The following is a 56,913-nucleotide window of genomic DNA, read 5'->3' on the forward strand; positions in this document are numbered from 1 at the left end:
GACACGCGCGTGGCTGGCGCGTTTGTCGGACAAGCATCGTCACGTGATCGAGCGCCGCTTCGGCCTGAATCACATCGAGCCCGCCACGCTCGAAGAGCTGGCCGACGAAATGGGCCTCACGCGCGAGCGTGTACGCCAGATCCAACAGGAAGCGCTCGTGCGACTAAAGCGCTTCTTCGCCTCCAACGGTGTTCGGAAAGACGCCGTTCTATAACCCGATGACACCGATTCTTGTTTTCGACATCGAGACGATTCCCGATGTCGCCGGCATTCGCCGCCTCGAAGATCTGCCCGCCACGCTGAGCGACGCCGAAGTCGCCGAGCATGCGTTCGCCGCGCGCCGCGAAAAGACCGGCGGCGATTTTCTGCCGCATCATCTGCAACGGATCGCGGCGATTTCCTGCGTGTTCCGCGACAACAACGGTTTCCGGGTGCGCTCGCTCGGTACGCTGGAAGACGGTGAGGCCGCGCTGGTGCAGTCGTTTTATCGCGTGATCGAGAAGTACACGCCGCAGCTCGTGTCGTGGAACGGTGGCGGATTCGACCTGCCGGTGCTGAACTACCGCGCGCTCGTCAACGGCATTCCCGCCTACAAGTTCTGGGATCTCGGCGAGGACGACCGCGAGTTCAAGTGGAACAACTACATCAGCCGCTATCACGCGCGTCACACGGATCTGATGGACGTGCTCGCCATGTACCAGGCGCGGGCCAACGCGCCGCTCGACGCGCTCGCCAAGATGTGCGGCTTCCCCGGCAAGATGGGCATGGACGGCAGCCAGGTGTGGCACGCATACCAGGAAGGGCGTATCGAAGAGATCCGCAATTACTGCGAGACCGACGTCGTCAATACTTACCTGCTCTATTGCCGCTTCCAGTTGATTCGAGGCGCGTTTTCGCCCGCGGAGTATGCTGACGAGATCAATCTGGTCAAGAATGCGCTGGCGCTGGAAACGGCGCCGCAATGGGCCGAGTATCTGGCGGCATTCGATCAGTAAGCCGCTCGCGGTCGAGCCGCGAAGGGGGCTCGCAGATGGCGAGGCTGCTGTGGCCTTTCGCTCCAAAAGCTCAAAAGCTACAAGGCGGTGCGAGGCGCTCGTCTCCGGCTCCCGCCGCCACCGGCGTGATCGTATCGTGGCTAGTGTGGCTGACGGCCATTCCCGCCGCGCCGAGTGATGGCGACGCACGGCGCTTCGTCTACAATCTCGCCTTTCCCCCAAGTTTGTCAGGAAGTAGCAGGTGTCCCGAACTGCCCCCCATCGCCGCGCGCCGAAGCGCTACAAGACGCCCCCGCCCGCGCCGGTACACGTCGTCACCGGCAATGAGCCGGTCATCGAAATCGTTTCGCTCGATATGGAAGCGCGCGGCGTCGGCCGCACCGAGACCGAAGACGGCACCCCCGGCAAGGTGATCTTCGTCGAAGGTGCGCTGCCCGGCGAACGCGTGAGTTATTCGACGCATCGCAGCAAGCCGAAATTCGAGCAGGCCGAAGTGGTGCAGGTATTCCGCGAAAGCGTGATGCGCACCAAGCCGAAGTGCACCTACTTCGATATTTGCGGCGGCTGTTCGATGCAGCATCTGGACATTCGCGCGCAGGTGGCCGTCAAGCAGCGCGTGCTGGAAGACAACCTCCAGCATCTGGCGAAGCTGCGCCCGGAAACGGTATTCCGGCCGATTCACGGACCGTCCTGGGGTTATCGCTACCGCGCGCGTCTGGCAGTGCGTTTCCTGCCGGAAAAGGGCGGTATGCGGATCGGCTTCCACGAGAAGAAAAGCAGCTATATCGCCGACATGAAGACCTGCGAAGTGCTGCCGCCGCACGTGTCGGCCATGCTGATGCCGCTGCGCTTCATGGTTCGCAAGCTGTCTATTTACGACCGCATGCCGCAGCTCGAGCTGGCGGTCGGTTCATCTGTGACGGCGCTGGTGGTGCGTAATCTCGAACCCATCACGGCGGCCGACGAACAGGTGCTGCGCGATTTCGCCGACGAGCACAAGGTGCAGTTCTGGCTGCAGCCGGGCGGCCCGGACACGGTCACGCCGTTCTATCCACTCGACGTGCAGCTCGACTACACGCTGCCGGAGTACGGCATCCGCATGCCGTTCAAGCCGACCGACTTTACCCAGGTGAACCACGCCATCAACCGCGTGCTGGTGAGCCGCGCGCTGCGGCTGCTGGCGCCGGCGCGCACCGATCGCGTGCTCGATCTGTTCTGCGGGATCGGTAACTTCACTTTGCCGCTCGCGCGGATTTCGAAGGAAGTGATGGGTATCGAAGGCAGCGAGGTGCTGACTTCGCGCGCGCTCGCCAATGCCGAATTGAATGGCATGGCGGGGCATACGTCGTTTGCGTGCCGCAACCTGTTCGAAGTCACCGCCGACGACATGCGCGCGCTCGGCCACTTCGACAAGTTCCTTATCGATCCGCCGCGCGAAGGCGCGCTGGCCGTCGCCAAGGCGCTGGCGGAGATCGCCCGGAGCGGCAATGGACCGCTGCCGAAGCGCATCGTCTACGTGTCATGCGCGCCGGCGACGCTCGCACGCGATGCCGGTCTGCTCGTGCATGAGGCCGGCTACCGGCTGGTGGGTGCGGGCGTGGTGAACATGTTCCCGCACACGTCGCATGTGGAGTCGATCGCGTTGTTCGAGCGGGACTGAACAGCGCCCCGTCCTGCCGGTGCGGCATGGCAGGGCGGCACGCAGGCAGGCACAAACAGAAACGCCACGACCGAAGTCGTGGCGTTTTCTATTGCCGGCCGGTTTTCAGCGCGCCGCGTGGATCAGAACTGCCACCACGACTTTTCCGTACCCGGCCTTGCATGACCCGTAATGTACGGGCTGTCAGGGAAGGTGCCGGCCAGCACGCGCTTCGTGTCGTCGGCCAGTTGCGGCTGGTTCAGCCGCTGATACGACAGCATCATGATGTGCAGTGCGTCTTCAATCGCCGGTGCGTTCTTGTATTGCGTGAGCGCCAGTTGTGCGCGGTTGATCGCGGCGACGTAAGCGCCGCGGCGGTAGTAGTAATCCGCCGCATGGACTTCGTGCGACGCCAGCGCGTTCACGATATAGCGCATGCGTTGCGCGGCGTCCGGCGCATATTTGCTGTTCGGATACTTGTCCACCACGATCTTGAAGGCGTCATACGATTCGCGCAGCGACTTCGGATCACGCTCGCTCATGTCCTGGCCGGAGAAGCGGCCGAACAGTCCGAGGTCGTCGTTGAAGTGGATCATGCCCTTCAGATAGTACGCGTAGGCGATGTCCGGATGATCCGGGTGCAGTTGGATGAAGCGGTCGATCGCCTGGTCGGCGGCGGCGTTTTCGTTGTCTTTCCAGTTGCAGTACGCGACGTTGATCTGTGCCTGCTGCGCAAAGTGACCGAACGGATCGCGCCCCTCGAGCATTTCGAAGTACTTGGCGCACTTGCCGAAATCACCACCGGTCAAGGCGTCGTTCGCCTCCGTATATAATTTGTTGTTGTTCCACGTTGCCGTCTCGTCGGTCTTTTCCGGCAGGCCGTGGCAAGCCGCCACAATGGCGACGGCTGCGGCGCACGCAATGTATCCGGCCACTTTCCGGGCCGCCTTCTTGATGGCCGCCAAATTGAGCGCCGTTTTAGTGATGGTGTTCAAGGCTCGCATTTTCCAGTCTAGCTTTACGTCCAGGTGACCCAGACTCAATGACCCGCTCAAATACTCCAGGCGCCGCAACCGGTGCCGGGAATAGCAACGAAGATTATAGCGTAAGCGCCGACCCCTCCGACGCGTTGGGCGTCGATTCCCTCGACGACGATCTCGGCAGCGACGCGCTCGGCGCCGCGGCCTTGTCCGGCCTCGTGCCGACCATCGCGAACCGCGTGACGGACGAGACGCCGCGCAGCGTCGTCGTGCCCGACGAACTGGCCGGCGAGCGCCTCGACAAGGTGCTCGCGCGGGTGTTCCCCGAATTCTCGCGCAACCGTCTGCAGAGCTGGATCGAGGCGGAGCGCGTGCGGATCGACGGCAAGCCCGCGAAAATCCGCCAGCCGGTGCCGCTGGGCGCGACCATCGAGCTCGTGCCCGATCTGCTGCCCGAGCAGCTCGCGTTCACGCCGGAACCGGTGCCGCTCGCGATCGTCTACGAAGACGACACGCTGGTGGTGATCAACAAGCCGGCTGGCATGGTGGTGCATCCGGCGGCCGGCAACTGGAGCGGCACGCTGCTCAACGGTTTGCTGTACCGCTACGGCGACGCGGCGGCGGGCTTGCCGCGCGCGGGTATCGTGCACCGGCTCGACAAGGAAACCTCCGGGCTGATGGTGGTGGCGCGCACGCTAGAGGCGCAGACCGACCTCGTGCGCCAGTTACAGGCGCGCACGGTCAAGCGCCGTTATCTCGCGCTGGTATGGGGCAACATGCCCGAAGAGGGCACCATCGACGCGCCGATCGGCCGCGATCCGCGCGAGCGCACCCGCATGGCGGTGGTGACGAGCGCGTCGGGCAAGCCCGCGCGCACGCATTTCCGGCGTGTCGATTCGGCGATCTGGGAGCGTCAGCCGGTGACCGCGATTCATTGCGATCTCGAAACCGGCCGCACGCATCAGATCCGCGTGCATTGCGCGCATATCGGCCATCCGCTGCTCGGCGATCCGGTGTACGGGCGTGCGCGCGGCAAGCGTTCGGTCACGCCGCTGCCCGGCGGCTTCGCGCGCCAGGCGCTCCATGCATGGCGCCTCGGCCTGATCCATCCGAAGACCGGCCGCACGATGCAGTGGCGTGCCGACGTGCCGGAAGACATGGAGGCGCTATCCGCGGCGCTCGGCCTCGGCCGCGACGACGCAGGCGAGTTCGACGAGACGTACTATGAGGAAGACGACTACGAGGCGTCGCTCGACGAGGATGCCGGCGAAGACGACGCGCGCGATCACGACGAAGCCGGCGCCGCCGATGAGCACGCCGACAAGCACGATGAGGACGACGAGGACGATCGCACATGAACGTGCCCGAACTGAGCTTTGACGATGTCGTGCAGCCCACATGGAATGTGTCGCCGCGCGTGCGCGCGCTCGTCACCACGCGTAACGGTGGCGTGAGTGACGCGCCGTTCGGCCGCTGGCACAACGGCGCGGACTTGCCCGGCGGCCTGAATCTGGGCATGAAATCCGGCGACGATCCGGCTGCGGTCGCCACCAACCGCGAACGTCTGCTGAAGCTGGCCGGCGTGAGCGAGGCTGCGTGGCTCGAACAGATTCACGGCGCCGGCATCGTGCGTGCGGAAGAGGTGCTGGCACGGGCGCGCGCGACCGGCACGCCCACGCGCGCCGATGCCAGTGTCACCGATCGCCCCGGCACTGTGTGCGTGGTGATGGTGGCCGATTGCATGCCGGTGCTGTTGTGTGACGAAGCGGGCCGTGCGGTCGGCGCGGCGCACGCGGGGTGGCGCGGACTCGCGGCGGGCATTGTCGAACAGACTGCGCAGCGCGTCGCCGAACTCGCGGAAGTGCCGGCGAGCGCATTGCACGCTTATCTCGGTCCGTCGATCGGACCCGAGGCCTTCGAAGTCGGCCCAGACGTGCGTGACGCGTTCATGAACGGCGTCGGCGGCGCGCAACGCGATGCTACCGCAAGCGCATTCGTCGAGCATCCGCGCAATCCCGGTAAATATCTCGCCGATCTGCCGGCGCTGGCGCGTTTGCGTCTGCAGGCTCTCGGCTTGACACGGATTGCAGGCGGTGATCTTTGCACGGTCACGTTGCGCGACCGTTTCTACTCCTATCGCCGCGATCGCGAGACGGGCCGCATGGCGGCGCTGATCTGGCTGGACGATCAGGCACAGTCGATCGCGGACTGACCGACGCGAACGGCGCGCATCAGTCCGCCTTCTAATCCCGAGGCACACACCCGCATGACGACGTCTCGCGATGTCGACGTCATGCGGGCATGCCACGTCAGAGCATTGCCGCCGCTTTCTACGAGCACGCGTATGAGGGTTTATTCGGAGGGGCCGCGCGTGTTTTGCTGCGCTGCCGGAATTCCCCGGCGACCGCGTAAATCTGCCGCATAAACGGTCCGCATACGAACGGATAAGTGCGCATAAGCCTATGCAATATGGGCGCTTTTTTCGTTCGCGGCGACCGTCAATGACACATGTCCAAAAAGGGCGATCTGCTACACAGGGAAAACGATAATTAAAAAACTATCGCACTGCGGCAAAATCGGGAACAAGCATTGACATGCCTTGCGATGGGGAGCAAGAATGTTCCTCACGGATCCTCGTACAAGGGACAGGGCGTGACGAGGTCGCGAGCAGTTGCTCACGTGCGCACGAACCTGCCTCTCAACCCGTCCGCAAGGACTTACCGGTCAAAAGCAGGCATGGCAGCATCACATTCCTCAGCTTCCCCCAAGACGGACTCCGCGACGGAGCACACGCAGCAGGCCGGTACGAGCGGTGCAGCGCCGGCCCCAGGGATGCAACAGTTATTCGACGCCTGGATGGGCGCCTGGAGTTCGCTTGGCACGCAGCCCGGCAGTAACGGCATGCCTTTCCCTGTGCCTCAAATGCCGCCGCTTCAAATGCCGTTCCAGATGTCGCAAACAGGTCTGCCGCAGATTCCGTCGTTTCCCGGCATGCCGGACTTCGCCAAACTCGCGGCGGGATCGATGCCGGCCATGCCGTCCTTCGCCGGACTGAACATTCCGAGCGCTGCGATTCCCTCCGAGCGACTGCAGAAACTTCAGGCCGACTATTCGCGCGAGGCGATGGAGTTGATCCAGCAGGCCACTACGTCCGCGACCAAAGCACCTGAACTCAAGGACCGCCGCTTCAGTTCCGACGCGTGGAGTTCGGCACCGGCGTATGCATTCACCGCCGCCTGGTATCTGTTGAACGCGCGCTATCTGCAGGAAATGGTCGACGCGCTCGACATTGAACCCAAGGTGCGCGAGCGCATCCGTTTCGCTGTCCAGCAGTGGACGGCGGCGGCATCGCCAAGCAACTTCTTCGCATTGAATCCGGAAGCGCAAAAGACTTTGCTGGACAGCAAGGGTGAGAGCTTGCGCCAGGGCGTGATGAACCTGCTCGGCGATTTGCAGCGCGGCAAGATCTCGCAGACCGACGAATCGCGTTTCGTGGTCGGCGACAATCTCGCGAACACCGAAGGCTCGGTCGTGTTCGAAAACGAGCTGATGCAGTTGATCCAGTACAAGCCGCGCACGGCGAGCGTGCGCGAGCGGCCGCTGCTCATCGTGCCGCCTTGCATCAACAAGTTCTACATTCTCGATCTGCAACCGGAAAATTCGCTGGTGGCCCACGGACTCGATTCCGGGCACCAGGTATTTCTGGTTTCGTGGCGCAATGCCGATCAGTCGATCGCGCATAAGACGTGGGACGACTACATCGGCGAAGGCGTGCTCACTGCCATTGAAACCGTGAGCAAAATCAGCGGCCGCGAACAGATCAATACGCTCGGCTTCTGCGTGGGCGGCACGATGCTGGCCACGGCGCTGGCGGTGGCCGCGGCGCGCGGCCAACATCCGGCCGCGTCCATGACGCTGCTCACCGCCATGCTCGATTTTTCGGACACAGGCGTGCTCGACGTATTCGTCGACGAGGCGCATGTGAAGATGCGCGAGCAGACCATCGGCGGCCAGAACGGTACGCCGCCGGGGCTGATGCGCGGCATCGAGTTCGCCAACACGTTTTCGTTCCTGCGGCCGAACGATCTGGTGTGGAACTACGTCGTCGACAATTACCTCAAAGGGCGTACGCCGGTGCCGTTCGACCTGCTGTACTGGAACAGCGACTCGACGAGCCTGCCCGGCCCGATGTATGTCTGGTATCTGCGCAATACGTACCTCGAAAATCGTCTGCGCGAGCCGGGTGCGGTGACCACCTGCGGCGAGCCGGTCGATCTGTCGAAGATCGACGTGCCCACCTTCATTTACGGTTCACGCGAAGACCATATCGTGCCGTGGCAAACGGCGTACGCGTCGGTGCCGCTGCTGAGCGGGCCGTTGAAGTTCGTGCTTGGCGCGTCGGGCCACATCGCGGGCGTGATCAATCCGCCCGCAAAGAAAAAACGCAGTTTCTGGATGCTGGAAGGCGACGTCAAAACGCTGCCGGAGAACCCGGAGGAATGGCTCGATCAGGCCGCCGAAGTGCCTGGCAGCTGGTGGCCCGAATGGACCACATGGCTCGACCAGTACGGCGGCAAGAAGGTGAAGCCGCGCGCCGCTGCCGGTTCGGCCGAATTCCCGGTGATCGAGCCGGCGCCGGGGCGTTATGTGCGGCAACGGGAGTAGGTTCGAGCCCGCTTATAGCCCGCTTATGGCATGGTTCTTTTCGGTGTGAACGCGCATCTTACCGAGTCAGGGCGCAAGCAGAAGGAACGAGATTTTTTAACTTGACGGGCTGCGGCGCATTTCGCCGACTCGCCCGGAGGATATGGAAATGACTGATGTTGTGATCGTATCGGCCGCCCGTACGGCAGTAGGCAAATTCGGTGGGTCGCTGGCGAAAATCGCCGCGCCCGATCTCGGCGCCGCGGTGATTCGCGCCGTGCTCGAGCGTGCCGGCCTGAAGCCCGAGCAGGTGAGCGAAGTGATCCTGGGCCAGGTGCTGGCGGCAGGGTCGGGCCAGAATCCGGCGCGTCAATCGCTGATCAAGGCCGGTCTGCCTTCGGCAGTGCCGGGCATGACGATCAACAAGGTCTGCGGCTCCGGCCTGAAGGCCGTGATGCTCGCAGCCAATGCCATCATCGCGGGCGATGCGGACATCGTGATCGCCGGCGGGCAGGAAAACATGAGCGCCGCGCCGCACGTGCTGCCGGGTTCGCGCGACGGTTTCCGCATGGGCGATGCAAAGCTGGTCGACTCGATGATCGTCGACGGCCTGTGGGACGTCTACAACCAGTATCACATGGGCGTGACGGCGGAAAACGTCGCGAAGGAATACGGCATCACGCGCGAACAGCAGGACGCGTTCGCGGCGTTGTCGCAGAACAAGGCAGAAGCCGCGCAGAAGTCGGGCCGATTCGACGACGAAATCGTGCCGATCGAGATTCCGCAGCGCAAGGGCGAGCCGCTGCGTTTCGCGACCGACGAATTCGTGCGTCACGGCGTGACGGCCGAGTCGTTGGCAGGTCTGAAGCCGGCCTTTTCGAAGGAAGGCACGGTGACGGCAGCCAATGCATCCGGTCTGAACGACGGTGCCGCGGCCGTGCTGGTGATGTCGGCGAAGAAGGCCGAAGCGCTCGGCCTCACGCCGCTCGCGCGTATCAAGGCCTATGCGAACGCCGGCGTGGATCCGAAGGTGATGGGCATGGGCCCGGTGCCGGCTTCGCGCCGTTGCCTCGAGCGCGCGGGCTGGACGCCGGCCGACCTCGACCTGATGGAAATCAACGAAGCGTTTGCCGCACAGGCGCTCGCCGTGCATCAGCAGATGGGCTGGGATACGTCGAAGGTCAACGTGAACGGCGGCGCGATTGCGATCGGTCATCCGATCGGCGCGTCCGGCTGCCGGATTCTCGTCACGCTGTTGCACGAAATGCAGAAGCGCGATGCAAAGAAGGGTTTGGCGTCGCTGTGTATCGGCGGCGGCATGGGTGTGGCGCTGGCGGTCGAGCGCGCTTGAGTATCGTTGCGTGACTGAAGCCTGCTGCGTCGGTCACGCGACAAACGGAGCGTTGCCGCGCGCTGAGGCGCGCGGTTAGCGGTGGCCTCGTCGGCCGGTCGCCCGGCGGCTGCGGAGATGAAGCACAGACGAGGGGAGAGGCGGCGGTCGGCGCCTCGAAAAACGATAATGGAGTCTAGTTTATGACACAGCGAATTGCGTACGTAACGGGCGGGATGGGCGGCATCGGCACGAGCATTTGCCAGCGGCTGCACAAAGAGGGTTTCAAGGTCGTCGCAGGCTGCGGCCCGAACTCGCCGCGCCGCGTCAAGTGGCTCGACGAGCAGAAGGCGCTGGGCTTCGATTTCATCGCGTCCGAAGGCAACGTGGGTGACTGGGAGTCGACCAGGAGCGCGTTCGACAAGGTCAAGGCGGAAGTCGGCGAGATCGACGTGCTGGTGAACAACGCCGGCATTACGCGCGACGTCGTGTTCCGCAAGATGACGCACGAAGACTGGACAGCGGTGATCGACACCAACCTGACCAGCCTCTTCAACGTCACCAAGCAGGTGATCGACGGTATGGTCGAGCGCGGCTTTGGCCGTATCATCAACATTTCGTCGGTGAATGGGCAGAAGGGCCAGTTCGGCCAGACCAACTACTCGACCGCGAAGGCCGGCATTCACGGCTTCACGATGTCGCTGGCGCAGGAAGTAGCCACCAAGGGCGTGACGGTCAACACCGTTTCCCCCGGCTACATCGGCACCGACATGGTCAAGTCGATCCGTCCCGACGTGCTGGAAAAGATCATTGCTACGATTCCGGTGCGCCGTCTTGGCCAGCCGCAGGAAATCGGCTCGATCGTGGCATGGCTGGCATCGGAAGAATCGGGTTTCGCCACAGGCGCTGATTTTTCGCTGAACGGCGGTTTGCATATGGGCTGAGTCACAGGCGCGCCGCTCACGAGGCAGCGCGCTTCGGCTCAGATGGTTCGGCGGCGTCTCGACTGCGCAAAGGCCCGATTGCGCAGCGCGTAGGACGCCGTTTTCGCGCTCACTTGCGCTCAAAGGCGTTACATGACCACTACTACAAAGAAAACAGCCGAACGACTGATCAAGAAATATCCGAATCGTCGGCTTTACGATACCGAGACAAGCACGTACATCACGCTGACGGACGTCAAGCAGCTCGTGCTGGATCAGGAGGATTTCAAGGTCATCGATGCGAAGAGCAACGAGGATCTGACGCGCGCCATCCTGTTGCAGATCATTCTCGAAGAGGAGAGCGGCGGCTTGCCCATGTTCTCGTCGTCGATGCTGTCGCAGATCATCCGTTTCTATGGTCATGCGATGCAGGGCATGATGGGCACGTATCTGGAAAAAAACATCCAGGCCTTCATTGATATTCAGGCGAAGCTCGCCGACCAGTCGAAGAATCTGTACGAAGGCAAGGCCATGAATCCCGAGGTCTGGTCGCAGTTCATGAACATGCAGGCGCCCATGATGCAGGGCATGATGACCAGCTACATCGAGCAGTCGAAAAACATGTTCGTGCAGATGCAGGAGCAGATGCAGAACCAGGCGAAGTCGATGTTCGCTACCTTCCCGTTTACGCCAGGGGGCGCGGTCAATGTGGCCGGCGCCGGTAACGCGCCGGCTAATAACCCGCAAGGCAATCCGCAGGGCAATCCGGAGCCGGAGAAGAAGTAACGGCGCTAGGGTGATCAGGCGGGCTGGGGTTCCGGCGTTGAGGCGCCGCCCCGGAGCCTTGACCTTTGACGAGCCGGTAGCGCAGCCCTCGTGCCGAGCATGAGCGGCGCGATTGCCGACGATCGATGCCGGCGCGGTACAATCGCGGGCCGCGTGTGTGGGGCATTTTCCTCGGAGAGGGCGCTCTGGCCGCCAACTTCTCCCCATTCCGACCGCCGCTCTCATGTTTCACCGATACCCCGCCTGTCCTCAGCAAAATCGCCGCCTTTCGGCGCACGTTTCCGCATGAACCGCCTTTTCCTCGCCCCGATGGAAGGCCTCGCCGACTACGTATTGCGCGACGTGCTGACCGGCATGGGCGGATTCGACGGATGCGTGTCCGAGTTCGTCCGCGTGACGGGCTCTCTGCTTCCCGGCCGTGTCTACGAGCGGGAAGCGCCTGAAGTGCTCGACGGCGGCCACACCCCCTGCGGCACGCCGATGGTGATCCAGCTGCTCGGAAGCGATCCCGAATGGATGGCGCTGAATGCCGCCCACGCGGCCAGCCTGTCGCCGCATGGGATCGACCTGAACTTCGGGTGTCCCGCCAAGGTCGTCAATCAGCACGGCGGCGGGGCGATGCTGCTGGCCGACCCTGAACAACTGAACCGGATCGTGTCGTCGGTACGGGCCGCCGTGCCTGCCGGCATCGCCGTGACGGCGAAAATGCGCCTTGGCGTGTCCGACACGTCGCTGGCGATCGATTGCGCGGTCGCGCTCGCGGAAGGCGGCGCCGCCGCGCTCGTCGTGCATGCCAGAACGCGGGACCACGGCTACCGGCCGCCGGCTCACTGGGAATGGATCGCGCGGATCGATTCCGCCGTGGACGTACCGGTCGTCGCAAACGGCGAGGTGTGGACGGTGGCCGACTGGGAGCGCTGCCGCGCTGTCAGCGGCTGCGCTGACGTGATGCTCGGGCGGGGCGCCGTATCGGACCCGTTTCTGGCCCTGAGGATACGCGGCCTGATGGACCGGTCCCCGTCCGACGGGGAGTGGCGGCACGTGCTGGGCCACATTGCCGGTTATCTGAGGAAGTTGCAGGCTCGCGTTGCGTCCCGTCACGAACACGGACGGGTCAAAAAGTGGCTCAGCTACCTGCAGCGCACCTGGCCGCAGGCGGCCGAGTTGCATGCGGCGATCCGTCGGCTGCAGGATTCGCATGAAATTCTCGCAGTGATCGAACGTGCTTTGGAGGGCGATAAATTAATGGCGACGCATCGATCCCCACCTTCCGGCCGACTCGCCCCGACGCATGCCGCAGCCGCTTGAAGGCGAAAATTCAAAGACTTACGAGCGGCGGCCCTGGCGAACCGCTACAATTCAGGGTTTAACGTCTTCAAGCGGTTCCCCATGTCTGCCACTCCCCCGATTGCCCCGATTGCCGCGCCGAAAGTCGGCTTTGTCTCGCTCGGGTGCCCGAAAGCCCTGGTCGATTCCGAGCAGATCATCACTCAGTTGCGCGCCGAAGGTTATGAGATTTCCGGCACGTACGACGGCGCGGACCTCGTGGTCGTCAACACCTGCGGTTTCATCGACGAAGCAGTGCAGGAGAGCCTCGATGCGATCGGCGAAGCGCTCAACGAAAATGGCAAAGTGATCGTGACCGGCTGCCTCGGCGCCAAGAAGAGCGCGAGCGGTTCGGGGCTGATCGAAGAAGTGCATCCCAAGGTACTGGCCGTGACCGGCCCGCACGCGCTCGGCGAAGTCATGCAGCACGTGCACACCCATCTGCCGAAGCCGCACGATCCGTTCGTCGACCTCGTGCCGGCAGCGGGCGTGAAGCTCACACCGCGCCATTACGCATATCTGAAGATTTCCGAAGGGTGTAATCACCGCTGCACGTTCTGCATCATCCCGTCCATGCGCGGCGACCTGGTGTCGCGTCCCGTCGCCGACGTCATGCTCGAAGCGGAAAATCTGTTCAAGTCGGGCGTGAAGGAACTACTGGTGATTTCGCAGGACACCAGCGCGTACGGCGTGGACGTCAAGTACCGCACCGGTTTCTGGAACGGCAAGCCGATCAAGACGCGCATGACCGATCTGGTCGGCGCGCTCGGCGAACTCGCCGCGCAATATGGCGCATGGGTGCGTCTGCATTACGTGTATCCGTATCCGAGCGTGGACGAAGTGATTCCGATGATGGCCGAAGGTCCGTTCAAGGGCCACGTGCTGCCGTATCTCGACGTGCCTTTCCAGCACGCGCATCCGGAAGTGTTGAAGCGCATGAAGCGCCCGGCCAACGCCGAGAAAGTGATGGAGCGCGTGAAGAAGTGGCGCGAGATGTGCCCGGATCTGACTATCCGCAGCACGTTTATCGCCGGCTTCCCCGGTGAGACCGAGGAGCAGTTCCAGACGCTGCTCGATTTCATCCGCGAGGCGGAACTGGACCGGGTCGGCTGCTTCGCCTATTCGCCGGTCGAAGGCGCGACGGCGAACGAACTCGACGGCGCACTGCCCGACGAAGTGCGCGAAGAGCGTCGCGCGCGTTTCATGGAAGTTGCCGAAGAAGTGTCGGCGAAGCGTATCGCGAAGAAGGTCGGCAAGACGCTGAAGGTGCTGGTCGACGAGATCAACGCCGACGGCGGCATCGGCCGCACGGCGGCTGACGCGCCGGAGATCGACGGCGTCGTGTATATCGCGCCGGCTGTGAAGGCGTCCAAACGCTACAAGGTCGGCGATTTCGTGTCGGTGAAGATCACCGGCGCCGACGGTCACGACCTGTGGGGCGAGGTTTAAGCAATGGCGGCGAGCATGACCGCAACGCCGGAAGTCCAGCACCCCGACATTCTCGCGCTCGGCGAGGCGATGATCGAATTCAACCAGTCGGTCAAAGACGAACCGAACTATCTGCAAGGCTTCGGCGGCGATACGTCGAATTTTTGCATCGCGGCCGCCCGCCAGGGCGCGCGCACCGGTTTCGTATCCGCTGTCGGCGCGGATCATTTCGGGCGTTTGCTGGTCGATCTGTGGGAGCGTGAACAGGTGGATACGTCGCTTGTGCGTGTCGATCCGCATGCGTCCACCGGCGTTTATTTCGTGTCCCACGGTCCCGATGGTCACGCGTTCGACTATCTGCGCGCCGGCTCGGCCGCAAGCCGCTATGCGCCACAAGATCTGCCGTTCGAGGCGATCGCCGCTGCCAGGGTGATTCACCTGTCCGGCATCAGCCTCGCGATCAGCCTGAGCGCCTGCGACGCGGCGCTGGAGGCGATCGCACATGCTCGCGCCAACGGCGTGCGCGTGAGCTTCGACACCAATCTTCGGCTGAAACTGTGGCCGCTCGCCCGGGCGCGCGCGGTCATGCTCGAAGCGATTCGCCAGACCGATATCTGCCTGCCGAGCTGGGACGACGTCACCGAACTCACGGGTCTGACCGGCCGTGACGAGATCGTCGATTTCCTGCTGTCGCGCGGTCCGGGCGTGGTCGCGCTCAAGCTCGGCAAACAAGGCTCGTATATCGCCACGCCCAGCGAGCGGCGCGTCGTGCCGGGCCACCTCGTCGACGCGGTCGATGCAACCGGCGCGGGCGACTGCTTCGGCGGCGCGTTTATCGCGCGTATCGTCGCGGGTGACGATCCATTTGCGGCGGCACGTTATGCGAACGTCGCGGCGGCGCTGTCCACGCAAGGTTACGGCGCGGTGGCGCCGATTCCTTCGCGCGAGACGGTCGAACAACTTCTGGCGGGCTGAACACGCGCGGTAACGCGCGGCCCCGCCGGCGGCAAAATCATCTTGAGAGACGGAACAAGGAGCGAGCGATGCAACGGGACGTAGTGGTGGTAAGCGGCGTGCGCACGGCAATCGGCACTTTCGGCGGTAGTCTGAAAGATATTCCGCCGACCGATCTCGGCGCACGCGTGGTCCGTGAAGCGCTGGCGCGCGCCAGTGTGTCGGGCGACGAAGTCGGTCACGTGGTGTTCGGCAACGTCGTGCATACGGAACCGAAAGACATGTATCTGGCGCGAGTCGCCGCGATCAACGGCGGCGTCGCGCAACACGTGCCGGCCTTGACCGTCAACCGCCTGTGCGGCTCCGGCCTGCAGGCGATCGTCTCGGCCGCGCAAAGCGTGCTGCTTGGCGACGCCGACATCGCCATCGGCGGCGGTGCGGAAAACATGAGCCGCGCGCCTTACTCCATGCCCGCCGCGCGCTTCGGTCAGCGCATGGGCGACGCGCGCCTCGTCGATATGATGGTCGGCGCGCTGAACGATCCGTTCCAGTCGATCCACATGGGCGTGACTGCGGAGAACGTCGCGCGCAAGTACGACATCTCGCGTGAAGTGCAGGACGCACTCGCGCTCGAATCGCATCGCCGCGCGGCCAACGCGATCACGTGCGGGTACTTCAAGGAACAGATCCTGCCGATCACGATCCCGTCGAAGAAAGGCGACATCGTGTTCGACACGGACGAGCATGCGCGCATGAGCGCGTCGGCTGAAGATTTCTCCAAGCTGAAGCCCGTGTTCGCGAAAGAAAACGGCACGGTAACGGCCGGCAACGCCTCGGGCATCAACGACGCCGCCGCGGCCGTCGTGCTGATGGAGCGCGGCATTGCCGAGCAGCGCGGCATCAAGCCGCTGGCGCGGCTGGTGTCGTACGCGCATGCGGGCGTCGATCCCGCGTACATGGGCATCGGTCCGGTGCCGGCCACCCGCAAGGCGCTCGAACGGGCCGGACTGACGATCGCCGACCTCGACGTGATCGAGGCGAACGAAGCGTTCGCCGCGCAGGCCTGCGCGGTCAGCAAGGAACTGGGCTTCGATCCCGCCAGGGTCAATCCGAACGGCTCGGGCATTTCGCTCGGCCACCCGATCGGCGCGACCGGTGCGCTCATCACCGTCAAGGCGCTGTATGAGCTGCAGCGGGTCGGCGGCCGCTACGCGCTGGTCACGATGTGTATCGGCGGAGGCCAGGGTATCGCGGCGATCTTCGAGCGGATCTGAAGCGCTCACGTAGCAGTCAGTATCGAGTCAGTATCGGGCAATGAGGAAGGAACGGATGCGGGAACTGAAAGCGATGATGGGTGCGCGGCTTCGGCGCGGTTGGGCAGTAGCGACCGTTGCCGCAGTGCTGTGCGCGGGCGCGGCGGTGGTGATGCCCGCGCAGGCTTGGGCGGAAAGCGACGCGGTAAAGGAGTTGGCGGCACCCCCGCCGATCCAGTTGCCGCTCAAGCCCAGTCCCGAATTCGCGAAGTTTCCGCGCTACGCCGGCATGCTGGGCTCGCGCCAGATCGTGCTGAAACTCGGTCCGAAATCCGACGACCCGGCCGGCGTGCACGGCGAGTATCAGTACACGGACACCGGCGAAGTGATTCTGATCGCGGGCGACCGCGACGGCGATACGCTCGAAGTCGAGGAATCGAACGACGGCACCCATATCACCGGCAACTGGGTCGGCAAGTTCGCAGCGGACGGCTCGGTGGCGGGCGACCGCATGAACGTCGACGATTCCGACCCGCAGCCGTTCGACCTGAAGCCGCTGGCGGCAGGGCAGGCGGTGCCGCCGCCCGGCGCGCCGGCGAGCACGGCTGCGGCCCAGCCCTCCGCAGGGGCCGCCACCGTTCTGGCTTCCGGCGGCCACGCCGTGGGCGGCGTCAGCAATCTGCAAACCGGCGAATGAGCCCGTAGCCGCGCGGGTCCGCGCGGCTCGCGCCGTCTCATGAGCGAAATCCGACCGGCTCGGCTACTCTTGCGTGTGCGGCGCGCGCCTTGAAGTCGCGTGCCCTCCGTTTTCGTCCGCTTTTCACCGACACTCACCATGACCCAATCCAAACTCAAACGCGATCTGCAAACCCGTATCGTGCGTGCCGAGGACCAGCTCACGCCGGGCTTCGAGTCGTTCTCGATGCCGGTCACGCGCGCTTCGACGGTCGTGTTCCCCGATCTCGCGACCATGCGCGCGCTCGACTGGAAAAACGACGCGCAATGGCGCTACGGCCTGCATGCCACACCGACTTCCCTCGCGCTGGCGCAGCGTCTCGCCACCATCGAAGGCGGCAATCACGCGTTGTTGCAGCCGTCGGGGTTGTCGTCGATTTCGAACGTGTATTTCGGCCTCGTCAAGGCGGGCGACGACGTGCTGATTCCCGATAACGTCTATTCGCCTAACCGTGATCACGGCGATTGGCTCGCGCGCGACTTCGGCCTCACCGTGCGCTATTACGATCCGATGATCGGCGCGGGCATCGCCGATCTGATCCGGCCGAATACGCGTCTCATCTGGCTCGAAGCACCCGGCTCGGTGACGATGGAAGTGGCCGACGTGCCCGCCATCACCGCGGTCGCGCGCGCGCACAACGTCGTCACGGCAATCGACAATACGTGGTCCGCGGGGCTCGGTTTCCGCCCGTTCGATCATGGCGTCGATATCTCGGTGCAGGCGTTGACCAAGTATCAGTCGGGCGGCGGCGACGTGCTGATGGGCGCGACCGTCACCGTCGATCGCGAACTGCATCTGAAGCTGAAGGCGGCGCGCATGCGCATGGGCATCGGAGTCTCGTCGGACGACTGCTCGCTGATTCTGCGCAGCCTGCCGACCATGCAACTGCGCTTCGAGCAGCATGACCGCGCGGCGCTCGGATTGGCCAGGTGGTTGAAGACGCGGCCGGAAATTGCCGCGGTGTTGCACCCGGCGCTGCCGGATTGTCCGGGCCATGAATTTTTCGAGCGCGACTTCACGGGTGCTGGCGGGCTCTTTTCCGTGGTGTTCGACGGCCGTTACAGCCCGGCGCAAATCGACACGTTCTGCGAGTCGCTCGAACTGTTCTCGCTCGGCTGGAGCTGGGGCGGCGCGCACAGCCTCGCAATGCCGTACGACGTCGCGTCGATGCGCACGGCGGGGCAGTGGCCGCATCGCGGCACTTTGGTGCGGTTCTATATCGGTCTCGAAACCGAGGCGGATTTGCGTGCGGACATGGAGCAGTCGCTGGCGGCGCTGGGCTGAAAAGTCCGGGCGACGTTTTTCCGTAGGGTGAGCAAGCCCATTGGGACACGTTCCCAATGGGCTTTTTTTGTTATCGACGGTGTCTGTCAGGATATCGTGATGTCGGGGCTGGTCAATTCCCATTCCGGGAGGGCAAGGGCGGGAGTACTGCGGTGGACCAGATCACTCAAGGAGGCAATCATGAAAAAATTCTCGTTGTGGCTAGTGTCAGAAAAAATCTATCCGCGCTTTTTGATGTGGACTGCGATCATCACAAGCCTTGATGCGATTAGCATGATGGTGGTGTTCACCACGGACATTCTGAAAAAATAGAGCCGTTGCCAGCGCTGGCCATCAGCGCATCGGCCCGCGCATCAAACCGGCATTAGAGTCGGCATCAAACCGGCATCAGAACAGCCGCAGCAACCCGTCCAGCCCGACATGGTTGAACGCCACGCTGGCCGCTTCGCGCACCACCGGCTTCGCGCGGAACGCAACGGAGAGACCGGCTTCGGCCATCATCTTCAGATCGTTCGAGCCATCGCCCATTGCGATTGCGCGGCGCGGTTCAATGCCCAATTGCGCACATGTTTCGAGCAGCGTGCGTGCTTTGACATCGGCGTTGACGATCTCGCCGATCACTTTGCCGGTCAGTTTGCCATCCACGATTTCAAGCGTGTTCGCGCGCGTGAAATCCAGACCGAGACGCGCCCTCAGCTTTTCGGTGAAGAACGTGAATCCGCCAGACACCAGCAGCGTTTTCAATCCGGCCGCTTTCGCGCCGGCCAGCATCTGCTCGGCGCCCGGCGAGAGTTGCAGCCGCTCTTCGTATACACGTTCGAGCGCGCTTGCGTCGAGGCCTTCGAGCAGTGCCACGCGTCGCGTGAGGCTTTCGTTGAAGTCCTTGATTTCGCCGCGCATCGCGGCCTCGGTGATCGCCGACACTTCCGCTTTCAGTCCGCAAAAGTCGGCAATTTCGTCGATGCATTCAATCGTGATCAGCGTCGAATCCATGTCCATTGCGACCAGTCCGAAGTCGCGCAGCTGGCGGCCGGCTTCGACAAACGCGTAGTCCAGTTGATGGGTGCCGCAATAGACGTCGAGGTCGGCACGCTGGGCGACGCTTGCATCGGCAATCCGAATCGCGTTGGCGTCGATGACGCTGGCGTGCGAACCGCGCGCCAGCGCGACGAGCGTTTTGTGATGGTCGGCGGAAAGGGGCGCGGGGCTTTGAATGACGAGGTTCATGGACGACGACGCAGTGACACGGTAAAGGGCGGACGCGCGGTGCGCGCGGAAAATCCCGCTATTGTAACGGTTCGCCGCTTTGCATCGCCTCCCGCGATCCGCGGCAAACGCTGCTGCGCACGGCATTCGGCATCCGGCATTGCGCCGTGCAATCCTTCGGCGCGCGGTTCATACTGGCGCATCGAACGACGCCTCGCAGCCGCCGCGCACACCAACGGTCGCATGCACGCCTTCGCGGCGCACAAAGTCCGGCACCTGAACGCGGCGGCATCCTTGACGAGGCGCACCACTACGGAGACACCGCATGACCCCGGCGACCGCCAGCGAAGCATCCACTCTTGCGCGCAACTTCGATCTGCGCGACCTGAATCCCGCTTTCCATGCCGATCCCTATCCGGTCTATCACGCGTTGCGCGCGCACGAGCCGGTCAAGCGCATGCCTGACGGCTCGCTGTTTCTGACGCGGTTTCGCGACGTGCAGGCGGTCTATCGCGATCCGAAAACCTTCAGCTCCGACAAGACGGTCGAATTCAAGCCGAAATATGGCGACTCGCCGCTCTACGCGCATCACACAACGAGTCTCGTCTTCAACGACCCGCCACGTCATACGCGCGTGCGCAAGCTGATCGCCGGCGCGCTGACGGCGCGCGCCATCGCGGCGATGGAGCCGGGACTGGTACGCCTCGTCGACGGCTTGCTCGATACCGCCGCCGCACGCGGCCGCATCGACCTGATCGACGAGTTCGCGTCGGCGATTCCGGTCGAGGTCATCGGCAATCTGCTGGATGTGCCACACACGGAGCGCGCGCCGTTGCGTGACTGGTCGCTTGCGATACTCGGCGCGCTCGAGCCTTCGCTTACCGAGGCGCAGCTCGAACGGGGCAATCGCGCGGTGAGCGAATTCGTCGACTATCTGCGCGATCTGGTTGCGCGGCGCCGCAGCGAGCCGGGCGATCCGCAGCACGATGTCCTGACGCGTTTGATTCAGGGCGAAGAGGGCGGCGAGCAATTGTCGGAAGCGGAGTTGCTGCAGAACTGCATCTTCATTCTGAATGCCGGACATGAGACGACCACGAATCTGATCGGCAACGGACTCGTCACGCTGACGCAATGGCCGGAACAGCGCGCGGCGTTGCTGCACGAGCCGTCGCTGATCGAATCGGCGGTGGAAGAATGCCTGCGTTTCGAGAGTTCGAACCAGCTCGGCAACCGCATGGCAACTGTCGATACCGAGATCGGCGGCGTGGCGGTCGCGCGCGGCACGCCGGTCACGCTATGCATCGGCGCGGCCAATCGCGACCCGGAACAGTTCGCGGATCCCGATCGCTTCGATATCCGCCGTGATCCGAACCGGCATCTTGCATTCGGCTTCGGCATTCACCAGTGCGCCGGCTTGTCGCTCGCGCGGCTCGAGGCGCGCATTGCGATTGGCCGCTTCGTTCAGCGGTTTCCGGCGTATCGCGTGAACGCCGAGCCGACGCGCGGCGGGCGGGTGCGGTTTCGAGGCTTTGCTGCGGTGCCGGTCGAACTCGAGCCGGCAGGACGCCGAACGGCGTAGCTTTTGCCGGCCTGACGCAAGACTTACAGCCCGTGGACGAGGCCGTCCTGACGCAGCACGCGCCCGCTGTGGCCGAAAGACCGTGGCACGCTTGCTGCTTCGCTTCGGGTTCTAGGCCCAGGGGAGCGCACGATGGCACACATGATCTGGAAGGGCGCAATCAGCTTCGGCCTCGTTCACGTGCCGGTGCAGTTATATCCGGCGACGCAATCGGAGAAGGTCGGCTTCAATCTGCTGGACAAGCGCACAATCGATCCGGTCGGCTACAAGCAGATCAACAAGCGTACCGGCAAGGACGTGACGCGCGATAACATCGTGCGCGGCTTCGAGTACGAAAAGGACAAGTACGTCGTGCTCTCGGACGACGAGATCCGCGCGGCGAATCCCGAGTCGACGCAAACGGTCGATATCCTCGCGTTCGTCGACGCGCTGGACATTTCGTTCCTCTATCTCGACACGCCGTATTTCCTCACGCCCGACCGCAAGGGCGAAAAGGTCTACGCGCTGCTGCGCGAAGCCATGAAGGCGTCGGGCAAGATCGGCGTGGCGAGTGTCGTGCTGCACAACAAGCAGCATCTCGCGGCGTTGATTCCGGTCGGTCCGGTGCTGGCGTTGAACACGCTGCGCTGGGCCGCGGAAGTGCGCGACTTCGACGAATTCAAGCTGCCGCCCGAGGGCATGAAAGCCGCGGGCGTGTCCGCGCGCGAACTCGACATGGCGAAGAAGCTGATCGACGACATGAGCGACAAGTGGGATCCGTCGCAGTATCACGACACTTTCCGCGACGACATCATGGCGCTGGTCGACCGCAAGATTCGCGCGGGCAAGACCGAGGAGATCACTGAAGTCGAAGCGCCGCATGAGTCGCGTCAATCCGCCGACATTCTTGATCTGTCCGATCTGCTCAAACGCAGCCTCGGACGCGGCAAGGGCAAGCCGGCGGCGGGCAGCCGCAAGCGCACCGCTGACGACGAAGACGACGCCGACACCGACACCGCGGTGCCGGCCCGCAAGAAGCCACGCGCGACGCGCGCCGCGAGCACCGCCGCGAGTGCGACGACGCATGGCCGCAGCAGCGCGGGCGGCCGCGCAAGTGCGAAGGCTGCCTCAACGCCGGCGGCCCGCAAGCGCCGCGCGGCTGCCTGACCGTCGGCCCCGCGCCTGAGCCGCTTGCGACGACGCCATCGCCATGAACGACAGACTCGATACCTACAACCGCAAACGTCGCTTCGACGACACGCCGGAGCCGGCGGGCACGCGCACGAGCCGCAAGCAGGGCGGCCGGAAGACGGCCGCGCAGGCGTCCGCCGAGGCGCTGTCGTACGTGATTCAGGAGCACGACGCGCGTCGTTTGCACTACGACTTCCGGCTCGAACTGAACGGCACGCTCCTGTCGTGGGCGGTGCCGAAAGGGCCGAGCCTCGATCCGTCGGTGAAACGGCTGGCGGTGCATGTCGAAGACCATCCGGTCGAATACGGTTCGTTCGAAGGCGAAATTCCGCCGGGCAATTACGGCGCGGGCAGTGTGATCGTGTGGGATCGCGGCACATGGGAGCCGCTCGGCGGCGCGGCCGAGGCAGCGCGCGCTTACGCGGCCGGCAAGCTCAAGTTCCAGTTGCACGGCGAGAAACTGCACGGCGGCTGGACGCTGGTGCGCAGCCATATGCGCGGCAGCGGCGACAAGGAACAGTGGCTGCTCATCAAGGAACGCGACGATGAAGCGCGCAATGAAAGCGAGTATGACATTCTGAAGAAGCGTCCGGGTAGCGTGCTCGCCGATAGCGCCGCGGCGGGCAAAGGCGCAAAAACAGCGAAGACGGCGGCCGCGAAGAGCACAGCAAAAACTGCGAGCAAAGCGGCCGCGGCCGCGAAAGCCACTGCGGACCCGGACTCGGCGTCGATCGCGAAACGAACCGGCAAGAACGGCACGAAGCCGGCTTCATCTAGCCGCGCGGACCCGAAGCGACCCGACATCGTGGCCACGCGCAGCGCGCAATCGTTGCGCGAACTCGCCGCTTCGCCTTCGATCGAGGGCGCGGTGCCGGCACGCTTGCCCGCGACCTTCAAGCCCCAACTGGCGACGCTCGTCGACAGCGCACCTCCCGGCGATGAATGGTCGTACGAAATCAAGTTCGACGGCTATCGTGTGCTGGTCCGAATCGATAGGGCGACTAAGGGAAGCGCCGTCAAGGTGCTCACCCGCGCCGGCAACGACTGGACCGCGAAGTTCAGCAAACAGGTCAAGGCGTTCGAACGACTCGACATCGAAAGCGCATGGCTCGACGGCGAAGCCGTCGTGCTGGACCAGAACGGCGTGCCGAATTTTCAGGCGCTGCAAAACGCGTTTGATTCGAATCGTCTGCAAGACATTGTGATTTACCTCTTCGACATACCGTTTCTGAACGGCTACGACCTGCGCGGCGTGCCGCTCGAACAACGTCGCGCGATTCTGCGCGCGTTGCTCGAAGACGCCGACGACAGCGTGTTGCGCTTCTCCGACAATTTCGATTTCAGCGCGGATGAACTGCTCCGGAGCGCGTGCGACATGGCGCTGGAAGGCATCATCGGCAAGCGGCGCGACAGTGGCTATATGTCGGGACGTTCGTCGGCGTGGATCAAACTGAAGTGCCGACGACGCCAGGAGTTCGTGATAGGCGGCTACTCCGAACCGTCCGGCAGCCGCGCGGCGTTCGGTGCGCTGCTGCTCGGTGTCTACGACGGCAATGGCAAATTGCAGTATGCAGGGCGCGTGGGCACCGGTTTCGACGCGGCGCTGCTGCGCTCGGTGAAGAAAGAACTCGATGCGCACGAGACCCGGCACATGCCGTTCGCCGCCGCGCCGCGCGAACGCAGCCGCACGCCGGTGCATTGGGTCGAACCGGTGCTGGTCGCCGAATGCAATTTCGCGGAATGGACGAGCGACGGCATCGTGCGTCAGGCGTCGTTCGTGAGTCTGCGCAACGACAAGCCGGCGCGCCAGATCGTCAAGGAAACACCTCGACAGGGAGCCGACGTGCAACAGCAAACCGATTCTGTGTCTGACGACGCGCCCACGAAACGTGCTGCGCGCAAAACTTCCGCGAAGGCGGCGACGGCCCCCGGCGAAGTCGCCGGCGTCCGCATCTCCCATCCCGACCGCGTCATCGACAGGAGCAGCGGCACGCGCAAGCTCGACCTCGTGCGGTACTACGAATCGGTGGCCGACTGGATGCTGCCGCACTTGCAGGACCGGCCGGTGTCGCTGGTGCGCGCGCCGGAGGACATCGGCGGCGAGCTGTTTTTCCAGAAGCACAGCCAGAAGCTGTCGATTCCGAATGTCACGCAGCATCCGGGCCTCGATCCGGGGCACCCGCCGCTGATTACCGTCGATACGCTCAAGGCACTCGTCGGCGCCGCGCAAATGGGCACGGTCGAATTTCACACGTGGAATGCCGTGGTGTCGAACATCGAAAAGCCGGACCGCATGGTGTTCGACCTCGACCCCGACGCGTCGCTGGGTTGGGAGCGCATGATCGAGGCCGCGCAATTGACACGTTCGCTGCTCGAAGCACTCGGCCTCGCGTCGTTCTGCAAGACGAGCGGCGGAAAGGGATTTCACGTGGTCGTGCCGCTTGCGAAACAGGCTGGCTGGGACGAAGTGAAGGACTTTTCTCAGGCCGTCGCGCAGCACATGGCGGCGACGCTGCCCAAGTATTTCAGCGCGAAGATGGGCGCGCAGAATCGCAAGCAGAAAATCTTCGTCGACTACCTGCGCAACAACCGCGGGTCGAGCACGGTCGCCGCATTCTCCGCTCGTGCGCGGCCGGGCTTGGGCGTATCGGTGCCGCTGGCTTGGGACGAAGTCGCCGCAACGACGGGCGGTGATCAGTGGACCATCGAGAATCTGCACGAACGCCTCGCCGAGCTGAAAAGCGATCCGTGGGCGGACTACGCGAAAACGCGCCAGCGCATTACCGCTGCCATGAAAAAACGCCTGGATGACGCGCAGTAAGCGCGCTTCAGCGACCCTGATTCAAAGCGAAAAGGAGCACATCATGAAGACCTCACCGCAATCATCGGACGGCGACAAGCAGGCCGATCCGCACGCCAGGAAGCAACCTCGATCGATGCAGGAGGCCGCCGCGCCGCCGCCGCATGAAACCGACCAGAACCCGGAATCGCAACACGAGGACGGCCCGCGCCATGTCGGCAAGCAGGCGCATCGCGATCTCGAACGCGGGCTGAAAGATACGGACCGGCGCGGCGGAGATGAGTATCAGCAAAAGACGCAGAACGATGCCCATACCGACGTCAATTCCGACGGCAAAGCGTCCGGCGGCAAAACACCCGGCAGCGGGCGCGGCAAGCACTAACGGCGCGGCGGCGCGGGCGCGCCATGTGAGCCCGGGTCACCCGGTTCGCCGGCTGAGCCCGGCCCGCTGCCGGCGCATCTGCTTCAACCCGGCTCGCTGTCCCAGTACGGTGGGTCGCCGAAATGGGCGGTGAGGAATTCGATCAAGGCGAGCGTTTTCGGCGGCACGAACGAACGGCTCGGATACACCGCCCAGATCGCCACGCGTTCGGCGAGCGGATAGCTGTCCAGCACGCTGACCAGTTCGCCGCTGCGCAGAAACGGCGCGACGTCCCACGTCGATTTGAGCGCGATACCGAAACCGGCCAGCAGGGCGTCGCGGATCACTTCGCCGTTGTCCGTGACGAGGCGTCCGCTCACGCGCACCTCGATCGGCCCGGCGGGTGTCACGAAAGCCCAATCGCGCTGGTCCGACAGAATCATGCACTCGTGCTGCGCGAGATCCGAAGGATGATGCGGCGTGCCGCGCCCGGCAAGATAAGCGGGCGCCGCGCACAGCACCCGCCGGTTCACCGCGAGGCGCCGCGCCACCAGCGACGAATCCTTCAGCATGCCGATACGGATCGCCACGTCGATACCCGCATCGACGAGATCGATCACCTGATCGGTCAGGCGCAGATCGACGCTCACGCCGGGATAGCGGCGCAGAAATTCGCTGATCACAGGCGAGACGTGTTGCCGCCCGAACGACGAGGGCAGCGAGACACGCAAGCGGCCCTGCGGCTCGGCCTGCGCCCGGCCGACCGAGGCGCGCGCGGCGGCGGCCGCGTCGAGCAGGGCTTCGGCTCGCGTCATGAAGACTTCACCGTCCTGCGTGAGGCTGATGCGGCGGGTGGTTCGGTGCAACAGGCGCGCGCCGAGCAGCTTTTCCAGCTGCGCGATGCGCGAACTGGCCACCGCCGCCGACAGGCCGAATTCGCGCCCGGCGGCCGATACATTGGCAAGCAGGGCGGCTCGCACGAACAGGGCGACGTCGAGCAGATCGAGCCGCTCCCGCTCGCCGGACGAAACACGTGTGGATGGCGCAGGAAGATTCATTCTTCTGAAATTCAAAAAGATGTTTCAGTCATTATCGCGGTTTTATAAGAATAAGAACCGTCTTACGATGACGCCACTGGGATCGCAAAGCATCTCGATCCTCCCACCGCATGTGAACGAACAGGAGCATGTATGAAAGCCGTCGGTCTCTATCGTTATTTGCCGATCGATCAAGCCGAAGCCTTGGTCGATGTGGATATCCCCAAACCCGAAGCCACCGGTCGTGATCTGCTGGTCAAGGTGGAGGCCATTTCGGTCAATCCGGTCGACACCAAAGTGCGCGCCCCGAAAGACGCGGTTGAAAAAACGCCGCGCATACTCGGCTGGGATGTCGCCGGCACGGTGGCCGCGGTCGGGCCGGACGTGACGCTGTTCAAGGTCGGCGATCCGGTGTTCTACGCGGGCAGCATCACGCGGCCCGGCGCCAACAGCGAGTTCCACCTGGTGGACGAGCGGATCGTCGGGCGCAAGCCGGCGTCGCTCGACTTCACCCACGCGGCCGCGCTGCCGCTGACCGCGATCACCGCCTGGGAAGCGTTGTTCGACCGTCTCGGCGTGTCGCCGCAAGGCGCGGACGAAGGCCGCACGGTGCTGATCATCGGTGGAGCGGGCGGGGTCGGCTCGATCGGTATTCAACTGGCGAAGCAGCTTGCGAAGCTGAAGGTGATCGCAACCGCATCGCGGCCCGCATCGGCGAAGTGGGCCACGGATCTGGGCGCGGATCACATCGTCGATCATTTCGGCGACATGCCCGCGCAATTGAAAAAGCTCGGGATCGACGAGGTCGATTACGTGCTGATGTTCAACGACACCGACAAGAACTTCCCGGCGGCAGCCGAAGTCATCAAGCCGCAAGGCGGCATCTGCACGATCGTGGAAAACAGCAAGCCGGTGCCGGTCGAACTGTTGAAGGCAAAGAGCGCCGCGTTCCACTGGGAATTCATGTTCACGCGTTCCATGTTCGGCACACCCGACATGATCGAGCAGCACAAGCTGCTGACCGAAGTGGCGCGTCTCGTCGACGCGGGCACGTTGCGCACCACCGTCGGCCAGGATCTCGGCACCATCAACGCCGCGAATCTGCGCCGCGCGCATCAACTGCTCGAAGAAGGACGGGCAATCGGCAAGCTGGTGCTGACGGGCTTCCAGGCCTAACCGCACTGCGCCTGAAGCAGTCAGTCTGAACCGGCATGGCCGGCGTCGCAGCAATGCGCGCCGGCCATTTTCATTTGATGCGCATCGAGCAGCGCGATCCGGCACTGGGGCGTGTCGATTTGTAGCAGGGCGGCCGGCGCGCACGCGAGCGCGCGCCAGCCCGCCACACGCGCAGAAAACGCGTTGCCGCAAGCGGGTTAACACCCGATCCGCAGGCAGCGCGCGCGGCTTCGCTTGGCGTTAGACTGGTGGGGCATCATGCTAAAACAGTTGCGTGTCTCGCAGCCCGGCTGGCCAGGCATCTAACGCCTTCATCCAGTCACGCGGTGCGTGGGCAGTCGTGCTGACGCGAGCGCGCAGCGGCACAACAACGAGGTGACAGTATGAGCTTCCGACTTTCCGCCGTTTCAGTTGTCGCTTCTCTCGCCTGCGCATTCGCGCCCGGCATGCTCGTGCCGGTTGCCCACGCGGCCACACCGATCACGGTTACGTCCCAATCCGCTCTCGACGGTCCGATTCGCTACACGGTGCGCGTCACGTCGAAGCAGTTCGGCAATTCGCAGGAAACCCGCACGATCCGCTCCGGCGAATCGGACGACTTCACGTGGAAGACCGTGCCGCCGGGCGGCCCGGTTCCCGCGACGGATGCGTGTCCCAACTACGCTTCACTGCCGACCGACACCAACGGCGCGATGATTCGGCAAACGCAGATCCGTTTTGCGCCGGTCGTCGCGGCCGACGGCACGGCGACCGTGCAACTGAGCTTCCAGGCGCAGACGCCGAAGGGCGTGAAGACGGTGACGACTGGCGGCAAAACGATCAAGTGTCCGAACGACGTGAGCGTTAGTCAGATTCTGCGCTTCACGATGCCGGTCAACGGCAGCACGAAAACGCTCACGCTCAACGACGGCACGGAAGTCGCGATCAGCGCGAAGCGTTGAGCCGGGCGCGTGCAAGACGCGCAAGACGGCACGGGGCGCGACTCAACGCCTCGCGCCGGCCCGTTCCACCAGCCGCGCCGCCAGAAACCGGTGCTCCGCCGAAAAGAGCCGCCGGTACGTGAGCAGCACCGCGCCCACCGTCCCCAGCGCCGACGACGCGGCGATCAGGAACATGATCACGATCTGATAGCGCACGGCCTGCAATGGCGACTGGCCGGCCAGCACCTGGCCGGTCATCATGCCGGGCAGGCTCACCACGCCGACCACGGCCATCTGATTGAGCGTCGGCATCATACCCGCGCGTACCGCTTGCCGCGCCGGCGCCTGCGCCGCTTCCCAGCGTGTCGCGCCGAGCGCGAGCGCCATATCGACGCGGTCGCGCCGCGCGGTCAACTCCTCGGTCATCCGTTCGATGCCGAGCGACACGCCCGTCAGCGTATTGCCGAGGATCATGCCGAGAATCGGAATCGCATATTGCGGCTCGTACCACGGGTGAATGCGGATCACGACGAACAGCCCGAGCGCGCCCACCAGCCACGAACTGACCCAGATCGACAGCACGCTGTCTGCGCGTTGGCCGCGATACGTGCGGCTGCCGCGCTGCGCGCCTGCGAAACCGGCGATCAGCGTCATGACGATCATCAGCGGGAGCACCACGTACCACCGGTCGTAACGGAACACCCAGCCGAGCACATAGCCGATCGCCAGCAACTGCACGACGGTGCGCACGGCGGCCCACGCCAGCTTGCGTTCGAGATCGAGCCTGAGCGCCACCGACACGGCACCGTTCACGACAATCAGCAGCGCTGCGATCGCGACGTCCCACAGACTCAGGTTTTGCAATGTCATTGTCCCGGCTCCGGATGATCGTGATGCACGGGCGCCGCCTCGTGTCGCGCTGTTTCGTCGAGGACGCCCGCGCGCATGATGAGGTGCCGCTCGCTCATGCGCGTGGCTTGTGCCGGATCGTGCGACACCCATATCGACGCATGACGACCGGGCGCGTCGTCGAACCACGCATGCACCAGACCTTCGATCGCACGCGATGACTCCGGGTCGAGCGAGGCGGTAGGTTCGTCGAGCAGCAGAACCTCGGGCGCAAGTTGCAGCACGCGAATCAGCGCGGTGATCTGCGCTTCGCCACCGGACAGCTCGCTGGCGCTTTTGTCGAGAAAGTCGTCGCCACGGCCGGCCTGCGCCGCGAGGCTCGCCGCTCGCGCGCGATCGAAGCGCACGTCGCGGTACGTGCGCAACTCGAACGGGTAACGCAGATTGTCTTCCACGCTGCCGTCGAGCAACGCGGGCCGCTGCCGGATATACGCGACATTGCGCCGGTAGCGCGGAATGGCGGCGCGCTGCACCGCCGCGCCATGCCACGTGATGCGCCCCGCATCGAGCGGATCGAGCAGGGCGAGGGCGCGCAGGAACACGCTCTTGCCCGAGCCGGACGGCCCAGTGATTGCGACGCGGTTGCCCGCGTGCAACGCGAAGGTAGTCGGCTGCAGCAGCGCCTGTCCGCGTACGGCGTCGCGTCGCGCGATGCCGTCGGCGAGGACGAAGGGAACGTCGGTCATGAGTGGAATCGTAATGGGGAATGTAGGGTCGAAGGTTGCCGTGACGTGGCGACGATCCGTTCGCGGCCGCGTCGGCAACGTATGCGCGAGTGGCCATGCAGCATGATAAAGCGGCGACGACATGACGCTTCCCGACCAAGAAGCGGGCACGCAACATGCTGATCGGTCCTCAATCTAGAACAAACCGCGGAGCCTCTCAATGGCAGTGTCGAGCACAACTGGAAGGCGCATCGGGAAAATCGTCGCATGGCTGGTGGCGATCATCGTCATTCTGATTGTGGCGTTGACCATTTTCATCCTGACCTTCGACTGGAACCGGGCAAGACCTTATATCAACGACAAGGTTACGCAGGCGATCGGCAGGCCGTTCGCGATCAACGGCGATCTGAAAGTGGGCTGGCGGCACCCGGTGGGCGAGACCGGCTGGCGCGGTTGGGTGCCCTGGCCGCGTTTCTCGGCGGCCAATATCACCGTGGGCAATCCGGACTGGACCAAACAGCCGCAATTCGCCACGCTCGACGAGATCGACTTCCAGGTCAAGGTGCTGCCGCTGCTCACGCACGATATCGTGATCCCGGCCATTAACCTCGTGAATCCCTCGGTCGATCTGGAGCGCCTGCTCGACGGGCGCAACAACTGGACCTTCAAGCTGGCGTCGTCGAGCGGGCCTTCCGAATGGAAGCTCGATCTGCACGATATCGCGTTCGCCAAGGGCAACATCGCGCTGTCCGATCAGCAGAAGAAGGTCGACTTGCAGATGGTGGTCGATACGCTCGGCCAGCCGATTCCGATCGGTGAAGCGATGAAGCAGCAGGAAGCGGCGTCGCGCAGCGCGTCGGCCGAAGCGATCGGCAAGGCGGGCGCGAACAAGCTGACCGCGCAGGCGAATGCGCAGGCGGCTTCGGAGGCTGCGGCGGCATCCGCGGCGGCGGCTTCAGGCGCATCGGCCACGGACATTACCGCGTCGGGCACGACGGCGGCCACGGGCGCGTCAGGTACGCTGGTCGCGGGCGGTTCGAAAGGCGCCAGCGCCGCGGTCAGCGCAGGCGCGAGCGGCGCAGTGGTGGCGTCGGCTACTGCATCGGCGCCCGCATCTGCTTCGGGTGCGAGCGGCGCGCAAGCTCAGGCGGCAGCGAAAAGGGAGATTCCGCCGTACGCCATCGGCTGGACCGTCAAAGGGACTTACAACAAGACACCGGTGTCGGGCAGCGGCAAGGTGGGCGGCGTGCTGGCGTTGCAGGACACCAACCGGCCGTTCCCGGTGCAGGCCGATGTCAAGGCGGGCGATCTGCATATCGGCCTCGTCGGTACGATCACCGATCCGGCGCATCTTGCAGCGGTCGATCTGCGCCTCTGGCTGCAGGGCAACAGTATGGCGCGTCTTTATTCGCTCACGGGCGTGACCTTGCCCGACACGCCGCCTTATGCGACCGAAGGCCGCCTCGTCGGCCAGTTCAAGTCCAGCGGCAACGTCTTCAAGTATGAAAATTTTACTGGCCGGGTTGGCGGCAGCGATCTCAACGGCTCGTTGACATATACCGCGCGTGAACCGCGTCCGCTGCTGCAGGGCGAACTGATCTCGCATCTGCTGCAGTTCTCGGATCTGGCGCCGGTGATCGGCGCGGATTCGAACGCCAGCAAGGCCAAGCGTGGCGATGCGACGGCGCAACCGTCCAACAAGGCGCTGCCGGTTGAGGAGTTCCGCACCGACCGCTGGAAGGCGATCGACGCCGACGTGAAATTCACCGGCCGGCGCATCGTGAAAGACGTGAATCTGCCGATTACGGATCTGTACACGCATATCGTGATGACCGACGGCGTGCTCTCGCTGGAGCCGTTGAAGTTCGGCGTGGCCGGCGGCACGCTGGCTTCGGACATTCATCTGGACGGTAGCGGAACGCCGCTCAAGGGGCGTTTCGCGACGTCGGCGCGGCATCTGAAGCTCAAGCAGTTGTTCCCGAACTTCAAGACCATGCAGAACGCGCTCGGCGAAATCAACGGCGACGCCGCGCTGACCGCGACGGGCAATTCGCCGGCGGCGCTGGCGGCCACCTCGAACGGCGAGGTCAAGGCGCTGGTGACCGACGGCACGGTTAGCCGCCTGTTGATGGAAGCGGCCGGCTTGAATGTGGCGAACGTCGTGTATGAAAAGCTGTTCGGCAATCGCGACGTGAAGATCAACTGCGCGGCCGCCGATTTCGTCGCGACCAACGGCGTGCTCGATTCGCGTGTCTTCGCGCTCGACACGGACGACGCGGTGATCAATATCGAGGGCAATGTGAATATGCGCGACGAGTCGATGGACCTGGGGGTGCATCCGCATACCAAGGGTTTCCGGGTGTTCTCGCTGCGCTCGCCGCTCTATGTGAAAGGCACTTTCAAGGATCCGCACGTAGGGGTAGACGCGGCCGCGCTGGCGTTGCGCGGCGGCGCGGCGGTCGGCCTCGGGCTGATCAATCCGTTTGCGGCGCTGATTCCGTTGCTCGCGCCGAGCAACAACAAGCCGCTGCCGTGCAACCAGTTGCTCGCACAGGTCCGGCAGGCGCCGACGGCGCCGCCGCCGGGCGTGAAGCAGCGGCCCAAGGCCTCCATTTCGCTGGACGGTGCGCCGGTCAACAAGTCTTCGGGCGGGGCTTCCGCGCCCGCTACGCCCGCTGCGGCGGACAAGAAGCCAGCGGTGATGTCGCCGGCCAGTGCGGCTGCATACAAGGGAAGCTGATGCCTTTCGATCTGCCTGCAGACTGGTTCAGCTGGAGTTTCGGCGGCGGCCTTTCATTCATTTTCCTGTGGCTGATCAGCGTGCCGCAGGCGCGCGGCCATATTGATGACATCGCGGCGAAATGAGCACGTGAGTCCGGCACGCGCGCGCAGGTGGAGCGCGCGTCAGAAGTCGAGTGAAATGAGGGAAGGCACTGCGGCAACGGAATAAAGCAACGCCGCCTGCCCGACTCTGCGAACCGGCGCTGGCGTTGCGAGCATGAATATCGGTTGCGTGGGGGGCTCGGGCTTAGGGCTTACTTACCGCAGGGATCGCGGAGCCGCATCTCCAGCCGCGTCCTGACGACGAACCCCGCGACGGGTGCCGCCAATGCGGGTCGCACCGAATTCCGTGAGGATCTTGCCGCGAGCCCGGCTGGCAAACACCAGGAAGCCAAAGCCATCCGCCTCGTACCAGTAACCGCCGTTCTCGAGCCCGTCGAGCGGCTGCTCCAGTGCATTGGTAATGGATTCGATACAGCGGCGCCGCAACTCGGCGGGTGCGGGATAGGGCGGCTGCGCCCCACGCACACTGCACAGGAGGACGTCGAGCCCAGGCAGTGCGTGCGCATAAAGGACTGGCTCGTCTTGCGCGCGAGCGCGCGCAATCTTGGTGTCGAGCTGGCCGAACGGCTTGAAATGTCGTAGTACCGCGAGGAACGACTCATCGCCGTCCACCTTCGCGCGTCTACGCTTTTTCGGGAAGGACATAAAAATTCGCCTGAAAAAGAATTGCAAGAAACGCAGCGTCCTCATGCGACCACTCCCGGCTTCGCGCGCCGCACGTCGATCTTTTATAGCATACGACAAGGCCGGATTCACGGTGATTCGACGACTGCGCCGCCCCACCGCCTCCCGCACGAATCATGCCGAACCGCCTCGCCGCGCGCTTTCGCTTCCCAGCACATCTGTCTCCATCATAGACGCACGAGACGCGGAAAAAACATCTTAGCCCAATAAAAAAGTCATTTTTGTGTGGGCGAGCGCATCTTGCCGCTACGTTGAAATATCTCCCATTCACGTCGATAATGGCCCGTCCGGCTGCACTGCGCCGTGCTCGCCGATTCCGTCACCGCAAAGGCCGCCAGGGCGGCACGGCGTGGCCGGGTTCGCGAGCGGCGCGGCCTGAGTGACCCCTGCGACGCTTCGGGCGAACATGAAACTATTCACGAAGGGTCTGCTGCTGATTGCCGTGCCGAGCGCGGTCGAGCTGGCGCTTCTCGGCGTCGTCTTCGATACCCAGGAGCAGACTGCGCAGGCCGCGCAGTGGGTCGCCAACAGCAAGCAGATTCTCTATCAGTCGTCGGCTATCGTCGATCCGCTGCTGCGTCAGGCTGCGCGGGTTCGCACGGGCATGGTGATCGGCGACGCGTCGTTGATCGACCGTCACACCGTGTGGGTCGATCTCGGCGACCGTCTGTCGAAGCTCGAGGCGCTGGTCGCCGATACGCCGCAGCAGGTCGAACGCGTGCACGAGATGCAGCGTGCAATCGACGCCTATCGTGTGCAGACGGTCGCGATCTCGCAGGCGCTGCATGCGGGGCGTAGCCCGAATCCGTTTGCCGCGCAGGAAACCGGCGCGTTGCCGCGGCAGATCGCGCTGTTTCGCGACGAACTCGCGGCGTTCGGCAATGAAGCGTCGCGGCTCGACGCCGAGCGCTCGGCGGCGCTGGCGCGGCGTCGGGCGCGTCAGCAATATGCGCTGATCGGCGCGGTGCTGGGCTCAATGCTGATCTGGGCGGCCACCGCGGTGGTATTTGCGCGCAGCATAGGTCGCCGGCTGGAAGTGTTGACCGACAACGCCGAGCGCCTGGGCGGCGGTCGCACGCTCGCCGCGCCGCTCTCCGGCAGCGACGAAATTGCCGCGCTCGACACCGTGCTGCATCAGACCGGCGAGCGTTTGCGCGAGGCCGAAGCCGAGCAGGCTATGCTGAAAACGCGGCTCGAAGCGCGCGCGCGGGAACTGGCAGGCGTCAACGAGGAGTTGCGTCAGGAGACGCAGGACAATGAAATGTTCATCTACAGCGTGTCGCACGATCTGCGCTCGCCGTTGGTGAATCTGCAAGGTTTCTCAAAGGAATTGCAGGTCTCTTGCGAAGAACTGGACAGCGTGGTCGAGGCCGCGAAGTTGCCGGAAGCCGAACATCGGCGCATGGTGCATATTCTCGATGGCGACGTGCGCGAATCACTGCAGTATTTGCGTGCCGCGGTCACGCAGGCCGCTGCGATCATCGAGGCGCTGCTGCGGATTTCGCGTGCCGGCCGGCTCGAATATCAGTGGCAGCGTGTGAGCGTGGGGCGCGTGGTGGGGCGGGTGGTCGACGCGCTGCAGGGCGTGATCGGGCAGCGCGCGGCCGTGGTGACCGTGCGCGACTTGCCGCCCGCATGGGGCGACCCGGGCGCGATCGAGCAGATTTTCAGCAACCTGATCGGCAACGCGCTGAATTATCTCGACCCGGCGCGCAAGGGGCGTATCGAAGTCGGCGCGCTGGAACCCGAACCGGTCGAGGAGACGGAGCCGCGCACGGTACGCATGCGCACGTATTATGTGCGTGACAATGGCCTCGGCATTCCGGCTGCCTACATGTCGAAGGTGTTCCGGGCGTTTCAGCGCCTGCACGGCGACATCGCCAACGGCGACGGCATCGGTCTCGCGGTGGTGCGTCGCACGGTGGAGCGGCACGGCGGCCGCGTGTGGGTCGAGTCGGCGGAAGGCGCGGGTTCGACTTTTTTCGTGGTGTTGCCGGAGCAACCCGCACGCCTCTGAACAGAAGCGGCAGATGCGGCAGATGCGGCAGATGCGGCGGCAGCGCGGATAATCACGAGCGGCAGGCATCAACGAATCGTTCAGCACGGAGAGCATATGAGTCACGGGGAAACGGTCAGCATCGTGCTGATCGAAGACGACGACGGCCACGCCACGCTCGTCGAGCGCAATCTGCGCCGTGCCGGCATTTCGAACGGGTTCGTGCGTTTTCATGACGGCCAGCAGGCACTCGATTATTTCTTCGGCCCGGCGCCGGCGGACGCCGCCGCGAGTTCTGCTACCGCGCCCGCGGCCAACGCCTACCCGCCCCGCGAAGATCTGATGAATTTCGTCGTGCTGCTCGATCTGAAAATGCCGCGGGTGGACGGCTTCGAGGTTTTGCGGCGTCTGAAAGAGTCGCCGCAGACGGCCGCCGTGCCGGTGATCGTATTGACCACGACCGACGACCCGCGAGAGATCGCGCGCTGCTACGAACTCGGCTGCAACGTCTACATTACCAAGCCGGTCGAATACGATGCGTTCATTGAAGCCGTGCGCCGCCTCGGGTTTTTCCTGCAGGTGGTCAAGCTGCCCTCGGGCCATCGCTTCTCGGGGCCGTGATGGAGGGCCCGCATGAAGGCGGCCGAAAGCCGCTCGTGACAGGATAGACCACTTGCTGACCCTAGCCAGAGAAGACTTCGCATGACCGAAGAAGTGTCCACGCAGCATGCCGCATATGTGCTGGTCGTCGATGACGACGAAGGCATCCTGCGGCTCGCGCGCAAGTCGCTCGAACGCGCCGGCTGCCGGGTCGCGATCTGCGCCGGCGTCGACGCGGCCCGTGAGCGGCTCGCGGGCGGCGGCCCCGATTTGCTGGTGCTCGACTATCAACTCAGTGGACCCGAGACCGGTCTCGACTTCTTTCGCCATTTGCGCGCTGAAGGCGTGCGGATTCCCGCCATTCTCGTGACCGGTTTCACCGACGAGTCGCGTGTCATCGAAGCGTTGCGCGCGGGCGTGTCCGACGTGGTGCCGAAATCGGGCGATTACCTCGACTACCTTCCCGAAGCCGTCGAACGGGTGCTCTCGCAAGTGCGCTTGCAGCGAGCGTCGGACGAGGCCTTGCTGTTGCGCGACCGCGAGCAGCATTACCGCACCTTGTCGGAGGCGTTGCCGCACCTCGTCATGACCTGCAACGCCGCGGGCGACTGCGATTTTCTGTCGAAGCAGTGGTACGACTACACCGGCCTCGCCGAAGGCAGTTCGTATGGTCTTGCCTGGCTCGACGCCGTGCATCCGGACGACCGCGAAGTGATCCGCCGTAGCTGGCTCAAGGCAGTGGCGGGCAACGCCGGCGACTACCGGCACGAGTTGCGGATTCGCCGCCACGACGGCGATTACCGCTGGTTCGACGTCCGCGTGGTGGCGATGCGCGACGCCGAAGGCAACATCGGCAAATGGTTTGGCAGTTGCACCGACATTCATTCGCAACGCGAGGCGATCGAGGAGCGCGAACGGTTGCTCGCGTCGGAACAGGCCGCGCGCCAGACTGCAGAGGAAGCGAATCGCGCCAAAGACCGTTTTCTGGCCATGCTGTCGCACGAATTGCGTACGCCGCTTACGCCGGTGCTCGCTGGCGCCAGCGTGCTGGAGATGATCCCGCATCTCCCCGACCAGGCGCGCGCGAGCGTGCGCATGATCCGCCGCAACGTCGAACTCGAAGCGCGGCTGATCGACGATCTGCTCGACCTTACGCGTGTGGCGAACGGCAAGCTGCGGCTGTCGCTGGAAACCGTCGACGTGCACGACGTGATGGACAGCGTGCTCGAACTGTTTCGCAGCGAGATTCAGGTCAAGCAGCAGGATGTGCACGTCCACAAGAACGCCCGGCATCATTACGTGCTGGCCGATCGCGCCCGGCTGCAGCAGATGCTGTGGAACCTGATTCGCAATGCCGCCAAGTTCACCCCGGACGGCGGCCATATTTATGTGCGCACCCGCGACGAACGCATGCAGGTGCAGATAGCGGTCGAAGATACGGGCATCGGCATCGAGCCGGACCAGATCGGCAAACTCTTCAACGCCTTCGAGCAGGGCAACCAGAACATGACGCGGCAATTCGGCGGGCTCGGCCTCGGGCTTGCCATCACGAAGGCGTTGACCGATGTGCATGGCGGCACGGTGACGGCGCAAAGCCCCGGCGCGCACTGCGGCGCGACCTTCACGATCACCTTGCCGACGGCCATGCCGCCGGAAGCGACTTCACCCGTCGTGGTGCCGGACGAGGTGCATCCGGCCGGTCTGCTGAACATCCTGCTGATCGAAGATCACGTGGACACTGCCGAGGTCATGGCGCAACTGATTCGCAGCCTCGGCCATGAGGTGACGACCGTGGGCCGGGTGGACGACGCGCTGGCCGCGACTCAATCGACGAACTTCGATCTGGTGATCAGCGACGTGGGTCTGCCCGACGGCACCGGCCTCGACTTCATCAAGGCGTTCCGCGAGCACTCGGACGCGCCCGCGGTGGCATTGACCGGCTTCGGCACCGACGAAGACGTGCGTCGCTGCCTCAGTGCCGGCTTTACTTCGCATCTGACCAAGCCAGTCAACTTCGGCCAGCTCGAGACGATGATCGAAGGCGCGGTGAGCCGCAAGGAGAAGGAGGCTTGAGCGATTTGTGCTGCCGGATTGCGCTGCCGGCATCGCCTCACGATATGAATAAGGCCTGTTGCGAGCGGATCGCAACAGGCCTTTTGCTTTTACCGGCGGCTGATTTGCCGGAATGCTTAACGCGGTGAGTTCTTCAACGAATCGCGGATTTCACGCAGCAGCAGAACGTCTTCCGGCGTGGGCGGCGGTTCCGCGGGTGCGGCTTCGGCCGGCTTGCGCAGATTGTTGATGAACTTGACCATCAGGAAAATGATGAACGCGAGAATCAGGAAATTGATCAGCACGGTGATGAACGAGCCATAACCGAATACGGCAACGCCCGCCGTTTGCAAGTCTTTATACGACTCGGGGCTGCCTTTGAAGCTAGGCGGAATCTCCCCGAGACGAATGAACTTGTTGGAAAAATCGAGGCCGCCGGTGGCGAGCCCGACAACCGGCATGATCAGGTCTTTAACAATTGAATTGACGATGGTGGAGAATGCGCCGCCGATAATCACACCGACGGCGAGATCCATCACGTTGCCCTTGAGGGCAAATTCCTTGAATTCCTTGACCATGCTCATAGAGGTTCCTCCCAGAAGTCGATATTCGAATGATACCAACCTGAGAACGATAGGCTAGTCTTTTGGCCGGGAACCGAGGATTGTTTCTTTTATTGAGGAAACAGTGACTCGCTATGCCGCGCGCGTTCTATATGCGCGGCAAATGTGACCGGGTCGGTATTGGTGCCGCACAGCAGAACGCCCACGCGTTTGCCTTGCAGCTGTTCGCGCAACGGGCCGAGCAAGGCGGCGGTGGCGGCGGCGCAGGCCGGTTCGACGGCGAGCTTCAGTTGTCCGAACAAGGTCAGCATGGCCGCGCGCAACTGGTCGTCGGATACCGTGACGAGCTGATCGATATGACGGCGGCACAATTCGTAGCTGTATTCCTCGGTATGCGGCGACATGAGCGAATCGGCAATGCCCTGCATCTTGCCCATCTTGACCGTGTGATTGGCGGCGAAACTCTTGCCCATCACGTCCGCGCCTTCGGGTTCCACGCCATAGAGATGCACATGCGGATTCGCGAGCCGCATGGCGGTCGCGACACCCGCGGCGAGGCCGCCGCCGCCGATCGGCACGATGACCGCTTCGAGATCGGGCGTTTGCGTGGCCCATTCGTAACCGAGCGTGGCCGAACCCAGCACCGTGCGATAGCCGTTGAACGGGTGCACGAAATAGCGGCCTTCTTCAGCCTCGATACGGCGCACCAGTTCGAACGCCTCGGCAATGTTTTCCGCGAACACGATGTCGGCGCGATATTGCCGGCACAGCGCCACGCGCGCCGGATTGGCCGCGCGAAACAGCACGACCTTGGCGCTGATACCGAGCCGCATGGCCGCGTACGCGACCGCCACCGCATGATTGCCGCCCGACACGCAGGTGACGCCCGCGCTGCGTTGGGATTCGTCGAGTGCGAGCAGATTGGTGAAGGCGCCGCGTGCCTTGAAGCTGCCGGCCGCCTGCAACAACTCGAACTTGAAATTCACCAGCGTGCCTTCCAGCGACGGAAAGTCCAGCCTGTCGAAGACCGGCGTTCGAGCCACCCACGGCGCCAACGCAAAATGCTGCGCGGCGATGTCGTCGAGCGTGGGGATCGGCTCGCCGTCGATCGTATGGTCAGTGTGTTGCGGCGCGGCAGTTGACATGGCGTGGGCGTGCGGGGAGCGGTATGTGTAAGACTCTTTTTATGCCGGCCGGTTTCAGTGCGCGTGCGCTTCGACCGACATGCTGTGAATGAATTTCTGCAGGAAGCGCTCGCACGCCACCAGCTGATCCAGCGCGACGAATTCGTTGGCCTTGTGCGCCTGCTCGATGTTGCCGGGGCCGCAGACGATGCTCGGAATGCCCGCCAGCGAGAAGAGGCCGGCTTCCGTGCCGTAAGCGACCTTGCGCTTGTCCTGATCGGCGGTCAATGCGCGCACCAGTTGCGTGATGGCCGCTTGTTCAGACGAATCGAGTCCGGGCGCCGCGGCAATCTTCGTAATCTCGATCGCCGCCGATGGATGCTCGCGCAACATTTTCGGCAGTAGCGTTTCGCGTGCGTATTGATCGATGCGCGCGAAAATCGGCTCGGGGTCGAGCGTGGGCAGATTGCGGAATTCGAACTGGAACCTGCATTCGGCCGGCACGGTATTGATCGCATTGCCGCCCACGATCGTGCTGGTTTGCGCGGTGGTGAACGGCACGTCGTACAGTTCGTCGAACGGACCTTGCTCGCGGAACTGATCGGCCATGTCGCGGATGTAGCAGATCAGACGCGCGGCGTACTCGATCGCGTTCAAGCCCTTCGGCGTGAGCGACGAGTGTGCCGCCTGACCGCGCACGCAGCACTGATAAGCGTTGATGCCCTTGTGCGCCACGATCGGCCGCATGCTGGTCGGCTCGCCGACAATGCAGCCGTCCGGCTTCACGCCGCGCTTGAGCAGATCGGCAATCAGCAGCGGCGCACCTGCGCAGCCCACTTCCTCGTCGAACGAGAGGGCGAAGTGAATCGGCCTGGCGAGCCTCGCGCGCTGCATCTCCGGTACGAGCGCGAGCGCCGCGCCGATGAAGCCTTTCATGTCGCAGGTGCCGCGGCCGTACAGTTTGTCGCCGCGAATTTCCGGCTTGAACGGGTCGCTGTCCCATTGCTGGCCGTCTACGGGTACGACGTCCGTATGGCCCGAGAGCACCACGCCGCCGTTCGTTTCGCCGTCATGGGCGGGAATCGTCGCGAACAGGTTGGCCCATTTGCCGCTTGGGTCGTGCGTGAGCGTGGCCTCGATTCCGACGGCCCGCAACTCGTCGCGCACGGATTCGATCAGGCCCAGATTCGGATTGCGGCTGACCGTGTCCATCGAGACGAGACGCGTGACCCAGGGCAGTGAAACAGGTGAAACGGGATTCGACGTAGAGGCGGGCGATTGGGGCGACTGCGGAGAGGACTGCGCTGATTCAGCGACGTGAGACATGACAAGACTCCGGCATTTGAGTCTTTCGATCATACCCAAAAAAAAGGCCGCCCGTACGCGGCGGCGCGTGTTTGCGCGCCGCAGCATGAACGAAAAACGCCAGACGTGCTTCGTTTTCGCGCTTCGTTTCTTAACGCGGCGCTAGGCCGCCGCGATGCATGGCGTCATCGCGCGGCCACGCTGGCCGCCGTGCCGCGGCTGGGCGTGCCGAGCGCGCGCAAGGTTTCCTTGACTGTGGCGACACGCACCGCGAGATCGGGGCTGCGCGTTTCGATACGCAGCTTGTCCTGGCCTGCGAGCCTGATGTGCTTGTGTTTCTGCACCATCTCGATGATCCGCATCGCGTCGATCGGCGGATTGGGGATGAATTGCAGGCCGATCACGGTTTCGCCGGCATCGATCTTCAGAATGCCCAGCGGTTTCGCCGCGAGCCGCAGGCGATGCGTCTCCACCAGTGCATGCGCTTGCGGCGGCAGCTTGCCGAAGCGGTCGATCAACTCTTCCTGAATGCTGTCGATCGAATCGTTGTGTTCGCAATTAGCCAGCCGCTTGTACAGCGACAGACGCTCCTGCACATCGCCGCAATAGTCCGCGGGGAGAATCGCCGGCGCGTGCAGGTTGATCTCGGTGGTCGCGGCGAGCGGCGAGGTGAGATCCGGCTCCTTGCCTTCCTTGAGCGCCTTCACGGCGTCGTTCAGCATGTCGGTATAGAGCTGGAAGCCGATTTCGTGAATTTCGCCCGACTGTTTGTCGCCGAGCACTTCGCCCGTGCCGCGAATTTCGAGGTCGTGCATGGCCAGATAGAAGCCCGAGCCCAGTTCCTCCATCTGCTGGATCGCTTCGAGGCGGCGTTGTGCCTGTTTGGTCAGCCCTTGCGGATCGTGGACCAGCAGATACGAATAGGCCTGGTGATGCGAACGGCCCACGCGTCCGCGCAACTGATGCAATTGCGCGAGACCGAACTTGTCGGCGCGGTGAATCAGGATGGTGTTGGCGGTCGGCACGTCGATGCCGGTTTCGATAATGGTCGTGCACAGCAATACGTTGGCCCGCTGGGCCACGAAGTCGCGCATCACGCGTTCGAGTTCGCGTTCATGCATCTGTCCATGCGCGACCGCAATGCGCGCTTCGGGCACCAGCGTTTCGAGCATCTGCCGGCGATTCTCGATCGTCTCCACTTCGTTGTGCAGGAAGTAGACCTGGCCGCCGCGTTTCAACTCGCGCAGCATGGCTTCGCGAATCACGCTGTCTTCCTCGCGCCGCACGAAGGTTTTGATCGCGAGGCGCTTTTGCGGCGCGGTGGCGATCACGGAGAAATCGCGCAGGCCTTCGAGCGCCATGCCGAGCGTCCGCGGGATCGGCGTGGCGGTGAGCGTGAGCACGTCCACTTCGGCGCGCAAGGCCTTCAGCGCTTCTTTCTGACGCACGCCGAAACGATGTTCCTCGTCGATGATCACGAGTCCCAGCCGCTTGAATTGCACGTCGGACGAAAGCAGCTTATGCGTGCCGATCACGATATCGACAGTGCCTTCGTTGATCTGGTGGATCGCCGCGTTGACTTCCTTGGTCGACTTGAAGCGCGACAGTTCGGCAATCCGCACCGGCCAGTCGGAGAAGCGATCGGTGAAGGTTTGCGTGTGCTGTTCGGCGAGCAGCGTAGTGGGCGAGAGGAGCGCCACCTGCTTGCCGCCCATGACCGCGATGAAGGCCGCGCGCAACGCGACTTCGGTCTTGCCGAAGCCGACGTCGCCGCATACCAGACGATCCATTGGTTTGCCGCTCGTCATGTCGCCGATCACGGCCGCGATCGCGGCGGCCTGGTCCGGCGTTTCCTCGAAGCCGAAGCTCTCGGCGAACTTCACATAGTCTTTCGGTTCGAGCGCGAACGCGTGGCCTGAACGTGCGGCGCGGCGCGCGTAAAGATTCAGCAACTCGGCTGCGGTGTCGCGAATCTGTTGCGCGGCTTTGCGTTTGGCCTTTTCCCACTGGCCCGAGCCGAGCGAGTGCAGCGGCGCGCTTTCCGGATCGGCGCCGCTATAGCGCGAGATCACGTGCAACTGCGCGACCGGCACATACAGCTTGCTGTCGCCGGCGTATTCGAGGTGCAGGAACTCGGTCTCGCTTTCGCCGAGATCCATCGTGACGAGGCCCATATAACGGCCGATGCCATGTTGCGAATGCACGACCGGATCGCCGAGTTTCAGCTCGGACAGATCGCGCACCATCGAATCGACGTTGCTCGCCTGTTCCTGGCGGCGGCGCCCCGCGCGACGCGCGAGCGGACCGTACAACTCGGTTTCGGTGATGATCGCGATGCCGTCGACGGGGACGGCAAAACCGTTGGCGAGCGGCGCGACGCCCAACGAAAAACGCGAGTCACCAAGGAGCCAGTCCTGGAAACTGTCACTCGATGCCGGTCTCAGATGATTGTCGGCGAGCAGCTGCAACAGCGTTTCGCGCCGGCCCGCGGATTCCGTGGCGAACAGCACGCGGTTCGGCGTGGTGTCGAGATAGACGCGCAAGGCCGCGACCGGATCTTCCGCGTGACGGTCAATTGCCAGGTTCGGCAACGGAGTCGACCAGCCGCCACCCGCGTTGGCGGGCAGCGCGAGCCGCGCGAACGGCTTGGCGAGCGTGAAGAAGTCTTCGTCCGACAGGAACAGACGCTGCGGCTCCAGAATCGGCCGGTCGCGGTCGTGCGAGAGGAAGTTGTAGCGCTGCTTCGTGTCGTTGGTGAAACGCCGGATCGCCGCGTCGAGATCGCCGACGAACGCCAGTTGCGCGCCTTCGGGCAGGTAATGGAACAGCGTGGCCGTGTCGTCGAAGAAGAGCGGCAGATAATATTCGATGCCCGCGGACGGCACGCTGTTGCCGATATCCTTGTAGATCGACGCGCGGCTCGGGTCGCCCTCGAAAGTCTCGCGCCAGCGGCTGCGAAATGCGGTGCGCGCGGCTTCGTCGAAGGGGAATTCGCGGCCCGGCAGCAGGCGCACGTCTTTCACCGGATAGAGGCTGCGCTGCGTGTCCGGGTCGAACGCGCGGATCGAGTCGACCTGGTCGTCGAACAGGTCGATCCGGTAGGGCAAGGGCGAGCCCATCGGATAGAGATCGAGCAGCGAGCCGCGCACGCAGTATTCGCCCGGACGCACCACCTGGCTGACGTGCTCGTAGCCGGCGAGCGTGAGTTGCGACTTGAGTTTCGCTTCGTCGAGGCGCTCGCCCTGCGAGAAGGAAAACGTGTAAGCCGCGAGAAACGAGGCGGGCGGCATGCGGTACAGCGCCGTGGTGGCGGGCACCAGCAGAATGTCGCAACGGCCTTCGCCGAGATCGTGCAGCGTGGCAAGCCGCTCCGAGACCAGATCCTGATGCGGTGAAAAGGTATCGTAAGGCAGCGTTTCCCAGTCGGGCAGCAGCCGTACGCGGGCCTCGGGCGCAAAGAAGCCGATCTCCTGCGCCAGACGTTGCGCGTCGACAGCGCTTTCGCACACGACCGCGAGCAGCGGCACCTTCTCGCGATAGGCGAGATGGTAGCGGGCGATCAGCAGCGCGTCGGACGAGCCGTGCGTGCCGTCGAAGGCGAAACGCTGGCCGGCTTTGACGAGCGCGACGGGCGGGGAGTACTGCGATGATGCGGCGATGTCTGACATAGAAGAGAAAAAGCGGCCTCAGGCTCACACGTGACCGGCAAGTTTACGCGTGTCGGGGCGTGGATGCGAAGGACCTATTATAAAATCCGTCCTTTACTTTGACTTCGCGGCATCCGCACTCGTGACTTCCCGTCTATTTGCCCTGATTCCGTGCGCAGGCACCGGCAGCCGTTCCGGCGCCGCGATGCCCAAACAATATCGCACTGTCGCCGGCCGCGACATGTTGCATTACTCGCTGGCGGCGTTCGACGCCTGCAGCGAGTTTGCACAAACCCTCGTCGTGATCGCCCCCGATGACGCACATTTCGACGCGCGCCGCTTCGGCGGCTTGCGTTTTGCCGTGCGCCGCAGCGGCGGAGCCTCGCGCCAGGCCTCGGTGCTCAACGGCCTGCACGCGCTTGCCGAGTTCGGCGCCCACGACGACGACTGGGTACTCGTGCACGACGCTGCGCGCCCCGGCATCACGCCCGCGCTGATCCGCACGCTGATCGGCGCGCTGAAGGACGACGCGGTAGGCGGCATCATGGCCTTGCCCGTGGCAGACACGCTCAAGCGGATCGACGCGAACTCGGCCGACGGCCGGATTGCCCGCACCGAGGCGCGCGACGGCTTGTGGCAGGCGCAGACGCCGCAGATGTTCCGCATCGGCATGTTGCGCGAGGCGATCCTGCGCGCGCAGGCCGACGGTCACGACCTGACCGACGAAGCGAGCGCGATCGAATGGTTGGGTCATGCGCCGAAACTGGTGCAGGGCAGCTTGCGCAACTTCAAGGTGACTTATCCGGAAGACTTCGATCTGGCCGAAGCCATTCTGAGCCGGCCAGCGGTTTCGTGACCGGCGATTTCAATTTTAACGAGCGGACTTGAGGATTTGACGCATATGGATTTCAGAATTGGGCAAGGGTACGACGTGCATGCGCTGGTGCCGGGACGTCCGTTGATTATCGGTGGCGTGACGATTCCCTATGAGCGCGGCCTGCTCGGCCATTCGGATGCGGACGTGCTGCTGCACGCCATTACCGACGCCCTGTTCGGCGCCGCCGCGATGGGCGACATCGGCCGCCATTTCTCGGATACCGATGCGAAGTTCGCCGGCGCGGATAGCCGGGTTCTGCTGCGCGAATGTTTTGCGCGCGTGACGGCGGCGGGTTTTTCCATCGCCAACGTGGATAGCAGCGTGGTGGCGCAGGCGCCGAAGCTGGCGCCGCATATTGAGGGCATGCGGGCCAATATCGCCGCCGATCTCGCTTTGCCGATCGAGCGCGTCAACGTCAAAGCCAAGACCAACGAGAAGCTCGGCTATCTCGGCCGGGGCGAAGGTATCGAAGCTCAGGCCGCGGTTCTGCTGATCAAAAACTGAGTGGCTCTACAAACGCGCGCAGCGGCGGGAACGGCATTGCACTGCGCGCATTTCTCGATTACTTGCCTTCCGCGGCGATACACTGCGCGGTCGCGTTGATCACCGCGGCGATGCGGCCAACGTCGCGCAATTGGGTTGAACTCATGCCTTCGGCAACCAGCGTGTCGAAATGCGACTTCACGCAAAAATGGCATTTGCCGATGATCGACGCCGCCAACGCATACATCTCGAAGCGCCGCTTGTCCACGCCACCGTGCGACGCATAGGCGTTCATGCGCAGTTGCGCTGGCTGCGACTTCAAATCCGCGCTGCCCGTCATTTCGATGTACGGATACCAGACGTTATTCATACCCATTAGCGCAGCGGCGGTCAGCGCGCCATTGGCTTCTTCCGGGGACAGCACGCCGGCATTGCGGATCGCGTCGACGATCACCGTGCTCTTCGCGGCGAATGCCGCGGCTAGCGCCACCCCGACAGCGTCATTTCCTTCGAGCGACGAGCGCGCAATCGTCCCATCCAGATTCAGCCGGATGTCTTTGGCGTAGTCAGGCACAAGCGCCTTAATCGAAGACAAGAATTCCATTGAGATCTCCTATAAGGTTGTCGATAAAAAAGCCCGCTGCCTGTTCAAGCTTAGCGGGCTTTTGACAGACAGCACGGCTTAGAGCGTTGCGCCGCCGACTGCACGGTTGCAAGGACACAGTTCGTCCGTTTGCAGGCCGTCGAGAATCCGCAGCACTTCTTCCGGATTACGGCCGACGTTCAGGTTGTTCACCGATACGTGCTGGATCGTGTTGTCCGGATCGACGATGAAAGTGGCGCGCAACGCGACGCCCGCTTCCTTGTCACGCACGCCGAGCTGGTCGATCAGCTCGCCTTTCACGTCGCCGAACGCGTAGTGGTTCAGCTTGTCCAGATCCTTGTGCTCACGGCGCCATGCCAGCTTCACGAATTCGTTGTCGACGCTGCCGCCCATCAGCACCGCGTCGCGTTCTTCGAAATCTTTGGCCAGCTTCGCAAACTCGACGATTTCCGTCGGGCACACGAACGTGAAATCCTTCGGGTAGAAATAGATGATCTTCCACTTGCCCGGGAACGACTGCTCCGTGATCTCTTCGAACGCCGAGACGCCGTTTTCCTCATGATGGTTAAAGCCCGGCTTTGCAGCAGTGACGGTGAACGCTTCGACTTTATCGCCAACGGTTTTCATGCGAGTGCTCCTTCGTGTGTTGGAAAAACAGCATGTTGAGGCTACCAGCTCGTCCTGACGAGCGCGTTACGCGTGATTCACTATAACTCTATTAAACTATTAATCCAATAGTTTTTAACTAAATACCAGGATAGTTATTATTCAACGCGACAGACCGTCGCAGAAGGGCGTTGATCCGGTTCCGGTCAGACGCCCTTGGCCAGCGGAAATTCGATGGTAACTTCGAGCCCCGGTCCTGGCGTGCGATTGCGCAAGCGCAACGCACCGCGGTAACGACCCACCAGACGCTGGACGATGGCCATGCCAAGGCCCGTGCCGTTCGCCTGGGTACGGGCCGAATTCACACGATAGAACGGCCGTGTGACAAGCGCCAGTTGGTCTTCCGGAATGCCGGGCCCTTCGTCGACCACGGACAGTTCGACCCGCGAGTGCGACACGCGCGTTTCGAGAATCACGTGCGGAATGCCGTCGCCGTCGCTCAAGCCGTACTTGCGCGCGTTTTCCAGCAGATTGCCGACCACCCGCCGCATGTCGGTCTCGTCCGCCTCGATCACCGCCGAGGGCGCGAGCCGCGTAATCAGCCGCATGCTGTCTTCGCTCTGCATGCGCGCGGCCAGTTCTCCTGCGATCACGGAAAGGTCGACAGGTTCCGGCACGCGCTGCACCGGCCGCGCGTAATCGAGGAACCGGCCGATGATCATGTCCATCTGCTCGATGTCGTCGACCATGGCGTCTTTGGTGGCCTGATCCGACGGGCTCATTTCGGTTTCGAGCCGCAGCCGCGCGAGCGGGGTGCGCAGATCGTGCGAGATGCCCGCGAGCATCAGCGCGCGGTCGGCTTCGAGCTGTTCGAGATCCTGCACCATCTGGTTGAAACTGCGATTGGTTTCGGCGGCCACGCCCATGCCGCGCTCGGGCAGCGGCTCCGGCGACTGCCCCGAGCCGACTTTGCGCGCGGCCATGGCGAGACGCGCGAACGGACGGTTCACCAGACTCGTGATGAAGGCCGCGCCGAACAGCGAGAGCGCCAGCGCGAACACGCCCCAGCCGGCCCATTGCAAACCGGTGGCGTTGTCGAGTTGATCGCGGTCGAGCGCGACCCAGTAGTCGTCGTCGTCGATCTTGAAGCTGATCCATACGCCGGGGATGTCGTTCACGCTTTGCGCGATCACGGTGTCGTCGCCGAGGCGGCCGCGAATGTCGTGTTCGATCAGCCGGTTCAGCGATTCGTCGGGTTGCAGTTTGTACTTGTCGGTGGTTTCGCGCGGGTACACGCGCACGCCTTCATTGCTTTCCAGATCCTGCAGCAGTGCGCGCCGCAAATCGGGATCGGAATAAAGGAGGGCGGTACGCGTGAGCTTGACGATGGCGACGAGCTGCAATGCCACGCGCTGCGCGCGCGGCTCGCGTTCGATCACACGGAAGCTCTGGAACCACGCGGCGAGACTGACTGCGATCAACAGCGCGATCAACAGAAAGGTCCGCCAGAAAAGGCCGCCGAACGCGAGCGTCAGGAGGCGCCGGTCGATCCGCATGGGCCCTTCTTATCTGAAATCAAAGCAGGCAATGGCCTTGCATGAGACCAGAGTAAGCGCTGAAGCGCCAACGCCGGTCGACACTGGAGGCGAGAACAAACTCAGGCTGCACCGTCGGGGATGAACACGTAGCCCAGACCCCACACCGTCTGGATGAAACGCGGGCTGCCCGGATCCGGTTCGATCAGCTTGCGCAGACGCGAGATCTGCACGTCGAGACTGCGGTCGAAGACTTCGTACTCACGACCGCGCGCGAGCTCCATGAGCTTTTCACGCGACAGCGGCTGGCGCGGATGACGCGCGAACACCTTGAGCACCGAGAACTCGCCCGTGGTGAGCGGAATTTCCTGGCCGGCCTTGGTGAGCGTGCGGGTGGCGAGATTTAATGCGAACTCGCCGAACTCGAACACCTCGGTCGTTTCGGACGGTGCGCCCGGCAACTCCGAAGGCGACTGGCGGCGCAGCACCGCGTGGATTCGCGCAACCAGTTCGCGCGGATTGAACGGCTTGGGCAGATAGTCGTCAGCGCCCATTTCGAGTCCGACGATACGATCGACGTCTTCACCCTTGGCCGTGAGCATGATGATCGGCGTACGGTCGTTGCTGCCGCGTAGGCGGCGGCAGATCGACAGGCCGTCTTCGCCGGGCAGCATCAGATCGAGCACCAGTAGATCGAAGCGCTCACGCACCCAGAGCTTGTTCATGGAAGGTGCGTTCTCGGCGACATAGACATTGAAGCCCTGTTCACCGAGGTAGCGGCGCAGCAGATCGCGCAGGCGCGGATCGTCGTCGACGACGAGGATTTTCGAGGGGTTTTTGGTTTCCATGGTCGGCATCTTAGCGCGATTAGAAAGTGGTGCGCGTTTGCATCGTTTACCGGGTTACAGTCAGTTACAAAATTTACCCGCACTGTGGCACGGCGTAAAGCGGGGGCAGGTAGACTCCTTTACTGAATGCGGCTGTTCGGTGGATACTTCACTCGAATAAAACACTCGTACCCGGCCCGTTACCGGGGTTTGCATACGCATTTGAGGTAGCCGGTTGCCGCGCCACGAAGGGAACAACATGAAGGGAGGGGTTTGGCCGAATGTGCGCCTAAGCGTTATTGCACTGGCGGTTGCCGGTACGCTTGCAGGCTCACTGGGACCAACGCTCGCCCATGCCCAGCCTTCCGCCAGCAGAGCTGCGAGCGAGCATGCCCCCAAGTCAGGCAAGCCGAATCGCCGCGACCCCGCCGCCGAACGTCCCGCATCAGACGCGATCTTGCGCACTGCAGTTCCCCCCGATCTCGATCAACGCCGTCGTGATGGCCATATGACGCCCGACGAACGACGTCTGTTACGGCAGCATATCGAAGACGCTGTCCGCGAACTCTATAAGCGGTAGCCATTTTCGTGCCCGTCCCGGCACGTGTTCCACGCTTCTTCCCTGTGCGTGAAAAAATCGTTGCATTTCCAAGGTCAACCTCCCGTCCCGTCTGCCGTTGAGTCGTCAATGCGAACGCGTTGTGCACGCATGGCACGCTCGAATGCCTGTTCCATGACCCCCGTCAATCCGGATGACCGATGATGAGATTGCTCATACGTGGTAATTGCCGCCGTCGGTTCGCAGTATTGGCCGCCGCTTTGGCGGTCGTGACGATCGGTCCGCCGGCCGCCGCGATGCAGTCGGGCGCACTTCATGTCCAGCACCGCAGACACCCTGCGCCGATTGCTGACGGAAGCACGGCTTCAGAACGCGAACAAAGCATTCTCGATGCAGATGATGCGCGCTTCTTCCTGACACGCATCGGCTTCGCGCCGGATAGCGCCGAGCTCGCGCAATACACCGGACTCACGCGGGAGCAGGCCGTCGACAAAGTGCTCGCGAGTACGCGCACCGAGGCGGCCACGCCGCTACCCGACTGGGTTCTCGAACCGGTTCCGACACGCGAAACGCGCAAGGCGTGGACCGACGCTCAGCGTCGCGAAGCGGGGCGATTGCGCGGACAGCGCTACGACTCATTACGCGCGTGGTGGGTGCGCGAGATGCTGGTTACGCAGTCACCGCTCACCGAGCGCATGACGCTGTTCTGGCATAACCATTTCACGTCGGGCCAGGACAAGGTGCCGTATCCGCAGCAGATGGCGCAGCAGAACTTGCTGCTGCGCCGGGACGCGCTCGGCAACTTCGGCGAGCTCCTGCACGACATCGCGAAAGATCCCGCCATGCTGCAATACCTCGATGGCGCGAGCAATCGCAAGGGCAAGCCCAACGAAAATTTCGCCCGTGAGGTGATGGAGCTGTTCACGCTTGGCGAAGGGCATTACACCCAGCGTGATGTGGCGGAGGCCGCGCGTGCATACACCGGATGGAGTCTCGACCCCGACACGCAGGCCTACGTGTGGCGGGCCAACCAGCATGACGACGGCGAGAAGACTGTGCTTGGCGAGAGCGGGCCGTTCGACGGCGATCAGGTGCTCGATATCCTGCTCGCGCGGCCCGAAACCGCCACCTTCGTGACCAGCGGATTGTGGCGCGAATTCGTCTCGGATACGCCGGACCCGTCGAGCATCGCGCCGATCGCGGCGAGGTTCCGCGCGAGCCGCTACGATATCAAGGTCGCGTTGCGCGGCATCTTTCTGAGCGACGCATTCTGGGACGACGGCAATCGCGGCGTCCTCGTGAAGTCGCCGGCTGAGTTCGTGGTCGGCACGCTGCGCGCGTTCGATATCGGCTACGACAACACTGCGCCGTTCGCCTCGCAAATCCGCACGCTCGGCGAGAACCTGTTCTATCCGCCGAACGTCAAAGGATGGCCCCGCGGTACGGCATGGATCAACAGTTCCACGCTGCTCGCCCGCAAGCAATTCGTCGAACAGCTGTTCCGCGCGACCGAGGCTGCCGGCCCGCGGCGCATGGCGAATCCGGCGAACGCGAGGATCGCCGCAAGGGGCACGTCGCCCGACATGCAGACGGGCGCGTCGCTGCAACGCGCAATGGCCCGTGCAGGTCAAGGCGGCAAAGGTGGCGTACGCTTCGACATCGGTACATGGCTCGCGCACTACAACACCGCGCCCACGGCGAGGCCCGGATTGTCGGCCGAGTTGCAGTTGCAGCATGCGGTCCTGCCGCTCGCGCCGGTGGACGCGATCGAAACCGATTCGACCGCGGGCGACTATCTGGAAGCGTTGCTGATGGATCCGGCTTATCAACTGAAGTGAGCGACTGAAATAAGCTCGCGCCGAACGGCGGAAATGAACTTGCCTGTCGACGGCGACACGACTCGCGCCGTGACGATCGAACGAGGTGCAGCATGAAACGACGCAGCTTTCTTTCGATGTGCGCGGCTTCGAGCGCCACACTTTGGCTGCCGCGCGTATTCGGCGCGCAGGCAGCGGCGCCGGGCACGTCTTCGGCGCCGGGCTACGACAACCTGCTGATCCTCATCGAACTGAAGGGTGGCAACGACGGTTTGAATACCGTGATTCCGTTTGCCGATCCTGCGTACTATCAGTTGCGCAAGAACATCGGCATCAAACGCGAGCAGGCGATTCAACTCGACGAGCGCACGGCGCTGCATCCGTCCTTGCAGGCGCTAATGCCGCTGTGGCGCGACCGTCAACTGGCGATCGTGCAGGGCGTGAGCTATACGCAACCGAACCTGTCGCATTTCCGTTCGATCGAGATCTGGGATACCGCGTCGCGTTCGGACCAGTATCTGCGCGAAGGATGGCTCACGCGCGCGTTCGCGCAGGCACCGGTTCCCGCCGGATTTGCCGCCGACGGCGTGGTGATCGGCAGCGCCGAGATGGGGCCGCTCGCGAACGGCGCGCGGGCGATCGCGCTGGTCAATCCGGCGCAGTTCGTAGCCGCTTCGCGGCTCGCCACGCCGGTATCGCTGCACGAACGCAATCCCGAGCTGGCGCATATTCTCGACGTGGAAAACGACATTGTGAAAGCCGCAGACCGGCTGCGTCCCACGCAAGGCCAGGCTCAGCTGAAAACCGTGTTTCCGGGCGAGGCCTTCGGCAGATCGATCAAAGCGGCGATGCAGGTGCTCGCGGCCGGTGATGCGCCGAAGAACGGTCACGGCGTTGCGGTGATCCGCCTGACGCTGAACGGATTCGACACGCATCAGAATCAGCCGGGGCAGCAGGCGGTGCTGCTCAGACAACTGGCCGAAGGCATGGCGTCGATGAAGTCGGCGCTCGTCGAACTCGGCCGCTGGGACGATACGCTGGTGATGACCTATGCCGAGTTCGGCCGGCGTCCGCGTGAGAACCAGAGCAATGGTACCGATCACGGCACCGTGGCGCCGCATTTCGTCATGGGCGGGCGCGTGCGCGGCGGGCTGTATGGCGTGCCGCCGGTGCTGGCGCGGCTCGACGGCAATGGCAACTTGCCGGTGGGCGTCGATTTCCGCCAGCTTTACGCGACGGTGCTTGGGCCTTGGTGGGGACTCGACGCGACGGCGATTCTGCAGCAGCGGTTCGAACCGCTGCCGTTGCTACGCGTTTAACGGCACGCCTGGCTATGCCTTTAACAACGAGCTTGACGACACCCGCCGAACGCGACTGGCGTGACGTGGACGGCCCGTCCGGTCACTTTGCTCGCCACGCGATCCAAAGTTTGCGAATCGGCGTCAACGCGATGCGTTGATGCAGAACGTGATAGCCGTCGCGTTCGATTTCATCGAGCAGCGCCGACGCCAACGCGGCCTGCGCGACGAGCGTGCGCTGCGTACGGCGCTCGCTGCCGGGCACGGCGCCGAGTGCGCTTTGCAACGCGTCGCGTGCGCGCTTCGTCTCGAAGCGCATCAGTTCGGTGAATGCCTCGGTGTATTTTCGATTGATCAGATCCGCGGCGGTCACATTGAAGCGCTGCATTTCGTCGATCGGAATATAGATGCGGCCGTGGCGCGCGTCATGGCCCGTTTCGACCACGAATTGCGCAAGCATCAGCGCCTCGCCGAGCGGCGCGGACCAGATCGACGCCTGCGCGGCATCTTTCGCCGTGGCGCGCGCGACCAGCGACGCGAAAGTGCCGCCCACGCCCTGCACGTAGCGCCGCAGATTCGGGTAGTCGAGGTAACGGGCCTGGTCGAGGTCCATTTCGAAACCGGCGAGCAACGTCTGCAGTGCCGGATACTCGTCCTTCACGTCGGGCAGATACGCCGCCAGCGCCTTGGACACCGGATGCGACGGCGAGTCCGACGCCAGCGCGGCGATTTCGTTTTGCCACCACGCGAGTTTCGTCCGGCCAATGGTCGGATCGCTGGTCTCCTTGACCGTTTCCTCGAACTCCCGGCGCAGCGCGAACAGCGCGGTCAACAGCGGCTGGCTGGCGGCAGGCGCCTGCCGAAGCGCATAGTAAGTACTCGATCCGGGCGGCGCCGCTTTCTGCTGGCAATATTCTTCGAAATTCACGGGATTGGGAATGTGGGGAAGGGCAGGCGAAGAGGGAGCACGTCGTGCGTGCATCAAGCCAAAAATTGTAGCATCGGCGTCGCTTCGACAGATGCCAGGCAGGTGCAGACAAGCGCGAATCAATCGGTTAGAATCTCGCGCTTACGCTTTCGGGCGCGTGTTTGCGGCGCGGCTGACAGTATGCAGGACAACGGGCGGACGCATTGCGTATTGCCCGGCTGCGAGGGTGGCGAAATTGGTAGACGCACCAGGTTTAGGTCCTGACGCCCGCAAGGGTGTAGGGGTTCGAGTCCCCTCCCTCGCACCAAAATACCGTTAAAAATCAAGAGCCTAGAAAATGAGGCTGTTAAAAATCTAGCCGGTTTTTGCCTTGTTTACGCCGGATTTGACAGTAAATTTGCCAGCATCAGCGGCAAACTTCTCAACGGCCCGGTCGCCCGCCAGCTCATCGGCGGACGGCATCCAGCGGCCATACACGCGGGCGATCATCGTCCAGTCAGCGTGCCCCATCTGCTTTGCCACCCACATTGGATGTTCTCCGGCCGACAGCATCATTGATGCGTAGGTATGTCGCGTCTGGTACGGATTGCGATATCGCACGCCAGCGTGCTTCAGTGCCGCGCGCCAGATGCGCCAGATCTGGTGCGAGCCGGAAAATCTCTCGCCGGCTGACGTGCGGAATATCGGACCGTCGAGGTCGACGAGGAACGTCAAAGTCTTTTGCTCGGCGAGCGCCTCGGCGGCCGGTCGCAACAACCGCACGTCGCGCCGGCCGGCGGACGTCTTAGGATACTCAGCGACGCCCTTGGCTTCGCGAGTCAGCGCGCGCCGGACGCGGACGTGACCGCCCACAAAGTCGACGTCTGACCAGTTCAATTCGATCAGCTCCGACGATCGCAACCCTGTCCAGAACGCGAACTGGATGAGATTGCGGTTGCTTCCCTTGAGCTTGCCGAGGATCTCGAGCTGCTCCTCCGGCGAGAAGGGGTCGATATCGTCTTCGGCGGCCCCTTCCGCCGGGCGCTCAGCACGCGCGTATGTGAATCCTGCCAGCGGATTGGATTCGATGATCTCGTCATCGGCCGCGTCGCCTAGCGCCGACCGCATGCAGCTCTGGATGTTAGCGAGGCGCTTGTTCGATACCTTTCGGTCTTTTTTGGCGTCGATCGTGGCCAGCCAATCGCGAATGGTGGCGCGCCTCAGTTCTGACAGGGCCAGCTTCCCGAATTTCGGGATTACCCAGTTGATGACGATGTTTTCGTAGCCCGTATAGGTCGAGGCCTTTATTTCAACTTTCTTTCGGATGAGCCAGTTATCGAAGTACTTCTCGACCGTCATGACGTCGCCCGGACGCTCCGCGAGCGCGGCGGCGTGCCTGGAATCAGGAAACGTCTTCGCATAATCGAACTCGCCTTTATCGATCGCGTGCCGGATCGCGGCGGCGAACTGGTTTAGCTTTCGAGTGTTGGCAGGACAGGGCTTCGCTTTGACGCGTTCCCGGAAGCGCTTGCCTTTGTAGGAGAAGGCGATTTCATAGCTGGAGTCGGAAACGATTGTGACCCCTGTCCCTTTTCTACCCATTCGTCGTATGCCTCAATGTCCATCAATATTTTTTTTGTGCCTGGCTCGTACTTCCAGACTGAGCCTTCTGGCCAGATGCCCTTGCATTTCCGCGTATAAACCGCCGCTGGCGTGAAACCAGTCAGCTCGCAGAACTTGGCGATGGTAACGTAGCGCGCCATGAGCAGCCTTTTACCCTCGGCGGCGCGCACCGGTCGGTGCGCTCGCCATCAATCCAGCGTCGGTTGCTTCGTCAGTCATGATCCGTTGAGCTCCCTCTCGGCGGCCGCGAGCGCAACGTTCAACTCGGCCATCGCTTCATGCGTACCGCCCTTGTCTGGGTGCACTTCGGCGGCGCGCCGGCGGAACGCAATGCGCACGCTGGGCATATCGCGGACGGTCGACGGCACGCCGATCACTTCTCGCCAATGTCGAGCGGCCGCCGGCGGCGGCAGGGCGCTGAAACCGGTGAATGCCCGATCGAGGATCTGTGCGCCGCCGTGCCGGTCGATCGCGCGCATTGCCTCGAGCGTGGCGGCGATCGCCGCAATGTTGTCGGCCACCGTCTCATAGCGATCAATCGCCATCACGCGGCGCACGCCTTTGTTCGTCTCCCAATAGACCGCGGCGCCGTGATCGTCCGGCTCGCGCTGGTCGGACCGCGGCATGCCATCGAGTCGGGTCTTCAGATTTGTCGAGATCACGATGTCGTCGCGCTTGATTCCGAGGCGGTCAAGTTCGACGAGCACACGATCGCATGCGGCGAACACCGTGATCCACCGTCCGTCATGCTTAAACCGGCCGTTTTTTTGGAGGTAGGATTTCGTGCGCGGCCAGCCTTCGGGCCATTGAAGAGGGTATGCGGCAATCATTCGGAATATCCCTTCAGGTCATCCAGCGCCT

At 63.6% G+C, this 56,913-nt stretch carries 50 protein-coding genes and 1 tRNA gene (2 of these 51 running past the window's edge); 33 read left to right on the forward strand and 18 right to left on the reverse strand.

All coding sequences use genetic code 11. From position 1 onward, the window contains the following. The 3 genes from rpoS to rlmD form a co-directional block, all read left to right on the forward strand. On the forward strand, positions 1 to 214 hold the final stretch of the coding sequence (gene rpoS, locus PDMSB3_RS08935) for an RNA polymerase sigma factor RpoS (RefSeq protein WP_165185828.1). Its footprint begins 869 nt before the window's first position; only the last 214 of its 1,083 coding nucleotides appear in the window; its start codon lies beyond the left edge, outside the window; the stop codon is at positions 212 to 214. Positions 215 to 218: 4 nt separating this feature from the next. Beyond that, positions 219 to 995, forward strand: a complete 777-nt coding sequence (locus PDMSB3_RS08940; RefSeq protein ID WP_007182060.1) for a 3'-5' exonuclease — start codon at positions 219 to 221, stop codon at positions 993 to 995. Positions 996 to 1,236: 241 nt separating this feature from the next. Continuing rightward, complete coding sequence (gene rlmD / locus PDMSB3_RS08945) at positions 1,237 to 2,655, forward strand: 23S rRNA (uracil(1939)-C(5))-methyltransferase RlmD (protein ID WP_007182059.1); 1,419 nt, start codon at positions 1,237 to 1,239, stop codon at positions 2,653 to 2,655. Between the two features lie 122 nt (positions 2,656 to 2,777). Here the strand turns inward: rlmD and PDMSB3_RS08950 are convergent, their stop codons facing one another. After that, on the reverse strand, positions 2,778 to 3,638 hold the full coding sequence (locus PDMSB3_RS08950) for an outer membrane protein assembly factor BamD (protein WP_007182058.1): 861 nt from the start codon (positions 3,636 to 3,638) through the stop codon (positions 2,778 to 2,780). 38 nt (positions 3,639 to 3,676) lie between these two features. Here PDMSB3_RS08950 and PDMSB3_RS08955 point away from each other — a divergent pair, with 38 nt between their 5' ends. The 13 genes from PDMSB3_RS08955 to PDMSB3_RS38170 all read left to right on the forward strand — a co-directional run bounded on the left by PDMSB3_RS08955 (position 3,677) and on the right by PDMSB3_RS38170 (position 18,590). Continuing rightward, the gene (locus PDMSB3_RS08955) at positions 3,677 to 4,972 is read left to right on the forward strand and encodes an RluA family pseudouridine synthase (RefSeq protein ID WP_007182057.1); all 1,296 of its coding nucleotides are present in this window, start codon (positions 3,677 to 3,679) and stop codon (positions 4,970 to 4,972) included. Then, positions 4,969 to 5,826 carry a peptidoglycan editing factor PgeF gene (gene pgeF, locus PDMSB3_RS08960; RefSeq protein ID WP_007182056.1) on the forward strand — a complete coding sequence of 286 codons (858 nt, stop codon included), beginning with the start codon at positions 4,969 to 4,971 and terminating at the stop codon, positions 5,824 to 5,826. Before PDMSB3_RS08955 ends, pgeF begins: the two co-directional genes overlap by 4 nt. 620 nt (positions 5,827 to 6,446) lie before the next feature. Continuing rightward, a complete protein-coding gene (gene phaC / locus PDMSB3_RS08965) occupies positions 6,447 to 8,279 on the forward strand; it encodes a class I poly(R)-hydroxyalkanoic acid synthase (protein ID WP_035518148.1) in 1,833 nt (610 codons plus the stop codon). A 148-nt stretch (positions 8,280 to 8,427) separates the two neighbouring features. Further along, positions 8,428 to 9,609 carry an acetyl-CoA C-acetyltransferase gene (locus PDMSB3_RS08970; RefSeq protein ID WP_007182054.1) on the forward strand — a complete coding sequence of 394 codons (1,182 nt, stop codon included), beginning with the start codon at positions 8,428 to 8,430 and terminating at the stop codon, positions 9,607 to 9,609. Positions 9,610 to 9,791: 182 nt separating this feature from the next. Next, entirely contained in the window at positions 9,792 to 10,532 is a 741-nt protein-coding gene (locus tag PDMSB3_RS08975) for a 3-ketoacyl-ACP reductase (protein WP_007182053.1), read from the forward strand. Positions 10,533 to 10,664: 132 nt separating this feature from the next. Continuing rightward, the gene (phaR, locus tag PDMSB3_RS08980) at positions 10,665 to 11,297 is read left to right on the forward strand and encodes a polyhydroxyalkanoate synthesis repressor PhaR (protein WP_007182052.1); all 633 of its coding nucleotides are present in this window, start codon (positions 10,665 to 10,667) and stop codon (positions 11,295 to 11,297) included. A 285-nt stretch (positions 11,298 to 11,582) separates the two neighbouring features. Beyond that, positions 11,583 to 12,605, forward strand: coding sequence for a tRNA dihydrouridine synthase (locus tag PDMSB3_RS08985; protein WP_007182051.1), 1,023 nt, complete (start codon positions 11,583 to 11,585; stop codon positions 12,603 to 12,605). An 81-nt stretch (positions 12,606 to 12,686) separates the two neighbouring features. Then, on the forward strand, positions 12,687 to 14,072 hold the full coding sequence (gene rimO, locus PDMSB3_RS08990; protein ID WP_165185831.1) for a 30S ribosomal protein S12 methylthiotransferase RimO: 1,386 nt from the start codon (positions 12,687 to 12,689) through the stop codon (positions 14,070 to 14,072). Between the two features lie 3 nt (positions 14,073 to 14,075). Further along, complete coding sequence (locus tag PDMSB3_RS08995; RefSeq protein WP_007182049.1) at positions 14,076 to 15,026, forward strand: sugar kinase; 951 nt, start codon at positions 14,076 to 14,078, stop codon at positions 15,024 to 15,026. A gap of 68 nt (positions 15,027 to 15,094) precedes the next feature. After that, positions 15,095 to 16,279, forward strand: coding sequence for a beta-ketothiolase BktB (gene bktB, locus PDMSB3_RS09000; protein ID WP_165185833.1), 1,185 nt, complete (start codon positions 15,095 to 15,097; stop codon positions 16,277 to 16,279). Between the two features lie 55 nt (positions 16,280 to 16,334). Next, positions 16,335 to 16,955, forward strand: coding sequence for a hypothetical protein (locus tag PDMSB3_RS09005; protein WP_165185836.1), 621 nt, complete (start codon positions 16,335 to 16,337; stop codon positions 16,953 to 16,955). 138 nt (positions 16,956 to 17,093) lie between these two features. Further along, positions 17,094 to 18,278 carry a cystathionine beta-lyase gene (locus tag PDMSB3_RS09010; protein WP_007182046.1) on the forward strand — a complete coding sequence of 395 codons (1,185 nt, stop codon included), beginning with the start codon at positions 17,094 to 17,096 and terminating at the stop codon, positions 18,276 to 18,278. 180 nt (positions 18,279 to 18,458) lie between these two features. After that, positions 18,459 to 18,590, forward strand: a complete 132-nt coding sequence (locus tag PDMSB3_RS38170; protein ID WP_007182045.1) for a hypothetical protein — start codon at positions 18,459 to 18,461, stop codon at positions 18,588 to 18,590. A gap of 75 nt (positions 18,591 to 18,665) precedes the next feature. Here PDMSB3_RS38170 and serB read toward each other — a convergent pair whose 3' ends face one another. Continuing rightward, complete coding sequence (gene serB, locus PDMSB3_RS09015; protein WP_007182044.1) at positions 18,666 to 19,505, reverse strand: phosphoserine phosphatase SerB; 840 nt, start codon at positions 19,503 to 19,505, stop codon at positions 18,666 to 18,668. A 304-nt stretch (positions 19,506 to 19,809) separates the two neighbouring features. Between serB and PDMSB3_RS09020 the strand changes: the two genes are divergently transcribed. The 4 genes from PDMSB3_RS09020 to PDMSB3_RS09035 all read left to right on the forward strand — a co-directional run bounded on the left by PDMSB3_RS09020 (position 19,810) and on the right by PDMSB3_RS09035 (position 25,415). After that, the gene (locus PDMSB3_RS09020) at positions 19,810 to 21,063 is read left to right on the forward strand and encodes a cytochrome P450 (RefSeq protein WP_007182043.1); all 1,254 of its coding nucleotides are present in this window, start codon (positions 19,810 to 19,812) and stop codon (positions 21,061 to 21,063) included. 132 nt (positions 21,064 to 21,195) lie between these two features. Further along, entirely contained in the window at positions 21,196 to 22,209 is a 1,014-nt protein-coding gene (gene ku, locus PDMSB3_RS09025) for a non-homologous end joining protein Ku (RefSeq protein WP_007182042.1), read from the forward strand. A gap of 43 nt (positions 22,210 to 22,252) precedes the next feature. Further along, complete coding sequence (gene ligD, locus PDMSB3_RS09030; RefSeq protein ID WP_007182041.1) at positions 22,253 to 25,054, forward strand: DNA ligase D; 2,802 nt, start codon at positions 22,253 to 22,255, stop codon at positions 25,052 to 25,054. 43 nt (positions 25,055 to 25,097) lie between these two features. After that, the gene (locus PDMSB3_RS09035) at positions 25,098 to 25,415 is read left to right on the forward strand and encodes a hypothetical protein (RefSeq protein WP_165185838.1); all 318 of its coding nucleotides are present in this window, start codon (positions 25,098 to 25,100) and stop codon (positions 25,413 to 25,415) included. 83 nt (positions 25,416 to 25,498) lie between these two features. Here PDMSB3_RS09035 and PDMSB3_RS09040 read toward each other — a convergent pair whose 3' ends face one another. Then, complete coding sequence (locus tag PDMSB3_RS09040; protein ID WP_007182039.1) at positions 25,499 to 26,452, reverse strand: LysR family transcriptional regulator; 954 nt, start codon at positions 26,450 to 26,452, stop codon at positions 25,499 to 25,501. A 132-nt stretch (positions 26,453 to 26,584) separates the two neighbouring features. Here PDMSB3_RS09040 and PDMSB3_RS09045 point away from each other — a divergent pair, with 132 nt between their 5' ends. Then, positions 26,585 to 27,607 (forward strand): zinc-binding alcohol dehydrogenase family protein, encoded by a 1,023-nt coding sequence (locus tag PDMSB3_RS09045; RefSeq protein ID WP_007182038.1) that lies wholly within the window; start codon positions 26,585 to 26,587, stop codon positions 27,605 to 27,607. Between the two features lie 383 nt (positions 27,608 to 27,990). Then, the gene (locus tag PDMSB3_RS09050) at positions 27,991 to 28,548 is read left to right on the forward strand and encodes a DUF6013 family protein (protein ID WP_007182037.1); all 558 of its coding nucleotides are present in this window, start codon (positions 27,991 to 27,993) and stop codon (positions 28,546 to 28,548) included. Positions 28,549 to 28,590: 42 nt separating this feature from the next. Here the strand turns inward: PDMSB3_RS09050 and PDMSB3_RS09055 are convergent, their stop codons facing one another. Beyond that, positions 28,591 to 29,397, reverse strand: coding sequence for an ABC transporter permease (locus tag PDMSB3_RS09055; RefSeq protein WP_007182036.1), 807 nt, complete (start codon positions 29,395 to 29,397; stop codon positions 28,591 to 28,593). Further along, complete coding sequence (locus tag PDMSB3_RS09060; RefSeq protein ID WP_035518629.1) at positions 29,394 to 30,122, reverse strand: ABC transporter ATP-binding protein; 729 nt, start codon at positions 30,120 to 30,122, stop codon at positions 29,394 to 29,396. The genes PDMSB3_RS09055 and PDMSB3_RS09060 overlap by 4 nt, the downstream gene beginning before the upstream one ends. Before the next feature lie 199 nt (positions 30,123 to 30,321). Between PDMSB3_RS09060 and PDMSB3_RS09065 the strand changes: the two genes are divergently transcribed. Beyond that, positions 30,322 to 32,841 (forward strand): AsmA family protein, encoded by a 2,520-nt coding sequence (locus tag PDMSB3_RS09065; RefSeq protein ID WP_007182034.1) that lies wholly within the window; start codon positions 30,322 to 30,324, stop codon positions 32,839 to 32,841. Then, the gene (locus PDMSB3_RS38175) at positions 32,841 to 32,966 is read left to right on the forward strand and encodes a hypothetical protein (protein ID WP_007182033.1); all 126 of its coding nucleotides are present in this window, start codon (positions 32,841 to 32,843) and stop codon (positions 32,964 to 32,966) included. Before PDMSB3_RS09065 ends, PDMSB3_RS38175 begins: the two co-directional genes overlap by 1 nt. A 174-nt stretch (positions 32,967 to 33,140) precedes the next feature. Here the strand turns inward: PDMSB3_RS38175 and PDMSB3_RS09070 are convergent, their stop codons facing one another. Further along, positions 33,141 to 33,635, reverse strand: a complete 495-nt coding sequence (locus PDMSB3_RS09070; protein ID WP_007182032.1) for a hypothetical protein — start codon at positions 33,633 to 33,635, stop codon at positions 33,141 to 33,143. 400 nt (positions 33,636 to 34,035) lie between these two features. Here PDMSB3_RS09070 and PDMSB3_RS09075 point away from each other — a divergent pair, with 400 nt between their 5' ends. The 3 genes from PDMSB3_RS09075 (at position 34,036) to PDMSB3_RS09085 (ending at position 38,298) form a co-directional block, all read left to right on the forward strand. Further along, the gene (locus PDMSB3_RS09075) at positions 34,036 to 35,646 is read left to right on the forward strand and encodes a sensor histidine kinase (protein WP_007182031.1); all 1,611 of its coding nucleotides are present in this window, start codon (positions 34,036 to 34,038) and stop codon (positions 35,644 to 35,646) included. Between the two features lie 96 nt (positions 35,647 to 35,742). Continuing rightward, positions 35,743 to 36,246: a response regulator gene (locus PDMSB3_RS09080; protein WP_007182030.1), complete on the forward strand. Its 504-nt coding sequence runs from the start codon at positions 35,743 to 35,745 to the stop codon at positions 36,244 to 36,246. Between the two features lie 81 nt (positions 36,247 to 36,327). Beyond that, complete coding sequence (locus tag PDMSB3_RS09085) at positions 36,328 to 38,298, forward strand: hybrid sensor histidine kinase/response regulator (RefSeq protein WP_007182029.1); 1,971 nt, start codon at positions 36,328 to 36,330, stop codon at positions 38,296 to 38,298. A gap of 116 nt (positions 38,299 to 38,414) precedes the next feature. Here the strand turns inward: PDMSB3_RS09085 and mscL are convergent, their stop codons facing one another. From mscL to mfd, 4 genes are all read right to left on the reverse strand, one after another. Further along, on the reverse strand, positions 38,415 to 38,861 hold the full coding sequence (gene mscL, locus PDMSB3_RS09090) for a large conductance mechanosensitive channel protein MscL (protein ID WP_007182028.1): 447 nt from the start codon (positions 38,859 to 38,861) through the stop codon (positions 38,415 to 38,417). 89 nt (positions 38,862 to 38,950) lie between these two features. Then, positions 38,951 to 39,985, reverse strand: coding sequence for a pyridoxal-phosphate dependent enzyme (locus PDMSB3_RS09095; protein ID WP_007182027.1), 1,035 nt, complete (start codon positions 39,983 to 39,985; stop codon positions 38,951 to 38,953). Between the two features lie 54 nt (positions 39,986 to 40,039). Further along, on the reverse strand, positions 40,040 to 41,290 hold the full coding sequence (gene argE, locus PDMSB3_RS09100; protein ID WP_007182026.1) for an acetylornithine deacetylase: 1,251 nt from the start codon (positions 41,288 to 41,290) through the stop codon (positions 40,040 to 40,042). Between the two features lie 164 nt (positions 41,291 to 41,454). Continuing rightward, positions 41,455 to 44,937, reverse strand: a complete 3,483-nt coding sequence (gene mfd / locus PDMSB3_RS09105) for a transcription-repair coupling factor (protein WP_165185841.1) — start codon at positions 44,935 to 44,937, stop codon at positions 41,455 to 41,457. A 121-nt stretch (positions 44,938 to 45,058) separates the two neighbouring features. Between mfd and ispD the strand changes: the two genes are divergently transcribed. Further along, positions 45,059 to 45,772, forward strand: coding sequence for a 2-C-methyl-D-erythritol 4-phosphate cytidylyltransferase (gene ispD, locus PDMSB3_RS09110; RefSeq protein WP_007182024.1), 714 nt, complete (start codon positions 45,059 to 45,061; stop codon positions 45,770 to 45,772). A gap of 45 nt (positions 45,773 to 45,817) precedes the next feature. Beyond that, complete coding sequence (gene ispF, locus PDMSB3_RS09115) at positions 45,818 to 46,297, forward strand: 2-C-methyl-D-erythritol 2,4-cyclodiphosphate synthase (protein WP_007182023.1); 480 nt, start codon at positions 45,818 to 45,820, stop codon at positions 46,295 to 46,297. A 58-nt stretch (positions 46,298 to 46,355) separates the two neighbouring features. On the opposite strand, the gene PDMSB3_RS09120 is transcribed toward ispF, so the two are convergent. From PDMSB3_RS09120 to ompR, 4 genes are all read right to left on the reverse strand, one after another. Then, positions 46,356 to 46,880, reverse strand: a complete 525-nt coding sequence (locus tag PDMSB3_RS09120; protein WP_007182022.1) for a carboxymuconolactone decarboxylase family protein — start codon at positions 46,878 to 46,880, stop codon at positions 46,356 to 46,358. 78 nt (positions 46,881 to 46,958) lie between these two features. Beyond that, positions 46,959 to 47,507: a peroxiredoxin gene (locus PDMSB3_RS09125; RefSeq protein ID WP_007182021.1), complete on the reverse strand. Its 549-nt coding sequence runs from the start codon at positions 47,505 to 47,507 to the stop codon at positions 46,959 to 46,961. A 185-nt stretch (positions 47,508 to 47,692) separates the two neighbouring features. Then, on the reverse strand, positions 47,693 to 49,042 hold the full coding sequence (locus tag PDMSB3_RS09130) for an ATP-binding protein (protein WP_007182020.1): 1,350 nt from the start codon (positions 49,040 to 49,042) through the stop codon (positions 47,693 to 47,695). Positions 49,043 to 49,143: 101 nt separating this feature from the next. Further along, a complete protein-coding gene (gene ompR, locus PDMSB3_RS09135) occupies positions 49,144 to 49,878 on the reverse strand; it encodes an osmolarity response regulator transcription factor OmpR (RefSeq protein WP_006048917.1) in 735 nt (244 codons plus the stop codon). Positions 49,879 to 50,107: 229 nt separating this feature from the next. Between ompR and PDMSB3_RS37820 the strand changes: the two genes are divergently transcribed. From PDMSB3_RS37820 to PDMSB3_RS09150, 3 genes are all read left to right on the forward strand, one after another. Continuing rightward, positions 50,108 to 50,428, forward strand: coding sequence for a hypothetical protein (locus PDMSB3_RS37820; RefSeq protein WP_007182019.1), 321 nt, complete (start codon positions 50,108 to 50,110; stop codon positions 50,426 to 50,428). A 182-nt stretch (positions 50,429 to 50,610) separates the two neighbouring features. Next, complete coding sequence (locus PDMSB3_RS09145) at positions 50,611 to 52,245, forward strand: DUF1800 domain-containing protein (RefSeq protein ID WP_232064253.1); 1,635 nt, start codon at positions 50,611 to 50,613, stop codon at positions 52,243 to 52,245. A 92-nt stretch (positions 52,246 to 52,337) separates the two neighbouring features. Then, a complete protein-coding gene (locus PDMSB3_RS09150; RefSeq protein WP_007182017.1) occupies positions 52,338 to 53,543 on the forward strand; it encodes a DUF1501 domain-containing protein in 1,206 nt (401 codons plus the stop codon). A gap of 82 nt (positions 53,544 to 53,625) precedes the next feature. Here PDMSB3_RS09150 and PDMSB3_RS09155 read toward each other — a convergent pair whose 3' ends face one another. Next, entirely contained in the window at positions 53,626 to 54,450 is an 825-nt protein-coding gene (locus PDMSB3_RS09155) for a squalene/phytoene synthase family protein (RefSeq protein ID WP_035518143.1), read from the reverse strand. A 220-nt stretch (positions 54,451 to 54,670) separates the two neighbouring features. Here PDMSB3_RS09155 and PDMSB3_RS09160 point away from each other — a divergent pair. Further along, positions 54,671 to 54,757 (forward strand) — tRNA-Leu (locus tag PDMSB3_RS09160). A 47-nt stretch (positions 54,758 to 54,804) separates the two neighbouring features. Here the strand turns inward: PDMSB3_RS09160 and PDMSB3_RS09165 are convergent. The 3 genes from PDMSB3_RS09165 to PDMSB3_RS09175 form a co-directional block, all read right to left on the reverse strand. Next, positions 54,805 to 56,031, reverse strand: coding sequence for a site-specific integrase (locus PDMSB3_RS09165; RefSeq protein WP_165185843.1), 1,227 nt, complete (start codon positions 56,029 to 56,031; stop codon positions 54,805 to 54,807). A 236-nt stretch (positions 56,032 to 56,267) separates the two neighbouring features. Further along, complete coding sequence (locus tag PDMSB3_RS09170; protein WP_165185846.1) at positions 56,268 to 56,882, reverse strand: J domain-containing protein; 615 nt, start codon at positions 56,880 to 56,882, stop codon at positions 56,268 to 56,270. Next, positions 56,879 to 56,913, reverse strand: the final stretch of a protein-coding gene (locus PDMSB3_RS09175) for a hypothetical protein (protein ID WP_165185848.1). Its footprint extends 178 nt past the window's final position; 35 of the gene's 213 nt are visible here — the last part of the coding sequence; its start codon lies off the right edge, out of view; it ends in the stop codon at positions 56,879 to 56,881. The genes PDMSB3_RS09170 and PDMSB3_RS09175 overlap by 4 nt, the downstream gene beginning before the upstream one ends.

The organism is Paraburkholderia dioscoreae, assembly GCF_902459535.1.
GTDB lineage: Bacteria > Pseudomonadota > Gammaproteobacteria > Burkholderiales > Burkholderiaceae > Paraburkholderia > Paraburkholderia dioscoreae.

Coding starts and splice junctions, on each gene's coding strand:
- PDMSB3_RS08940 (WP_007182060.1), top strand. CDS start 219: ATGACACCGATTCTTGTTTTCGACATCGAGACGATTCCCGATGTCGCC.
- PDMSB3_RS08950 (WP_007182058.1), bottom strand. CDS start 3,638: ATGCGAGCCTTGAACACCATCACTAAAACGGCGCTCAATTTGGCGGCC.
- PDMSB3_RS08955 (WP_007182057.1), top strand. CDS start 3,677: ATGACCCGCTCAAATACTCCAGGCGCCGCAACCGGTGCCGGGAATAGC.
- pgeF (WP_007182056.1), top strand. CDS start 4,969: ATGAACGTGCCCGAACTGAGCTTTGACGATGTCGTGCAGCCCACATGG.
- phaC (WP_035518148.1), top strand. CDS start 6,447: ATGCAACAGTTATTCGACGCCTGGATGGGCGCCTGGAGTTCGCTTGGC.
- PDMSB3_RS08970 (WP_007182054.1), top strand. CDS start 8,428: ATGACTGATGTTGTGATCGTATCGGCCGCCCGTACGGCAGTAGGCAAA.
- PDMSB3_RS08975 (WP_007182053.1), top strand. CDS start 9,792: ATGACACAGCGAATTGCGTACGTAACGGGCGGGATGGGCGGCATCGGC.
- phaR (WP_007182052.1), top strand. CDS start 10,665: ATGACCACTACTACAAAGAAAACAGCCGAACGACTGATCAAGAAATAT.
- PDMSB3_RS08985 (WP_007182051.1), top strand. CDS start 11,583: ATGAACCGCCTTTTCCTCGCCCCGATGGAAGGCCTCGCCGACTACGTA.
- rimO (WP_165185831.1), top strand. CDS start 12,687: ATGTCTGCCACTCCCCCGATTGCCCCGATTGCCGCGCCGAAAGTCGGC.
- PDMSB3_RS08995 (WP_007182049.1), top strand. CDS start 14,076: ATGGCGGCGAGCATGACCGCAACGCCGGAAGTCCAGCACCCCGACATT.
- bktB (WP_165185833.1), top strand. CDS start 15,095: ATGCAACGGGACGTAGTGGTGGTAAGCGGCGTGCGCACGGCAATCGGC.
- PDMSB3_RS09005 (WP_165185836.1), top strand. CDS start 16,335: ATGCGGGAACTGAAAGCGATGATGGGTGCGCGGCTTCGGCGCGGTTGG.
- PDMSB3_RS09010 (WP_007182046.1), top strand. CDS start 17,094: ATGACCCAATCCAAACTCAAACGCGATCTGCAAACCCGTATCGTGCGT.
- PDMSB3_RS38170 (WP_007182045.1), top strand. CDS start 18,459: ATGAAAAAATTCTCGTTGTGGCTAGTGTCAGAAAAAATCTATCCGCGC.
- serB (WP_007182044.1), bottom strand. CDS start 19,505: ATGAACCTCGTCATTCAAAGCCCCGCGCCCCTTTCCGCCGACCATCAC.
- PDMSB3_RS09020 (WP_007182043.1), top strand. CDS start 19,810: ATGACCCCGGCGACCGCCAGCGAAGCATCCACTCTTGCGCGCAACTTC.
- ku (WP_007182042.1), top strand. CDS start 21,196: ATGGCACACATGATCTGGAAGGGCGCAATCAGCTTCGGCCTCGTTCAC.
- ligD (WP_007182041.1), top strand. CDS start 22,253: ATGAACGACAGACTCGATACCTACAACCGCAAACGTCGCTTCGACGAC.
- PDMSB3_RS09035 (WP_165185838.1), top strand. CDS start 25,098: ATGAAGACCTCACCGCAATCATCGGACGGCGACAAGCAGGCCGATCCG.
- PDMSB3_RS09040 (WP_007182039.1), bottom strand. CDS start 26,452: ATGAATCTTCCTGCGCCATCCACACGTGTTTCGTCCGGCGAGCGGGAG.
- PDMSB3_RS09045 (WP_007182038.1), top strand. CDS start 26,585: ATGAAAGCCGTCGGTCTCTATCGTTATTTGCCGATCGATCAAGCCGAA.
- PDMSB3_RS09050 (WP_007182037.1), top strand. CDS start 27,991: ATGAGCTTCCGACTTTCCGCCGTTTCAGTTGTCGCTTCTCTCGCCTGC.
- PDMSB3_RS09055 (WP_007182036.1), bottom strand. CDS start 29,397: ATGACATTGCAAAACCTGAGTCTGTGGGACGTCGCGATCGCAGCGCTG.
- PDMSB3_RS09060 (WP_035518629.1), bottom strand. CDS start 30,122: ATGACCGACGTTCCCTTCGTCCTCGCCGACGGCATCGCGCGACGCGAC.
- PDMSB3_RS09065 (WP_007182034.1), top strand. CDS start 30,322: ATGGCAGTGTCGAGCACAACTGGAAGGCGCATCGGGAAAATCGTCGCA.
- PDMSB3_RS38175 (WP_007182033.1), top strand. CDS start 32,841: ATGCCTTTCGATCTGCCTGCAGACTGGTTCAGCTGGAGTTTCGGCGGC.
- PDMSB3_RS09070 (WP_007182032.1), bottom strand. CDS start 33,635: ATGAGGACGCTGCGTTTCTTGCAATTCTTTTTCAGGCGAATTTTTATG.
- PDMSB3_RS09075 (WP_007182031.1), top strand. CDS start 34,036: ATGAAACTATTCACGAAGGGTCTGCTGCTGATTGCCGTGCCGAGCGCG.
- PDMSB3_RS09080 (WP_007182030.1), top strand. CDS start 35,743: ATGAGTCACGGGGAAACGGTCAGCATCGTGCTGATCGAAGACGACGAC.
- PDMSB3_RS09085 (WP_007182029.1), top strand. CDS start 36,328: ATGACCGAAGAAGTGTCCACGCAGCATGCCGCATATGTGCTGGTCGTC.
- mscL (WP_007182028.1), bottom strand. CDS start 38,861: ATGAGCATGGTCAAGGAATTCAAGGAATTTGCCCTCAAGGGCAACGTG.
- PDMSB3_RS09095 (WP_007182027.1), bottom strand. CDS start 39,985: ATGTCAACTGCCGCGCCGCAACACACTGACCATACGATCGACGGCGAG.
- argE (WP_007182026.1), bottom strand. CDS start 41,290: ATGTCTCACGTCGCTGAATCAGCGCAGTCCTCTCCGCAGTCGCCCCAA.
- mfd (WP_165185841.1), bottom strand. CDS start 44,937: ATGTCAGACATCGCCGCATCATCGCAGTACTCCCCGCCCGTCGCGCTC.
- ispF (WP_007182023.1), top strand. CDS start 45,818: ATGGATTTCAGAATTGGGCAAGGGTACGACGTGCATGCGCTGGTGCCG.
- PDMSB3_RS09120 (WP_007182022.1), bottom strand. CDS start 46,880: ATGGAATTCTTGTCTTCGATTAAGGCGCTTGTGCCTGACTACGCCAAA.
- PDMSB3_RS09125 (WP_007182021.1), bottom strand. CDS start 47,507: ATGAAAACCGTTGGCGATAAAGTCGAAGCGTTCACCGTCACTGCTGCA.
- PDMSB3_RS09130 (WP_007182020.1), bottom strand. CDS start 49,042: ATGCGGATCGACCGGCGCCTCCTGACGCTCGCGTTCGGCGGCCTTTTC.
- ompR (WP_006048917.1), bottom strand. CDS start 49,878: ATGCCGACCATGGAAACCAAAAACCCCTCGAAAATCCTCGTCGTCGAC.
- PDMSB3_RS37820 (WP_007182019.1), top strand. CDS start 50,108: ATGAAGGGAGGGGTTTGGCCGAATGTGCGCCTAAGCGTTATTGCACTG.
- PDMSB3_RS09145 (WP_232064253.1), top strand. CDS start 50,611: ATGAGATTGCTCATACGTGGTAATTGCCGCCGTCGGTTCGCAGTATTG.
- PDMSB3_RS09150 (WP_007182017.1), top strand. CDS start 52,338: ATGAAACGACGCAGCTTTCTTTCGATGTGCGCGGCTTCGAGCGCCACA.
- PDMSB3_RS09165 (WP_165185843.1), bottom strand. CDS start 56,031: ATGGGTAGAAAAGGGACAGGGGTCACAATCGTTTCCGACTCCAGCTAT.
- PDMSB3_RS09170 (WP_165185846.1), bottom strand. CDS start 56,882: ATGATTGCCGCATACCCTCTTCAATGGCCCGAAGGCTGGCCGCGCACG.